The 54,883-nt window shown below is 68.3% G+C and carries 55 protein-coding genes (1 of these 55 cut by a window edge); 16 read left to right on the top strand and 39 right to left on the bottom strand.

Annotated features, from left to right (window positions below; translation table 11 throughout):
- The 4 genes from ACWPN7_RS11345 to ACWPN7_RS11360 form a co-directional block, all read left to right on the top strand.
- Positions 1-2,459, top strand: the 3' portion of a protein-coding gene (locus tag ACWPN7_RS11345) for a Pls/PosA family non-ribosomal peptide synthetase (RefSeq protein ID WP_459198077.1). 1,525 nt of this gene lie to the left of the window's left edge; the window shows 2,459 of its 3,984 coding nt (coding positions 1,526-3,984); its start codon lies beyond the left edge, outside the window; the stop codon is at positions 2,457-2,459.
- Positions 2,460-2,697: 238 nt separating this feature from the next.
- A complete protein-coding gene (locus ACWPN7_RS11350) occupies positions 2,698-4,332 on the top strand; it encodes a fumarate hydratase (protein ID WP_103040983.1) in 1,635 nt (544 codons plus the stop codon).
- Positions 4,333-4,411: 79 nt separating this feature from the next.
- Entirely contained in the window at positions 4,412-4,762 is a 351-nt protein-coding gene (locus ACWPN7_RS11355; RefSeq protein WP_459198076.1) for a hypothetical protein, read from the top strand.
- Positions 4,763-4,784: 22 nt separating this feature from the next.
- Positions 4,785-5,474, top strand: a complete 690-nt coding sequence (locus tag ACWPN7_RS11360) for an RluA family pseudouridine synthase (protein ID WP_103040981.1) — start codon at positions 4,785-4,787, stop codon at positions 5,472-5,474.
- 11 nt (positions 5,475-5,485) lie between these two features.
- Here ACWPN7_RS11360 and ACWPN7_RS11365 read toward each other — a convergent pair whose 3' ends face one another.
- On the bottom strand, positions 5,486-5,926 hold the full coding sequence (locus tag ACWPN7_RS11365) for a DUF4383 domain-containing protein (RefSeq protein ID WP_014240362.1): 441 nt from the start codon (positions 5,924-5,926) through the stop codon (positions 5,486-5,488).
- A gap of 98 nt (positions 5,927-6,024) precedes the next feature.
- Complete coding sequence (locus ACWPN7_RS11370; protein ID WP_051657844.1) at positions 6,025-6,312, bottom strand: 4Fe-4S dicluster domain-containing protein; 288 nt, start codon at positions 6,310-6,312, stop codon at positions 6,025-6,027.
- Positions 6,313-6,402: 90 nt separating this feature from the next.
- On the opposite strand from ACWPN7_RS11370, the gene ACWPN7_RS11375 reads away from it, so the two are divergent.
- Positions 6,403-7,920, top strand: a complete 1,518-nt coding sequence (locus tag ACWPN7_RS11375) for an ATP-binding protein (RefSeq protein WP_247881640.1) — start codon at positions 6,403-6,405, stop codon at positions 7,918-7,920.
- Here ACWPN7_RS11375 and ACWPN7_RS11380 read toward each other — a convergent pair.
- From ACWPN7_RS11380 to ACWPN7_RS11390, 3 genes are all read right to left on the bottom strand, one after another.
- Positions 7,897-8,541, bottom strand: coding sequence for a response regulator transcription factor (locus tag ACWPN7_RS11380; RefSeq protein WP_459198075.1), 645 nt, complete (start codon positions 8,539-8,541; stop codon positions 7,897-7,899). The genes ACWPN7_RS11375 and ACWPN7_RS11380 overlap by 24 nt on opposite strands.
- Positions 8,542-8,814: 273 nt before the next feature.
- Positions 8,815-9,855, bottom strand: a complete 1,041-nt coding sequence (locus tag ACWPN7_RS11385; protein ID WP_038527913.1) for an OmpA family protein — start codon at positions 9,853-9,855, stop codon at positions 8,815-8,817.
- Between the two features lie 420 nt (positions 9,856-10,275).
- Positions 10,276-10,491, bottom strand: coding sequence for a hypothetical protein (locus tag ACWPN7_RS11390; RefSeq protein WP_038527915.1), 216 nt, complete (start codon positions 10,489-10,491; stop codon positions 10,276-10,278).
- Between the two features lie 196 nt (positions 10,492-10,687).
- Between ACWPN7_RS11390 and ACWPN7_RS11395 the strand changes: the two genes are divergently transcribed.
- Positions 10,688-10,939 (top strand): hypothetical protein, encoded by a 252-nt coding sequence (locus tag ACWPN7_RS11395; RefSeq protein ID WP_038527917.1) that lies wholly within the window; start codon positions 10,688-10,690, stop codon positions 10,937-10,939.
- Between the two features lie 101 nt (positions 10,940-11,040).
- Here ACWPN7_RS11395 and ACWPN7_RS11400 read toward each other — a convergent pair whose 3' ends face one another.
- The 7 genes from ACWPN7_RS11400 to ACWPN7_RS11430 all read right to left on the bottom strand — a co-directional run bounded on the left by ACWPN7_RS11400 (position 11,041) and on the right by ACWPN7_RS11430 (position 17,894).
- Positions 11,041-12,141: a branched-chain amino acid ABC transporter substrate-binding protein gene (locus ACWPN7_RS11400; RefSeq protein ID WP_038527919.1), complete on the bottom strand. Its 1,101-nt coding sequence runs from the start codon at positions 12,139-12,141 to the stop codon at positions 11,041-11,043.
- A 173-nt stretch (positions 12,142-12,314) separates the two neighbouring features.
- Entirely contained in the window at positions 12,315-12,674 is a 360-nt protein-coding gene (locus tag ACWPN7_RS11405; protein ID WP_038527921.1) for a DUF6867 family protein, read from the bottom strand.
- Positions 12,674-13,384, bottom strand: coding sequence for an ABC transporter ATP-binding protein (locus tag ACWPN7_RS11410; protein WP_014240352.1), 711 nt, complete (start codon positions 13,382-13,384; stop codon positions 12,674-12,676). Before ACWPN7_RS11410 ends, ACWPN7_RS11405 begins: the two co-directional genes overlap by 1 nt.
- Positions 13,385-13,387: 3 nt before the next feature.
- Positions 13,388-14,272, bottom strand: a complete 885-nt coding sequence (locus tag ACWPN7_RS11415; RefSeq protein ID WP_149651586.1) for an ABC transporter ATP-binding protein — start codon at positions 14,270-14,272, stop codon at positions 13,388-13,390.
- Positions 14,272-15,789, bottom strand: a complete 1,518-nt coding sequence (gene livM, locus ACWPN7_RS11420) for a high-affinity branched-chain amino acid ABC transporter permease LivM (RefSeq protein ID WP_103040978.1) — start codon at positions 15,787-15,789, stop codon at positions 14,272-14,274. Before livM ends, ACWPN7_RS11415 begins: the two co-directional genes overlap by 1 nt.
- Before the next feature lie 4 nt (positions 15,790-15,793).
- Entirely contained in the window at positions 15,794-16,699 is a 906-nt protein-coding gene (locus tag ACWPN7_RS11425) for a branched-chain amino acid ABC transporter permease (protein WP_014240349.1), read from the bottom strand.
- Between the two features lie 400 nt (positions 16,700-17,099).
- Positions 17,100-17,894, bottom strand: a complete 795-nt coding sequence (locus ACWPN7_RS11430; protein WP_038527925.1) for a hypothetical protein — start codon at positions 17,892-17,894, stop codon at positions 17,100-17,102.
- 257 nt (positions 17,895-18,151) lie between these two features.
- On the opposite strand from ACWPN7_RS11430, the gene ACWPN7_RS11435 reads away from it, so the two are divergent.
- Positions 18,152-19,120 carry an ROK family protein gene (locus ACWPN7_RS11435; protein WP_459198074.1) on the top strand — a complete coding sequence of 323 codons (969 nt, stop codon included), beginning with the start codon at positions 18,152-18,154 and terminating at the stop codon, positions 19,118-19,120.
- On the opposite strand, the gene ACWPN7_RS11440 is transcribed toward ACWPN7_RS11435, so the two are convergent.
- From ACWPN7_RS11440 to ACWPN7_RS11460, 5 genes are all read right to left on the bottom strand, one after another.
- Positions 19,092-19,475: a hypothetical protein gene (locus tag ACWPN7_RS11440; RefSeq protein WP_051657847.1), complete on the bottom strand. Its 384-nt coding sequence runs from the start codon at positions 19,473-19,475 to the stop codon at positions 19,092-19,094. The genes ACWPN7_RS11435 and ACWPN7_RS11440 overlap by 29 nt on opposite strands.
- Before the next feature lie 155 nt (positions 19,476-19,630).
- Positions 19,631-21,316, bottom strand: coding sequence for an ArnT family glycosyltransferase (locus ACWPN7_RS11445; RefSeq protein WP_456512118.1), 1,686 nt, complete (start codon positions 21,314-21,316; stop codon positions 19,631-19,633).
- A complete protein-coding gene (locus ACWPN7_RS11450) occupies positions 21,313-21,648 on the bottom strand; it encodes a lipid-A-disaccharide synthase N-terminal domain-containing protein (RefSeq protein WP_038527927.1) in 336 nt (111 codons plus the stop codon). Before ACWPN7_RS11450 ends, ACWPN7_RS11445 begins: the two co-directional genes overlap by 4 nt.
- A gap of 31 nt (positions 21,649-21,679) precedes the next feature.
- Complete coding sequence (locus tag ACWPN7_RS11455; RefSeq protein WP_459198073.1) at positions 21,680-22,438, bottom strand: glycosyltransferase family 2 protein; 759 nt, start codon at positions 22,436-22,438, stop codon at positions 21,680-21,682.
- Between the two features lie 98 nt (positions 22,439-22,536).
- On the bottom strand, positions 22,537-24,162 hold the full coding sequence (locus ACWPN7_RS11460) for a Do family serine endopeptidase (protein ID WP_459198072.1): 1,626 nt from the start codon (positions 24,160-24,162) through the stop codon (positions 22,537-22,539).
- Positions 24,163-24,612: 450 nt separating this feature from the next.
- On the opposite strand from ACWPN7_RS11460, the gene ACWPN7_RS11465 reads away from it, so the two are divergent.
- Both ACWPN7_RS11465 and ACWPN7_RS11470 read left to right on the top strand, forming a co-directional pair.
- Positions 24,613-25,446: a helix-turn-helix domain-containing protein gene (locus ACWPN7_RS11465; RefSeq protein WP_459198071.1), complete on the top strand. Its 834-nt coding sequence runs from the start codon at positions 24,613-24,615 to the stop codon at positions 25,444-25,446.
- A 232-nt stretch (positions 25,447-25,678) separates the two neighbouring features.
- A complete protein-coding gene (locus ACWPN7_RS11470) occupies positions 25,679-25,903 on the top strand; it encodes a ChaB family protein (RefSeq protein ID WP_103040971.1) in 225 nt (74 codons plus the stop codon).
- 76 nt (positions 25,904-25,979) lie between these two features.
- Here ACWPN7_RS11470 and ACWPN7_RS11475 read toward each other — a convergent pair whose 3' ends face one another.
- Positions 25,980-26,393, bottom strand: a complete 414-nt coding sequence (locus ACWPN7_RS11475; RefSeq protein ID WP_247887891.1) for a phosphate signaling complex PhoU family protein — start codon at positions 26,391-26,393, stop codon at positions 25,980-25,982.
- A 162-nt stretch (positions 26,394-26,555) separates the two neighbouring features.
- Here ACWPN7_RS11475 and ACWPN7_RS11480 point away from each other — a divergent pair, with 162 nt between their 5' ends.
- A complete protein-coding gene (locus ACWPN7_RS11480; RefSeq protein ID WP_038530890.1) occupies positions 26,556-27,866 on the top strand; it encodes a pentapeptide repeat-containing protein in 1,311 nt (436 codons plus the stop codon).
- Positions 27,867-27,908: 42 nt separating this feature from the next.
- Here the strand turns inward: ACWPN7_RS11480 and ACWPN7_RS11485 are convergent, their stop codons facing one another.
- Positions 27,909-28,403, bottom strand: coding sequence for a MarR family winged helix-turn-helix transcriptional regulator (locus ACWPN7_RS11485; RefSeq protein ID WP_459198070.1), 495 nt, complete (start codon positions 28,401-28,403; stop codon positions 27,909-27,911).
- 393 nt (positions 28,404-28,796) lie between these two features.
- On the opposite strand from ACWPN7_RS11485, the gene aguB reads away from it, so the two are divergent.
- Positions 28,797-29,693 carry an N-carbamoylputrescine amidase gene (gene aguB / locus ACWPN7_RS11490; protein WP_459198069.1) on the top strand — a complete coding sequence of 299 codons (897 nt, stop codon included), beginning with the start codon at positions 28,797-28,799 and terminating at the stop codon, positions 29,691-29,693.
- Positions 29,694-29,717: 24 nt separating this feature from the next.
- On the opposite strand, the gene ACWPN7_RS11495 is transcribed toward aguB, so the two are convergent.
- Positions 29,718-30,368: a putative metalloprotease CJM1_0395 family protein gene (locus tag ACWPN7_RS11495; protein WP_459198068.1), complete on the bottom strand. Its 651-nt coding sequence runs from the start codon at positions 30,366-30,368 to the stop codon at positions 29,718-29,720.
- Between the two features lie 218 nt (positions 30,369-30,586).
- Between ACWPN7_RS11495 and ACWPN7_RS11500 the strand changes: the two genes are divergently transcribed.
- The 3 genes from ACWPN7_RS11500 (at position 30,587) to ACWPN7_RS11510 (ending at position 35,004) form a co-directional block, all read left to right on the top strand.
- Positions 30,587-33,595 (top strand): SLBB domain-containing protein, encoded by a 3,009-nt coding sequence (locus tag ACWPN7_RS11500; protein ID WP_459198067.1) that lies wholly within the window; start codon positions 30,587-30,589, stop codon positions 33,593-33,595.
- Positions 33,592-34,416, top strand: a complete 825-nt coding sequence (locus tag ACWPN7_RS11505) for a glycosyltransferase family protein (RefSeq protein ID WP_349621533.1) — start codon at positions 33,592-33,594, stop codon at positions 34,414-34,416. The genes ACWPN7_RS11500 and ACWPN7_RS11505 overlap by 4 nt, the downstream gene beginning before the upstream one ends.
- Before the next feature lie 120 nt (positions 34,417-34,536).
- Positions 34,537-35,004, top strand: a complete 468-nt coding sequence (locus tag ACWPN7_RS11510) for a helix-turn-helix domain-containing protein (protein WP_014240329.1) — start codon at positions 34,537-34,539, stop codon at positions 35,002-35,004.
- Positions 35,005-35,027: 23 nt separating this feature from the next.
- Here the strand turns inward: ACWPN7_RS11510 and ACWPN7_RS11515 are convergent, their stop codons facing one another.
- The 5 genes from ACWPN7_RS11515 to ACWPN7_RS11535 form a co-directional block, all read right to left on the bottom strand.
- Positions 35,028-35,879 (bottom strand): glycosyltransferase family 2 protein, encoded by an 852-nt coding sequence (locus ACWPN7_RS11515; protein WP_459198066.1) that lies wholly within the window; start codon positions 35,877-35,879, stop codon positions 35,028-35,030.
- Positions 35,876-36,847, bottom strand: a complete 972-nt coding sequence (locus ACWPN7_RS11520) for a GumC domain-containing protein (RefSeq protein ID WP_247894829.1) — start codon at positions 36,845-36,847, stop codon at positions 35,876-35,878. Before ACWPN7_RS11520 ends, ACWPN7_RS11515 begins: the two co-directional genes overlap by 4 nt.
- Positions 36,840-38,087, bottom strand: a complete 1,248-nt coding sequence (locus ACWPN7_RS11525) for a glycosyltransferase family 4 protein (RefSeq protein ID WP_459198065.1) — start codon at positions 38,085-38,087, stop codon at positions 36,840-36,842. Before ACWPN7_RS11525 ends, ACWPN7_RS11520 begins: the two co-directional genes overlap by 8 nt.
- Positions 38,088-38,136: 49 nt before the next feature.
- Positions 38,137-39,339, bottom strand: a complete 1,203-nt coding sequence (locus tag ACWPN7_RS11530) for a hypothetical protein (protein WP_492273282.1) — start codon at positions 39,337-39,339, stop codon at positions 38,137-38,139.
- A gap of 102 nt (positions 39,340-39,441) precedes the next feature.
- On the bottom strand, positions 39,442-39,912 hold the full coding sequence (locus tag ACWPN7_RS11535) for a hypothetical protein (RefSeq protein ID WP_407824801.1): 471 nt from the start codon (positions 39,910-39,912) through the stop codon (positions 39,442-39,444).
- Between the two features lie 302 nt (positions 39,913-40,214).
- Here ACWPN7_RS11535 and ACWPN7_RS11540 point away from each other — a divergent pair, with 302 nt between their 5' ends.
- Entirely contained in the window at positions 40,215-40,565 is a 351-nt protein-coding gene (locus ACWPN7_RS11540) for an ArsR/SmtB family transcription factor (protein ID WP_014240322.1), read from the top strand.
- A gap of 174 nt (positions 40,566-40,739) precedes the next feature.
- Positions 40,740-41,564, top strand: a complete 825-nt coding sequence (hutG, locus tag ACWPN7_RS11545; protein ID WP_459198064.1) for an N-formylglutamate deformylase — start codon at positions 40,740-40,742, stop codon at positions 41,562-41,564.
- Positions 41,565-41,579: 15 nt separating this feature from the next.
- Here the strand turns inward: hutG and ACWPN7_RS11550 are convergent, their stop codons facing one another.
- The 14 genes from ACWPN7_RS11550 to xdhA all read right to left on the bottom strand — a co-directional run bounded on the left by ACWPN7_RS11550 (position 41,580) and on the right by xdhA (position 54,846).
- Positions 41,580-41,990, bottom strand: a complete 411-nt coding sequence (locus ACWPN7_RS11550; RefSeq protein ID WP_137102875.1) for a bacteriohemerythrin — start codon at positions 41,988-41,990, stop codon at positions 41,580-41,582.
- Positions 41,991-42,352: 362 nt separating this feature from the next.
- Positions 42,353-43,138, bottom strand: coding sequence for an enoyl-ACP reductase FabI (gene fabI / locus ACWPN7_RS11555; protein WP_014240318.1), 786 nt, complete (start codon positions 43,136-43,138; stop codon positions 42,353-42,355).
- Positions 43,139-43,440: 302 nt separating this feature from the next.
- Positions 43,441-43,863 (bottom strand): YgaP-like transmembrane domain, encoded by a 423-nt coding sequence (locus tag ACWPN7_RS11560; RefSeq protein ID WP_492273283.1) that lies wholly within the window; start codon positions 43,861-43,863, stop codon positions 43,441-43,443.
- Between the two features lie 43 nt (positions 43,864-43,906).
- Positions 43,907-44,509 carry a PRC-barrel domain-containing protein gene (locus ACWPN7_RS11565; protein ID WP_492273284.1) on the bottom strand — a complete coding sequence of 201 codons (603 nt, stop codon included), beginning with the start codon at positions 44,507-44,509 and terminating at the stop codon, positions 43,907-43,909.
- 386 nt (positions 44,510-44,895) lie between these two features.
- Positions 44,896-45,534, bottom strand: coding sequence for an urease accessory protein UreG (gene ureG, locus ACWPN7_RS11570; protein WP_014240314.1), 639 nt, complete (start codon positions 45,532-45,534; stop codon positions 44,896-44,898).
- A complete protein-coding gene (locus ACWPN7_RS11575) occupies positions 45,531-46,289 on the bottom strand; it encodes an urease accessory protein UreF (RefSeq protein WP_407824799.1) in 759 nt (252 codons plus the stop codon). The genes ureG and ACWPN7_RS11575 overlap by 4 nt, the downstream gene beginning before the upstream one ends.
- 49 nt (positions 46,290-46,338) lie before the next feature.
- Entirely contained in the window at positions 46,339-46,890 is a 552-nt protein-coding gene (ureE, locus tag ACWPN7_RS11580) for an urease accessory protein UreE (RefSeq protein ID WP_459198062.1), read from the bottom strand.
- Positions 46,887-47,738, bottom strand: a complete 852-nt coding sequence (gene murI / locus ACWPN7_RS11585) for a glutamate racemase (RefSeq protein WP_038530939.1) — start codon at positions 47,736-47,738, stop codon at positions 46,887-46,889. Before murI ends, ureE begins: the two co-directional genes overlap by 4 nt.
- Positions 47,739-47,756: 18 nt before the next feature.
- Complete coding sequence (gene ureC / locus ACWPN7_RS11590) at positions 47,757-49,466, bottom strand: urease subunit alpha (RefSeq protein WP_492273285.1); 1,710 nt, start codon at positions 49,464-49,466, stop codon at positions 47,757-47,759.
- Between the two features lie 26 nt (positions 49,467-49,492).
- Positions 49,493-49,798: an urease subunit beta gene (locus tag ACWPN7_RS11595; protein ID WP_035673497.1), complete on the bottom strand. Its 306-nt coding sequence runs from the start codon at positions 49,796-49,798 to the stop codon at positions 49,493-49,495.
- A gap of 11 nt (positions 49,799-49,809) precedes the next feature.
- Entirely contained in the window at positions 49,810-50,112 is a 303-nt protein-coding gene (locus tag ACWPN7_RS11600; RefSeq protein WP_014240308.1) for an urease subunit gamma, read from the bottom strand.
- Between the two features lie 100 nt (positions 50,113-50,212).
- Positions 50,213-51,040 carry an urease accessory protein UreD gene (locus ACWPN7_RS11605; protein ID WP_200476067.1) on the bottom strand — a complete coding sequence of 276 codons (828 nt, stop codon included), beginning with the start codon at positions 51,038-51,040 and terminating at the stop codon, positions 50,213-50,215.
- A 7-nt stretch (positions 51,041-51,047) separates the two neighbouring features.
- A complete protein-coding gene (gene xdhB / locus ACWPN7_RS11610) occupies positions 51,048-53,387 on the bottom strand; it encodes a xanthine dehydrogenase molybdopterin binding subunit (protein WP_349621544.1) in 2,340 nt (779 codons plus the stop codon).
- Positions 53,380-54,846 (bottom strand): xanthine dehydrogenase small subunit, encoded by a 1,467-nt coding sequence (gene xdhA / locus ACWPN7_RS11615; protein ID WP_492273286.1) that lies wholly within the window; start codon positions 54,844-54,846, stop codon positions 53,380-53,382. Before xdhA ends, xdhB begins: the two co-directional genes overlap by 8 nt.
- Between the last annotated feature and the right edge of the window lie 37 nt (positions 54,847-54,883).

Consider the following 54,883-nt stretch of genomic DNA (forward strand, 5'->3'; position numbering starts at 1 on the left):
CGCAGACCCCGACGGAGGCCGCCCTGCTGGAGGCCGCGAAGCGCGTCTTCCCCGGTCAGGCGGTGCCGCTGGAAGCCGACTTCTTCATGGATCTGGGCGGGCATTCGCTGCTCGCCGCGCGGTTCGTGTCGGCGGTGCGGGAGACCCGGCACCTCGACGGGCTGACCCTGCAGGACGTCTACGGCGCCCGCAGCCTGCGTGCCATGGCCGAGCGGTTGGACGCCCGCGCTCCGCGCGGCGGCAACGGCGGCGGAGCCGAACGCAAGGACCGCTCCTTCACGCCGCCTCCCCTGCTCCGCCGCTTCCTCTGTGGTGCTGCACAGGCGGCGGCCCTGCCCTTCATCCTGGCGCTGATGACGGCGCAGTGGCTCGGCGTCTTCGTCAGCTACATGCTGCTGTCCGGCGAGGACGCCAATTTCCTCCAGGAAATCGTCACGCTGCTCGGCGTCTACATGGTCATCAACGCCGCCACGGTGGTGATCGCCGTTGCCGCCAAATGGCTGGTCATCGGGCGGACGAAGCCCGGGCGCTACCCGCTGTGGGGAACCTACTATTACCGCTGGTGGCTGGCGCAGCGCTTCATCAGCCTCGTCCATCTGAAGTGGTTCCAGGGCTCGCCGGTCATGCGGGTCCTCCTGCGCGCGCTCGGCGCCAAGGTGGGCGACGAGGCGTTGATCGGCGAGTTCGAATCCGGGGCCATCGACCTCGTGACCATCGGTGCCGGCGCCTCGATCGGCGGCAAGGTGAAGCTGGCGAACGCCGAGGTGATCGGCAACGAGCTGGTCATCGGCGCGGTGGAGATCGGCGCTGACGCCTACATCGGCACGTCCTGCGTCATCGGCATGGACGCGGTGGTCGGTCACGGCACGGAGCTGGCCGACCTGACCGCCCTGCCCGCCGGCGCCCGCACCGGCGCCTATGAGCGCTGGGACGGTTCGCCCGCCCGCCGCGTCGGCAGCGTCGACCGGGCGGAGCTGCCCGCCCCGGCGACCGCCGGACGGCTGCGCCGCGGGCTGAACGCCGCCTTCTACACGGCGATGCTGCTGGCCCTGCCGCCGATCTCGCTGATGCCGATCTTTCCGGCCTTCTACCTGTTCGACAATCTCGACGGGGTGCTGGGGTCGGTGTTCGGCGTCAGCTACCTCTATTACCTGCCGCTGATCGCCTGGCCGACCGCCATGGCGCTGGTCGCGGTTACGGTCTGCATGATCGCCGCCGTGCGCTGGATCGTCCTGCCGCGCGTCGAGGCCGGCACCTACTCGGTGCACAGCGGCTTTTACCTGCGCAAATGGATGGTGGCGCTGTCCACCGAGGTGATGCTGGACACGCTCAGCTCGCTCTACGCCACGGTCTACATGCGGGCGTGGTACCGGCTGATGGGCGCCAAGATCGGCAAGGACGCCGAAATCTCCACCAACCTCGCCGGGCGCTACGACCTCGTCGAGATCGGCGAGAAGTGCTTCATCGCCGACGAGGTGGTTCTGGGCGACGAGGACATCCGCCGCGGCTGGATGTTCCTGAAGCCGGTGAAGACCGAGGCGCGCGTGTTCGTCGGCAACGACGCGGTGGTGCCGGCGGGCGCCTGCATCCCCACCGGCTCGCTGATCGGCATCAAGTCGAAGCCGCCCGCCAACGAGGCGATGTCCGCCGGGGAGACGTGGTTCGGCAGCCCGCCGATCAAGCTGCCGGTGCGCCAACGCTTCGACGGGGTCGGCGCCAACTGGACCTACGAGCCGTCCAAGGCCCGCCGCCTGGGCCGCGCGGTGTTCGAGGCCTTCAGCCTGTCGATGCCGACGATGCTGTTCATCACCTTCGGCACTCTGGCGGTCGAGCTGTTCGCCCCGGCCATCCTGGAGCAGCGCTACGGCGCCTTCCTGGCGCAGTTCCTGGGCGTCAGCGTCGCCATCCCGGTGGCGATGGTGGCGGTGGTCATCCTGGTGAAGTGGCTGCTGATGGGCCGCTACACGCCGACCGTGAAGCCGATGTGGTCCTGGTGGGCCATGAAGACCGAAGCGGTGGCGGTGCTCTACTGGGGTCTCGCCGGCAAGGTGCTGCTCGACCATCTGCGCGGCACACCGATGCTGCCCTGGGTGCTGCGCCTGTTCGGCACGAAGTTCGGCGAGGGTGTCTTCATGGACACCACCGACATCACCGAGTTCGACTGCGTCTCGGTCGGCGACCACAGCGCGGTGAACGCCCTGTCGGCCCTGCAGACGCACCTCTACGAGGACCGCGTGATGAAGGTCGGCCGCGTGAAGGTCGGCCGCGGCGTCACCATCGGCGCCGGGTCCACCGTGCTGTACGACACCAGCGTCGGCGATTACGCCCAACTCGGCCCGCTGACCCTGGTCATGAAGGGCGAGGAGATCCCGGCCCACACCGAATGGGTCGGCGCCCCGGCGGAGCCGGTGGTCGAAGGACAGGTGGAGTTGAACGAACAGTTCAAGAGCGCTGCGTAAGGTCTTGTCCGTGTTGGTGTGTTGCGGCCCGGCATCCAGCGCCTCGGCGATGGGGCCGGGCCGCATCGTTTCGAGGCCGAGGTCAGACCCTTTCCTTAACGCCGCAGGGCGTTCCGTTCCCGTTGTGCGGCGGGCGCAGGGGTGTATAACGGTGCGCGAGCGTGGCCCTGGCCCTTTTGCGCGCTCCAACGCGCCGCATCGGGGCCTGTGACCCAAAAACAGGAAGGAAGCCCCCCGAATGCCCGATGACATCAGCCCCGCCCGCGGCGCCGCGACGCTGTTTCCGCTGGCCAAGGACGACACGACCTACCGCAAGCTGACCTCCGATCACGTCTCGGTCGTCGAGTTCGACGGCGAGCAGATCCTGAAGGTCGAGCCGGAAGGTCTGCGCCTGCTGGCCGAAGAGGCCTTCAAGGACATCAACCACCTGCTGCGTCCCGGCCATCTCAGCCAGATCCGCGCGATCCTCGACGATCCGGAAGCCTCGCCGAATGACAAGTTCGTGGCGCTCGACCTGCTGAAGAACGCCAACATCGCCGCCGCCGGCACGCTGCCCATGTGCCAGGACACCGGCACCGCCATCATCATGGGCAAGAAGGGCCGCCGCGTCTTCACCAAGGGCGGCGACGAGGCCGCGCTGTCCGAAGGCGCCCGCGACGCCTACCTGAAGCGCAACCTGCGCTACAGCCAGCTCGCCCCGATCTCCATGTACGAGGAGAAGAACACCCGCAACAACCTGCCGGGCCAGGTCGAAATCTACGCGGAGGGCGAGGACGCCTACAAGTTCCTGTTCATGGCCAAGGGCGGCGGGTCGGCCAACAAGACCTTCCTGCATCAGGCCACCCCGTCGGTGCTGGCGCCGGACCGGCTGTTGAAGTTCCTCGAGGACAAGATCCGCTATCTCGGCACCTCGGCCTGCCCGCCCTACCACCTCGCCATCGTCATCGGCGGCCTGTCGGCGGAACAGAATTTGAAGACGGTGAAGCTGGCCTCGGCCCGCTACCTCGACAACCTGCCGACCGAGGGCGGCGAGGACGCGCACGCCTTCCGCGACCTCGCCATGGAAGCCGAGGTGCACAAGCTGACCCAGAGCATGGGCATCGGCGCCCAGTTCGGCGGCAAGTACTTCTGCCACGACGTCCGCGTCATCCGCCTGCCGCGCCACGGCGCCTCCATGCCGATCGGCATCGGCGTGTCCTGTTCGGCCGACCGTCAGGCGGTTGGCAAGATCACCAAGGACGGCATCTTCCTGGAGCAGCTGGAGACCGATCCGGCCAAGTATCTGCCGGAGATCACCGACGGCGATCTGGCCGGCGAGGTGGTCAAGATCGACCTCAACCAGCCGATGAGCGAAATCCTCGCCACGCTGACGCAGTATCCGATCCGCACCCGCCTCTCGCTGAGCGGCCCGTTGATCGTCGCCCGTGACCTCGCCCACTCCAAGCTGCGCGCGCGGCTGGATGCCGGCGAGCCGCTGCCGGACTATTTCAAGAACCACCCCATCTACTACGCCGGCCCGGCCAAGACTCCGGAAGGCTACGCCTCGGGCTCCTTCGGTCCGACGACCGCCGGGCGCATGGACAGCTTCGTCGAGCAGTTCCAGGCGGCGGGCGGCTCGATGGTCATGCTGGCCAAGGGCAACCGCAGCCCCGAGGTGACCGCGGCCTGCAAGACCCACGGCGGCTTCTATCTGGGCTCCATCGGCGGCGCCGCCGCCCGTCTCGCCCAGGACTGCATCAAGAAGGTGGAGTGCATCGAGTATCCGGAACTCGGCATGGAAGCCATCTGGCGCATCGAGGTCGAGGACTTCCCGGCCTTCATCATCGTCGATGACAAGGGCAACGACTTCTTCAAGGAATTGAAGCTGGCCTGACGCCCGTGCCTTTTCCCTCCCCTGCGGTAGCGGGGGAGGGTCAGGGTGGGGGCAAGTGTCTGCCGTTCAAGGGCCTGCCATGTCTGACGACCTGACCGCCAAGATCGCCGATGCCCAGCGCCGCGCCCTGTTCGCCGCCGAGGTCATCGTCAATCGGCGCCTGCACGATTTCTCGATGCGCTACCAGCCCCACTACGCCAACGATGTGGCGGAGGAGCGCAAGGCCATCGAGAAGGAAATCCGTGCGATCCGCCGCCGTCTCCCCGCCGCTCCACCGGTAACCGACGCGCTGGTGGCTGCGGTCGCGGGCGATGCCCACGCTCCGAAAACGGTCCGGACGGTTCTGCTTGCCCTGGCCGCGATCCGGCCCGACGTGCTGACAATGGTTGACGAAGCCGCTTTCAACCCCGAAGAGGATGAGGAAGACTGACCGACTCGTCCGTTAAGGCACCATGACACCCGAACAAATCCAGGCCCGCGTTCTCTACCGCGACGGGCTGATGCTCATCATCGACAAGCCCGCCGGCCTGCCCGTCCACGCCGGTCCGGGCGGCGGACCGAATCTGGAGCGCCACTTCGATGCCCTGCGCTTCGGCTTTCCGAAGCCGCCGGGGCTCGCCCATCGGCTGGACCGCGACACCTCCGGCTGCCTGATCCTGGGGCGGCACCCGAAAGCCCTGCGCAAGCTGGGCAAGCTGTTTCAGGACGGCAAGGTCGACAAGACCTATTGGGCGGTCGTCGCCGGCACTCCGCCGGAGGAGCAGGGGCGCATCGAGCTGCCCTTGAAGAAGGTCACCAACAAGACCGGCGGCTGGCGGATCGTCGTGGCCGACGACGGGCAGAGCGCCGTCACCGACTACCGGGTCCTGGGCCGCGGCGACGGCATGACGTGGCTGGAGCTGAAGCCCCACACCGGGCGCACACACCAGATCCGCGTGCACTGCGCCACGGCGCTGGGCTGCCCGCTGCTGGGCGATCCGCAGTATGGCGGGCCGGAGGGGCATCCGCTGCACCTTCAGTCGCGGGCCATTTCGCTGCCCCTCTACCCCTCCCGCGAGGCGGTCGGCGCAGTGGCGCCGGTTCCGCCCCACATGCGTGCAGCGCTCGCCGCCTGCGGCTTTCAAGGAGACGACGCGGCCTGACGGCCGGGCCGTTACGCCCGCCACTCGGCGCGCTTCTCCGTGCCGGCCTCCGTCTCATGCACCATGAAGCCGACATAGCCGGCCACGATGGCGAGGACGGCGTGCAGCCAGATGTCGTTGCCATGCAGCGGCACCAGCCCGAACAGCGTGTTCAGACCCGGGATGAAACCGAGGACGGTCAGGACGGCGTAGGCCACGGCGACGCTGCGCAGATAGCTGCGCGAGGCCAGGCGGCTGGAGAAGTAGGCGAAGAAGCCCCACAGGCCGAACAGGAGATGCACGACGTTGTGCAGCAGGTTCACCGGGAACAGCCCGAGCAGATAGCCGTGAAAGGATTCGACGGCGAGGGTCATGCCTTCCGGGGGCGGGGACAGGAAGGTCGGAATGAAGCCCAGTATGCCGATCGCCGTAAAAGCCGCGGCGTAGACCAGCGTTACGTTGCGCCACCACATGTGTGTCTCCGTTGGCAGACAGGGGATGAAACCGCCTTACCAACAGAGGGTTTAGAAGCAGCGTTCCCAGATTCGGCCGGCAACCCCGGCCGGCACATTCAGGCGGTCGCCACCTCCATGGTCACGGCCTTGACCGGGCACACGGTCGCGCAGTCGCCGCAACCGGTGCAACCACCCTCTTCGATGATCGGCAGCCAGCGCCCGCGCCCCAGCGGACGGAAGCGGATCGCCGCGTGGTCGCAATGGTCGCCGCACATCCGGCAATCGGTCCCGGTGTAGGACAGGCACGCCGCACCGATGCGCGCCACCATGGCCTGAGGCGCCTCGGACGGAACGGGCTCGGACCGGAGGCGTCCCCGGAACAGATCCGCGCGACTGATCGCCATGATGGTCGCCCTCCCCTTCCTTATCCGTCGCCCAGAGTTTGCTGCATTCGCGAATGCCGCGCATCGGCGATGGCGGTACAGTGATCCTTCGTGCACCACCCGACCTTGATCGTCGTCAAGGTCCGCACCGGAAGGACGGACGGCATGGTCCCCATCGGCAACACCACGGCGCGCTGGATGACGCTTCGCTACGGGCTGGCGCTCGGGGTGATCGCGCTGTGCACGCTGGCCGGCTTCGTCATGACCGAACGCGTCATCGACCAGCACGCCGACATGCTGGAGGTGGTGAACATCTCGGGCCGCCAGCGCATGCTGTCCCAGCGCACCGCCCTGCTGGCGGAGCAGCTCCGCAACGCCCGGACCGATGCCGAGCGGAGCGCCCTGACCGCCCGCCTGGCCGAGGCGACGGACATGTTCGAGCGCGCCCACCGGCGCCTGACCGGCGCCGACGAGGGGCCGGCCATGGGCAAGGACGTGCGGCGCCTTTATTTCGACGGGCCGGAGCCGCTGAACGATCTGGTGCTCCGCCATATCGCCGCGCTGCGCGCGGTGATCGCCGCCGGCCCCGCCGGCCTGCCACCCGACATGCCCGAGGCCGACCTCGTCACCCATCAGGCCCTCGGCCCGCTGCTGGCGGGTCTGGAGGACATGGTGGCGCGCTACCAGGAAGCGGGCGAACGCGGCTTCGCAACCCTGCACAATCTCGGCTTCGCCGCCCTGATCCTGACGCTGCTGACCCTGTGCGCCGAGGTTCTGGTGATCTTCCGCCCGATGGTCCGGCAGGTGGAACGCCAGTTCGCGGACATCACCCGCATGACGCAGGCGCTGGAGCAGACCAACGTCACTCTGGAAGCCCAGGTGCGCGCCCGCACCGCCGAGCTGCACACCGCGAAGGTGGCGGCGGAACAGGCCCACTTGGCGAAGTCGCGCTTCCTCGCCCACGCCGGTCACGACCTGAAGCAGCCCCTCCAGGCCATCAACATGTTCACCGGCATGCTGGAACGGCAGCTCGACAAGCCCCGCGCCCTGGCGCTGGTGAAGGATCTGCGGTTGGCCCAACGGTCCATGCACGACCTGTTGAACGCCATCCTGGACATCTCGAAGCTGGAATCGGGGGTGGTCGAGCCGAAACCCGCCGACGTCGCGCTGTCCGCCCTGTTCGACCAGTTGGAAGCGGAGTTCACCGGGATCGCCGAGGACAAGGGGCTGCGGTTGCGCGTCGTGCCGACGGACCTCTCCGTGCGGACCGACCCGTTCCTTCTGGAACGCATCCTGCGCAACCTGCTGACCAACGCGGTGCGCTACACCGAACAGGGCGGCGTGCTGATGGGCTGTCGGCACCGCGGCGGCACGGCGTGGATCGAGGTCTACGACACGGGCCGGGGCATCGCCGAGGCCGACCGCCGGCGCATTTTCGAGGAGTTCGTCCAGCTCGACCGGCCCGACCGCGACCGCAGCGAGGGGATCGGGCTGGGCTTGGCCATCGTCGACCGACTGGCCCGGCTACTCGGCCATCCGCTGGAGCTTCGCTCCGTCGAGGGGCGTGGAACAGTGTTCGCCGTAGGGGTCCCTTTGGTCCGCAGCCTACACGAGACGGTCGCGGCCTGATTCCTTGACCAGCAGCACCGCCTGGGTCCGGCTGCCCACCCCCAGCGCCTTGAGCACGCCGGTGACGTGGGTCTTGACGGTGGAAAGGTTCAGGCCCAGCCGCTCCCCGATCTCCTGGTTGGACAGGCCCTGGGCCAAAAGGTCGAGAACCTCCAGCTGGCGGCGGGTCATGCCGTCGAAGACGCTCGGCTCATGCGGCTTGGCGGCGGCCGGCGTCTGGGCGATCCCCGGCATGCCGAGCACCGGCGGCACGTAGGACCCGCCGGCCATGACCAGCCGCAGGATGTTCACGACCAGCACGTCGTCGGTGGATTTCGGGATGAAGGCCCGCACCCCCCGCGACAGCACGGCGCGCATCTCGTCCGGCGAATCGATCATCGAGAAGACGACGACCGGCACCGGCGCCACCCGCTTCACCACCGCCTCCACATCGTCCAGCCCACCGAGACCCGGCATGCGCAGGTCCATGATGACGAGGTCGTAGGCCCCCTGATCCAGCAGCTGGTTCAACTGGCCGAAGCTGGTCGCCGCGGCCACCTTGGCCTGTTCGTCCAGCTCCCCAACCAGATGGGTCAGGCCACTGCGAACGATGGAGTGATCGTCGGCGATCAATACCTGCATGACAACCCTGCTTCGGCGAAGGCGGCTGGAGGGGATGACCCGATGGGACAGGGTCCGCTGGGACCGGGCCGGCCTCGGTCGTCTCAAACCAAAGTGCGGCTTCCGGTATGAACCTCATACGCCGACCGGAGGTTTCATGCCACAATTGATGCATGATTCCGCAATGCCGCGCGTGTTTCTGCCGCAGATGCGAAAAGGGCGCCGCGGTGGCGACGCCCTTTCCCTGTTCTGATCGCGCCGACCGGCCCGGAACGGGACCGCCGGCCCGCCGGATCACTGCACGCGGATAAGGATCTGCGCGCGGCGGTTCGACGGCTCGCGGACGTTCGCACCGGTGTTCACCAGGAGCTGGGTCTCGCCCTTGCCTTCAACGGTGATCTGGTTGGCGGCGACGCCCTTGCCGACCAGCGCGTTCTTCACCGCGTCGGCGCGGCGCAGCGAGAGCCGCTGGTTGTAGGCCGGCGAGCCCGAGGTGTCGGTGTGGCCGACCACATGGATGCTGACCGCCCGCACCTGACCGGCCGAGGCGGCGGCATCGCCGATGATCTTGTCGGACGCCGCCGTGATGTTGGCCTTGTCCCAGTCGAAGAACACCAGATACTCCGACTGCGGCTGCGCCTGGACCGGAGCCGCCGGTGCGATCGGGGCCGCCGCGGGAGCGGCCGCCGGGGCGCCGAAGGTGTAGCGCAGGCCGGCGAGGATGGTGTGGTTCTGGTACTCGCCCTTCACGGTGGAGGTGGCGAGGCCGGCGGGACCGCCCAGATCGAACTTCGGATCTAGGGTCGCGAAGTAGCGATAGTCCAGCGTCAGGGCCAGATTCTGGGTCAGCGCGTAGGACACGCCGGCGATGCCCTGGTAGGCGAACACCCAGTCGCGGTCATCGAAGCCGCCGAGGTCCAGACGGACCTGGGCGATACCGGCGCCGACGCCGATGTAGGGCGTGAAGGCGGTGCCGGTCTTGATGTCGTACAGCACGTTGCCCATGAAGGCGAGCGAGCTGGCCTTGCCACCCAGACCGTTCACCGCCGCGTTGGAGCTGTCGGTGCTGTCGATCGAGTTGCGCCAGCGCCACGCGAACTCCAGCTCGGCGCGCGGGCCGGCGGCGGTCGCGTAACCGGCGGAGATGTCGCCGATGCCGCCCAGCTTGAAGCTTGTGCTGGCGTCCGTCGGGGTGTTCTCGAAGCGCAGATCGGCGTCGCGCGTCCAGTTCACGCCGGCGCCGGCGCCGACGTAAAAGCCCTCGGTCGCGGCCATGGCGGCGGTCGGCAGCATCGCTGCGAGCGCCGTTCCGAGCAGAATCCCACGCAGAGTCATTTTCTTCTTTCCTTTGTGCACGGCGTTGCCGGGGCTGTCGATGCGAACCGTTCGGAAGGTTGGTGTCTGATCACACTGACCTTCATCGGGCGAGCCCGCCGCATTCCGTCGGCGGTTGAAGCGTCATGACTTCGAAATAACAGCAACCTCCCACCGTCACAAGGGCTCTGTGATAAGACGTGCAGAGATGTTGCATTTCTGCATTACTCGAACGTTTGTCTTACTCTTCCTATTCATTTGAGTTCGAAGCATTCGGACAGCGAATTCTTCCTAACACAAAAGGATGATATTCATAACTTTCGGGGTGGATTTGTGCCTACGTCCAACGAAGCGGACACAGGGCGGCACCCGGACTCGGGCAGGGCACGTGCGTCCGCGACGGTTCAAAAAATAAAAAGGGAAGCGGCGCCGGAGCGCGGATCAATCCTGCGGTTCGGCGACCATCTCGAACTGGTTCACGTCCAGCAAGGCGGAAACTGCCAAAGTCTTCAACGTCTTATGGTCGTCGGACCGCTGCAGTTGGGCGTGCTGGGTGCCCAACCCATCCTTGCGGATGGCGATCACCTGCCAAATGCCGCCGCCGGGACCCAGTTTGCGGAACATCTGACCTTCGACGACTTCGCGCTTTCTGCGCATATCCGATCTCCAAAACCCAAAAACGTCAAACCCGCCAACCTTGCGGATACGGCGGACCATTCAAACACCAAACCGCCCCCGGTTGGCGAGTGTCCGTTGTGCGCGCCACGCATACCGAAGCCGTGATGTAGCGGTGCTGCAACAACCGCCTTCGCACCTGCGGAACAAACCGCCGGTCCGGCGTGTTGATGCCGTCATGAAAATCGATCACGACGTGCTCCTGTTCGCGACCCGCCTCGTGGAAGAACTGGGCGAGTCCGCCATCCGCATCAGCCGCGTCCGCCTCGTCGAACTCACGGCTGCGAACAACCTGCGCGCCGCCGCCTTCTGGCGGGACGTGATGCACACTTCGGAGAGGCTTCTGGCGGAGCGCTCCCCGGCTGTGGCACCCCCTCACACGTCGCCCCCCATGGCGCCCCCCATGTCGGCGCATCCGGCCACCCTCTGACCCACACCGCAGTCACCACGCCAAGCAAAAGGCCCGGCGGTTTCCCGCCGGGCCTTTGCACGACATCATGTCCCTGAAAGACAACGAATCGTACGGCCAGATTACTTGACCTGGGCGTACTGGCCGTTGTTCCAGCGGTACCAGACGTAGGCCGGAGAGGTCACGTCGCCCTTGGCGTCGAAGCCGATCTTGCCGATCACCGTGTTGTAGGTGTTCTTGCGCAGCACGTCGGCGATCTTGGCCGAATCGGTCGAGTTGGCCTGCTTGGCCGCCTCCGCCCAGATCTGCAGGGCAGCGTAGGTGTAGAGGGTGTAGCCCTCCGGCTCATAGCCGGCCTTGCGGAACTTCTCCACGGCGTCCTTGGCTTCCGGCATCTCGCGCGGGTCGGGGCCGAAGGTCATCATGGTGTTCTCGCCGGCCGGACCGGTGATCGCCCAATACTCGTTGGTCACCAGCGCGTCGCCCGACACGATCGGGGCGTTCAGGCCCTGATCCTTCATCTGGCGGGCCAGCAGGCCGGCCTCGGTGTGGTAGCCGCCGACATAGACGACGTCGACCGCTTCCTGCTTCAGCTTGGACACCAGCGCCGAGTAGTCCTTCTCACCCGCCGTGTAGGCTTCGTAGATCTTCTCCTTCTGGCCGCCGGCGTTCAGCGCCTTCTGCGTCTCGTCGGCGAGACCCTTACCGTAGGCTGACTTGTCGTGCAGGATCGCGACGTTCTTGCCCTTGTAGTTGTCGAGCAGATACTTGCCGGCGATCTGGCCCTGCTGGTCGTCACGGCCGCAGACGCGCAGAACGTTCTTCAGGCCCTGCTCGGTCAGCTTCGGGTTGGTCGAGGCCGGGGAGATCTGCAGGACGCCTTCCTCGGCGTAGACCTGCGAGGCCGGGATCGAGGAGCCCGAGCAGAAGTGACCGGCAACGAACTTCACGCCCGCCTTGGCAAGCTGGTTCGCCACGGCGACGGCCTGCTTCGGGTCGCAGGCGTCGTCGCCCACTTCCAGCTTCAGCTTCTGGCCCAGGACACCGCCGGCGGCGTTGATGTCGGCGACCGCCTGCTCGATGCCCTTCTTCATCTGCTCGCCGAAGGTGGCGTACTGGCCGGTGATCGGGCCGGCGGTCGCCACCGCGATGTCGGCCTTCGCCACCGAGGCGGTCATAGCGGTCGCCGCAACCGCAACGAGGAGGGAAAGCTTGTAGTTCATAGTTTCGTTGGCTCCCTGTTATGAGTCGTACGCCGGCCCCGCCGGGGCCTTTTCACCGGTCCCCCAAGGGCTGGGGGCACCGGTGCCGACAAGGTTCCACTATAGTCCGATCATCGCCAAGTGCGACAGTTTCACCCGCGTCCTGGTCGCGATCGAACTTATGGAATTCGCAATCACTCGGCGAGCGTTCCGCCGACGCGCTCGCGCCAGCCGAAGGGTCCTGAACGCTCGTACAGCCAAGGATACTGGGACACCATCCGGCGCGCCATGGAAATGCGGTACGTGGTCAGGGTGATCGCGCCGATCACCAGGGTGTGCACCACGAATCCATACACCGACAGGAGCTGGCCGCCGAACAGGCCCCAGACCAGGAACCGGTCGCCCAAGCCGAGCAGGATGGAGTAGGCGATGGCGCTCGACAGCGGCTTCCAGCCTTCGGCCAGGGTCTGGCCGGTCAAAACGCCGCAGCCGCCGAACACCAGGACCGTCAGGCCCAGGAACACCGGCAGAGAGGACCCGAGAACGCCGTCCATCAGTGACCTCCCTCCAGATAGGCCGAACGCACTTCCTCGTTCGCCAGCAGTTCCGCGCCGGTCCCCGACATGGTGACCTTGCCGTTGACCATCACATAGCCGCGGTGGGCGAGCTTCAGCGCGTGGAAGGCGTTCTGCTCGACCATGAACACGGTCATCTTCTGTTCGCGGTTGATGTCCTTCACCGCCTGGAAGATCTGCTTCACCACCAGCGGGGCGAGGCCCAGCGACGGTTCGTCGAGAAGCAGCAGCCGCGGCTGGCTCATCAGCGCGCGGCCGATGGCCAGCATCTGCTGCTCGCCGCCCGACATGGTGCCGGCGCGCTGGCTGATGCGCTCCTTCAGGCGCGGGAACAGGGTCAGGACCCGCTCCAGCTCGTTGGCGAAGCTGCCCGGCTTGGCGGTGATGGAGCCCATCTGCAGATTCTCCAGCACGCTCATGCGCGGGAAGATCCGCCGACCTTCCGGCGACTGGGCGATGCCCAGGCGGACCAGCTCGTAGGTGGGCATCTGCGTGATGTCCTGCCCCTCGAAGGTGATCCGGCCCATGCGGGCGCGCGGACTGCCGCAGATGGTCATGAGAAGCGTGGACTTTCCGGCGCCGTTGGCGCCGATCAGCGAGACGATCTCGCCGGCCCCGATCTCGATGTCGACCCCCTTCAGCGCCTCGATGGCGCCGTAGAAGGTGTGGACGCCCGATACCTTCAGCATGGCTCAGGCCCCCTCCTCGGCTCGCTTGGCGACCTCCGGCAGGTCGGCCTTGATCTCCGGCGGCAGTTCCTCGTCCTCTTCCTCGCCCAGATAGGCGCGGATGACCGCCGGGTCGTTCTTCACGAAGGCCGGATCGCCGTCGGAAATCTTCCGCCCGTAATCCAGCACCACGACATGGTCGGAAATGGTCATCACCACGCTCATGTCATGCTCGATCAGCAGCACGCCGATCTTGTGCTCGTCGCGGATGTAGGTGAGCAGATCGGCCAGTTCGCCCGACTCGCGCGGGTTGAGGCCCGCCGCCGGTTCGTCCAGGCAGAGCATCACCGGCTCCGTGCACATGGCGCGGGCGATCTCCAGCCGGCGTTGGGCGCCGTAGGGGAGATTGCCCGCCTCCCAGTCCGCGAACTCCAGCAGGCGGACGCGGTCCAGCCAGTATTTGGCCAGATCGACCGCCTCCCGCTCCGTCTTGGTGTAGGACGGCAGGCCGAGCAGGCCGGCGATGGAGAAGCCCGAGGCGCGGATCAGCTTGTTGTGCTGGGCGACGATCAGGTTCTCCAGGACGCTCATGCCGCCGAACAGGCGGATGTTCTGAAAGGTGCGGGCGACGCTGGCCTTCTGCGAGATGCGGTAGCCCGGCATCCGCTCCAGCAGGAATTCCTTCCCGTCGCCGTGGCGCAGGGTCAAACGGCCCACCGTGGGGGTGTAGAAGCCGGTGATGCAGTTGAACAGCGTGGTCTTGCCGGCACCGTTCGGGCCGATGATCGCGGTGATCTCGCCGTTGTTGGCGGAGAAGGAGACGTCGTTGACCGCCACCAGGCCGCCGAAGCGCATGGTGAGGTGCTCGACCGTCAGCAGGGGCGTGGTGGTCATGGATTGAGTCGTCATCACTTCGCGCTCCCCCCGGCGATGCCCTGGCCGCCGGCGGCGGCGGTGCCCGCGGCGGGGCCGCCGGCTCCACCCTTGGGGCGGCCGTGCAGGAGGATGGTCGGGTCGCGGTGGGCGAGCAGGCCGCGCGGACGCCACAGCATGATCAGCACCATGCCCATGCCGAACGCCAGCATGCGGTAGTCGGCCAGCTCACGGAAGGCTTCCGGCAGGCCGATGACCAGGAAGGCGGCCACGACGACGCCGATCTGGCTGCCCATGCCGCCCAGCACCACGATGGCGAGGATGATCGCCGATTCGATGAAGGTGAAGCTCTCCGGGCTGATGAAGCCCTGGCGGGTGGCGAAGAAGGACCCGGCGAAACCGCCGAACATCGCCGCGATGGCGAAGGCCGCCAGCTTCATGTTCGTGCGGTTGATGCCCAGCGAGGCGCAGGCGATGTCGTCCTCGCGCAGCGCTTCCCAGGCGCGGCCCAGCGGCAGCTTGCGGACGCGCATGGTGAACAGGTTCACCACCAGGGCCAGCACCAGGATCAGGTAATAGAGGAAGATGATCCGGTGCAGCGGGCTGAACTCCAGGCCGAACATCTCGTGGAAGGCCGCGGTGCCCTCCGCCGGGGTCCGCGTGAAGTCGGCGATGCCGAAGAAGCTCGGGCGCGGAATGCCGGAGATGCCGTTGGGGCCGCCGGTGAACTGGTACCAGTTGATCAGGATGATGCGGATGATCTCGCCGAAGCCCAGCGTCACGATGGCGAAATAATCGCCACGCAGACGCAGGACCGGGAAGCCCAGCAGAACGCCCGACATCGCCGCCAGGAAGCCGGCCAGCGGCAGGCAGACCCAGAAGCTGAAGCCGAAATAATGGGCCAGCAGCGCGTAGGAGTAGGCGCCCACCGCGTAGAAGGCCACATAGCCGAGGTCGAGCAGGCCGGCAAGGCCGACCACGATGTTCAGCCCCCAGCCCAGCATGATGTAGGTCAGCAGAAGGATGCCGATGTCCAGCAGCTGGCGGTCGGCCAGCGGCGTGAACGGGAAGGCCAGCGCCACGACGACGGCGATCGGACCGAGCCAGCGCGAGGCGTGCTGCACCTGCGCCGCGATGTGGTCCATCCGCTTGTCGCGCTCCGCCTGCGACAGCTTGGAGCGGCCGGTGCGGATGGCGAGGATGGCGCGGATCGCGATGACCGCACCGCCGCCGATCAGGATGACCCGCAGGGCCTCCGTCGGCATGGCGATGAAGAAGCCGGCGGCGGTGGCGGCGGCGGCCAGCACCAGCACGGTGACGGCGTGGCCCTCGCGGATCAGGCAGAGGCCGAGACGGCCGAGGAAGACCAGACCGACGGCGGCGGCCACCTCGTTCCAGCGGGTTTCCAGACCGAGGCCGGTGGGACGGTCCACCGTGCGGAGGCCGACCAGCGGGATCGTCAGGAGAAGGGCGACGAAGGCGGTCATTGCCGCCTCCTTCAGGATCGCGGGCCAGGCGATGGCCCGCGGCGAAGACATGGAAATCGCGGTCATGGCCTCACACCTTCTCGATTTCCGGACGGCCCAGCAGGCCGGTCGGACGGAAGATCAGGACGAGCACGAGAATCGTGAAGGTCGCCACGTCTTTCCATTCGCTGCCCATGTAGCCCGACCAGAAGGCTTCGATCAGGCCGATGACCACGCCGCCCAGCATGGCGCCAGGCAGCGAGCCGATGCCGCCGAGCACCGCGGCCGTGAAGGCCTTAACCCCGGCCAGGAAGCCGATGTAGAAGTCGATCACGCCGTAGATCAGCAGGACCATCATGCCCGCCACGGCGGCCAGGGCGGCGCCCATGACGAAGGTCAGCGAGATGACGCGGTCGACGTTGACGCCCAGCAGGCCGGCCATCTTCTTGTCCTGCTCGCAGGCGCGCTGGGCGCGGCCGAGCGAGGTCCGGGTGATGAGCTGGGTGAAGCCGTACATCAGCGCAATCGTGATGACGATCGTCGCCAGACGCACGTAGCTGACCGACACCGCGCCGTCCATCAGAGTCAGGTTGCCCGGCAGGATCGGCTGCAGCGGCTTGCTGCGGGCACCCTGCAGGATCTGCACGTAGTTCTGCAGGAAGATCGACATGCCGATCGCCGAGATCAGCGGCGCCAGACGTGGCGAGCTGCGCAGCGGACGATAGGCGATGCGCTCCACTGTCCATCCGTAGACGGCGGTGAACAGCATCGATGCAACCAGCATGACGAGAAGGGCGAGCGGAACCCAGGTGATCCCCAGGCTGCCGATGGCCAGGAAGGTGATGAGGGCCACGAAGGCGCCGATCATGTAGATCTCGCCGTGGGCGAAGTTGATCATGCCGATGATGCCGTACACCATCGTGTACCCGATCGCGATGAGGCCGTAGATGGCGCCCAGCGACAGGCCGTTGATCAGCTGCTGAAGAAAGTATTCCATTGTCTTACCTCGCCTCGGCGCGATGCGCAGGCTTCGGCGAGCGAGACAAGCGCGCTCGTACACCAGTCACGTGAAGTGCCACTCCCCGAATTGGCTTACCCGTGCTCTTGAGCGCGGGGCCAAGATTGTTGTGTGAGCGGAACGTTAGCCCAGCGGCTCTCAACAGAGCAAGAGGGCAAACCCGCACTCTATCTGCGGTAATACCAATTTTCCGAGAATTTGCAATATCGATTCATGTCAGTTCCGTGAACTTTGCGCTTGCGTTCTACCATAGCGAATGCATCGCATGAAAAAACCCTCTTCACTGTGGTGAAGAGGGTTTCGCAACAACTGTGCCACTGCTGCGATGCATGATGCCGGATCGCCTATGACCTCCGGCATCACCATCGGTACTGGCCGATCAGCGCTTGGCGGAGACCACCTGCGCCTTCGCCGGGTCCTTGGGCTTTCCAGGGGCTTTGGCCGTTGCCTTGCCGGTCGACTTGGACGGCGCCGCCGCGCTGCCGCTGCGCGAGGCCGGGGCCTGGGCGACGTCGTAATTCACGTCGGGGTTGCTGACGACCTGCACGTCGCACAGCGGCTTTGACGACAAATGCATCAGGCCGGCGCTTTTTTCATCGCCGGTCAGGACGCGGAGGTCGTCCGCCGTCAGGTCCATCGCCGCCTTGGAACGGTCCACGAAGTTGGCGCAATAGAGGCCGGTGCCGATCACCGCGGCGCGGCGGCTGACCTCGTTGGCCAGCTCGGTGCGGAACATGTCGAACTGCCGCGTCGCGTTGCCGCCGCCCTTCTTGCGGAAGTGGTCGATCATCGACGCTTCCGAATTGGAGATCAGCGAGCGGTTCTTGACCGTGAAGTCCTGGTACAGGTTGAACGGCTTCTTGTCCGGATTCACCTGCTGGCAGGTCAGGCCGACCACCATCATCTCGGTGTGCATGCGGATGGTCTGCTCCGCGGCGTGCTCGGCGCGGCTGTAGCAGGCGCCGGGCTTGGTCGCGGTGCTCTTGGCAGCAGTGCTCTTGGCGGCGGCCGGCTTCGCGGTGGCCTTCGCGGCCGTTTTTTCAGCAGCCGGCTTCGCCGCCTCCTTGGCGACGGCCGGCAGCGCGGTGCCGGCGAACAGCACGGCGAGGCCGACGGCGGCGGCGCTGCGCAAGGTGAAGGAAGGAATGCGATGGGCGGCGCGCTGGCGATTCATCGTTGGTCCGGCTCCGGTGGCCCTGATTGACGGGCGGAATCCGACGGATCACGCCCTCTCCTTCGCTGGTTCTACAAGATCCCGACAGACGGTCAACCCATATCGCCCGAGCAAAGACCATTTGTCCCAGCCTGTGGCGCGGGAGTCGCCGGAGAGGTCGGGCGGTTGCTTGGCTTGCGGGTTGCCGGTCTTTCCCAGTATTGCAACAGCCTCGGCGTGCGTCTGTGACGCAGGCCACACATCAGGGCAGTTTCCTCATGAAGCGCACCGACCCTCCCTCTTCTCTCATCCGCATCGGCATCGACCTCGGCGGCACCAAGACGGAAGGGATCGCGCTCGACGCGGCCGGAGAAGAGCGCACCCGCCTCCGCGTGCCCACTCCCCGCGGCGACTACGGCGCGACGGTGCGGACCATCGCCGATCTGGTGGCGCGGCTGGAGAGCGCGACGGGGTCGGCGAACGCGACCGTCGGAATCGGCATTCCGGGCGCCATCTCGCCGGCGACCGGGCTGGTGAAGAACGCCAACTCGACCTGGCTGATCGGCAAGCCCTTCGACCGCGATCTTGCCGCAGCGCTCAAGCGGCCGGTGCGGGTCGAGAACGACGCCAACTGTCTGGCCGTGTCGGAGGCGGCGGATGGGGCGGGGGCCGGCTGCGGCGTGGTCTTCGCGGCGATCCTCGGCACCGGCTGCGGGGCGGGAATCGTCGTCGACGGCCGCCCCCTTGGCGGCCGCAACGCCATCGGCGGCGAGTGGGGGCACAACCCCCTGCCCTGGCCCGCCGACCAGGAGCGCCCCGGCCCGGCCTGCTATTGCGGCAAGACCGGCTGCCTGGAAACCTTCGTGTCCGGCCCCGCCGTCGCCGCCGACCACCGCCGCGTCACCGGGGCGGACCTGACCGCGGAGGTCATCGCGGCGCTGGCGGAGCGCGGGGACGCCGCGGCCCGCGCCACCCTCGACCGGCTGGTGGAGCGGCTGGGGCGCGGGCTGGCGGGCATCGTCAATGTCTTGGACCCGGACGTGATCGTGCTGGGCGGCGGGCTGTCGAACCTGGAGTTCCTCTACGCCGCCCTTCCCCTGGTCATCGCCCGGTGGGCCTTCACCGACAGTCTGGATACGCCGATCCGCCGCGCCGTCCACGGCGATTCGAGCGGGGTCCGCGGGGCCGCCTGGCTGTGGCGGCCCGAAGAGGCCGCTGTCAACGCTCGAAATTGTACTCCGGATTGAGCGTCACCTCGCGCGGGGTGCCCGGCACATTGTCGCCGCCACCGCCACGCCGCGCCGCCGCAGCGGCGCCGCGCCCGTCGCGGACCGGCGGCGTCAGCGAATTGGTCCGGGAGTAGGAAGGGGTGGCGCGGGCCGGATCGGTGCCGTAACCGCGCGAGCCGGCGCGGAACTGCTCGCCGTTGCCCATGGCGCCCCAGTGGGACGGCCGCGCCCCGGGAATCGGCTGGGCCTCCTCCATGCGGCGCATATGGGGGCCGGTCGGGACCATCTCCTCATAGACCCAGGAGGGGTATTCCTGCCTCTGCGCTTCGGCGGGTGCGGCAAAGGCCAGCACCGCGAGGGTCGCTACAGTCATCGTTCGAAGCATGACACGGCGGCCTTCCATCCTTTTGCGTGTGGAAGACGGATTCCGCCGGATGCGGCCGCGCATGTCCAGGGAGGAGGCGGGTTACTCAGCCCGCAACCTCCTTCCGGAAACCTCCATCCGACGGACACCCCATTCCGGTTCGTTCAGGGTCGCGCCGCGCCGTAGAGCGTCAGGGTCAGCCGCTTGCCGGTGTTGTAGTTGAAGCCGGTGAAGCGGCCGAGCGGCACCGGCTCCGCCCCCTTCAGGGCGGTGCGGAACTCCGCCTCCTCGCGGTTGGTCACCAGGGCCAACCCGCAGGACGGATTCTCCGCCAGATGGGCGGCCGCGCCCTCCCCATGGGTCAGGCGCGTGTCGGTCCCCAGCAGGAAGACGAGGCTCGGTTCCGAATAGCCGGCGGAGGCGACCACGCTGTCGGCGCACGGGCGCACCGCCGCGACCGTCCGCGCCGCCTGACGGCTGATCCACACGCCGTCGATGCCCGGCAGGACCGCGCCATAGGTGCCGGCGTACAGCACCGCCGCCGCCGCCAGCCCCGCCGCGAAACCCTGCGTCTCCCGGCGCTGGGCGAACAGGCGCACGGCCAGCGCGTACAACACCAGAACCACCGGCAGCATGGCGACCGCCACCGGATCGACGCGCCCGTCCACCAGATAGGGGATCACCGCGACCGCGACCGTCAGTGCGCCGAATCCGACCGCCCCGAGAACGGTGGCGACCGAGAACAGCCCCCACCGCGGCGCGTCGGCGCGGCGCAGGAAATGCTCCCGCGCCGCGGCGGCGGTGAGGATGGCGATGGCCGGGAACACCGGTAGCGTGTAGTGCAGCAGCTTGGTCGGCACCGCCTCGAAGACCAGCCAGCTCGGGATGATCCAGGCGACGCAGAAGCGCACGGCGTCCGCCACCGGCCCGGTGCCCTTGCGGTGGCGCCACGCCCAGGGAACGGCCAGCAGCGCCAGGAAGGACCAGGGCGCGAAGGTGACCCAGAAAGTGCCCAGGTAATAGCCGGGCGGCAGGCCCTTCGCCTCCTGGCCGCCGACCACCTTGCCCATCATGTCGTGGCCGACCGATTCCGCGAAGAAGGCGCCCTTGGTCTTCACCGTGATGGCGATCAGCCAGGGCGCGGCGATGGCGACCACGATGGCGAGCCCGACCAGCGGGCGCAGCCGCTTCAGCCAGCCGGCCCGGCGGTCCACCACCGCCAGCACCAGCGCCGTGGTGCCGGACACCAGAAGAACGATGGGACCCTTGATGAGGATGCCGACACCCGCGGCGATCCAGAAGGCGAGCGGCGCCGCCCAGCCGGACCGCTCCGCATGGCGGTTCAGATAGAGGCTGGCCAGGGCCGCCTGCCCGATCACGATGGTGGAGAGCAGCACGGCGTCGGTCTTCGCCATGCGGGCCTCGACGCCCAGCACGACGCAGGAGGCCATCATCAGCCCGGCGAGGAACCCGACCGTCCCGCCGAACATCCGCGCCCCGGTCCAGGCCGTCGCCAGCACCGCCAGCACCGCCCCGACCAGCGACGGGATGCGGAAGGTCCAGATGTCCTTCGGCAGCCCGCTTGCCCCCTCGACCAGCCGCGTCGCCGCGGTCTGCAGCCAGTAGATGCCCACCGGCTTCTTGTGGCGCGCCTCGTCCTGAAAGCGGATGTCGACATAGTCGCCGCTTTCCAGCATCTGGTGCGACGCCTGGGCGAAGCGCGCCTCGTCGCGGTCGAAGGGCGGCAGGTCGAAGAAGCCGGGCAGGAACAGCAGAACGCTGATCACCGCCAGAAGCAGATAGGCCAGAACCGGCAGGCGGGTGGCGGGGGTGTCCGGCACGGCGCTCACGGCGTGCCCGCCGCGCTGCCGTCCGCTCCGCCGTTCCGGCGGTTGCTCCAGACGAAATAGAGATTCCGGGAATAGATGATGAGGCCCAGCCCTTGCCCGAACATGAACACCGGATCACCCCGCTGGATCGAATAGGCCAACAAAAGAACCCCACCACCAATGGAGAAATACCAGAACAGCTCCGGCACGATGCTGCGCCGGGCGCGCTCGCTGGCGATCCATTGCACGACGAAGCGCATCATGAAGAGCGTCTGCGCGAAAAAGCCGACGCCGACCCAGATCAGGTCGGCGGTGCTTTGGCTCTGGTACCAGGCGATGGCGCGTTCGAGCATCGGGCGGCGGCCGGTCTGGACGGAAAAGGGCTCAGCGATCTTCGACCGCGGGCGACAGCGCGGTGCGCCGCTTCAGCCAATAGACGCCCAGCAGATCGACCACGCCGATCAGCCCGCGGCGCCAGTTGTTGTATTTCGACACGCCGCGTTCCCGCGGGCGGTGGTTGACCGGCACATAGGCCACCGGATGGCCGTGCGACCGGAACAGGGCGGGAAGGAAGCGGTGCATCGCCCCGAAGAAGGGCAGATCGAGAAAGGCGTCGCGGCGGAACAGCTTCAGCCCGCAGCCGCTGTCGGTGCAACCGTCCTGGAGGAAGGACTGCCGGACCGCGTTCGCGAAACGCGAGGCCAACCGCTTGGACATCGTGTCCTGCCGCTTCTTGCGCAGGCCGCCGACCAGCACCGGCGCGTCCGGGCCGCCCTTGGCGGCCAGCGCGAACAGAGCGGGGATGTCGGCGGGATCGTTCTGGCCGTCGCCGTCGAGGGTGGCGATCCACTCCCCGCGCGCCGCCTTCACCCCGGTGCGCACGGCGGCGCTCTGCCCGGACCGGCGGACATGGCGGATCAGCCGCAGACGGCCCGCGGCGACGACCGGCGCAAGGCGCGTCAGCGTGTCGTCGCTGGACCCGTCGTCCACATAAATCACCTCGAAGGCGCGGCCCAGCGCATCGGCCGGCGACAGCGCGCGCTCGATTTCTTCAAGGAGGGGAAGGACGTTTTCGGCCTCGTTGAAGACCGGAACCACGACCGACAGCCGCACGGGCGGACGGCCCTCGGAATCTACGCTCACTGGATTAATCCCATTCGCCAAGTGGCGGGCAAATTACTCCCGCCGCCCGGCAAACGGTAGAGGAAAAGGTTGGGACGGCGGCCCGCCGCCCTCAGCCCTCAGCCCTTGCGGTCCTCGATCGGCATCGGCACGTAGCGCAGATCGCCGTCGCGGCTGAGCAGCATCAGCACGGTCTTGCGCCCCTGGCTGCGCGCGTCGTCGACCAGACGGTTGAGATCCTCCGGCGTCTTCACCGGTTCCTGCCCGGCCTCCACGATGACGTCGCCAGCCTCGATCCCGCGCTCGCTGGCGGCGCTGGCGTCGCCGACCTCAGTGACCACCACACCCTCGACGTCGGGGTTGATGGAGAAGCTGTCGCGCAGACCGGGGGTCAGCTGCGACAGGGTCAGGCCGAGGACCTGCTTGGTGTCGACCGTCGTCTCCGGACGCGGCGCCCCGCTCGCCCCCGACAGGGCGACCTGCTCCTGCGGCTCCAGTTCGCCCACCGTCACGGTCAAGGTTTCGGCCTTGCCCTCGCGCAGCAGTTCCAGCGGCACGGCCGAGCCGATCTTCGTCGCGGCGACGACGCGCGGCAGTTCGCGCATCTGCTCGATGGACTCGCCGTTGAAGCGGGTGATGACGTCGCCCTGCCGGACACCGCCCTTCCCCGCCGGGCCTTCCGGCGACACGCTGGTGACCAGGGCTCCCGCCGGCTCCTGCATGCCCAGGCTTTCGGCGATGTCCGGGGTCACGCTCTGCACCTGGACCCCCAGCCAGCCGCGGCGCACCTGCCCATGGTCGCGCAACTGCTCGATGACCGGGCGCGCGACGGAGGACGGGATGGCGAAGCCGATGCCCACCGAGCCGCCGGTCGGCGAATAAATCGCCGTGTTGATGCCGATCACCTCGCCGTTGAGGTTGTAGAGCGGCCCGCCGGAATTGCCGCGGTTGATCGAGGCGTCGGTCTGCAGATAGTCGTCGTAGGGTCCCTGCTGAATGTCGCGCTGCCGCGCGGACAGGATTCCCGCGGTCACCGACCCGCCGAGGCCGAAGGGATTGCCAATGGCGACCACCCAGTCGCCGACCCGCAGCGCCTCGCTGTCGCCCCAGGGGGCGGAGACCAGCGGCTTCTTGGTGTCGACCTTCAGAACGGCAAGGTCGGTCGGCCCGTCCACGCCGACGAGCTTCGCCGGCAGTTTCGTGCCGTCGTGCATGGTGACGGAAATCTCCGCCGCTTCGGACACCACATGGCTGTTCGTGACCACGAAGCCCGCCGGGTCGATGATGAAGCCGGAGCCCAACGCCGCCGTCGGGCGCGGCGCCTGCTGCTGTTGCGGCTGGCCGCGCTGGCGGTCACGGAACTCGCGGAAGAATTCCTCGAAGGGCGAACCGGGCGGGAAGCCGGGAAGCTCCGGTCCACGCGGCCCCGCCTGCGGACCGCTCTGCGGAGGCGCCTGCGTCGTGGATATGAAGACCACCGCGTCCAACTGCTTCTCCGCGAGATCGGCGAAGGTCGGGGGGGCGTTGGGCGGCAGGACGGACGCCAGCGGGGGCGCGGCCGGGGCCGGGGCAGCGGCTCCGCCCGCATCCTGCGCGAAGGCCGGTGCCGAAAAAGCCAGGATGGCGGCGAAAAACCCCACGGACACGGTGGGCACCGCCGAACGCGATGCAGATCCGCTCGTCAATCCGGCTTGCCGCCGGACTGGACCGGACCAGGGCCGGAATCGATCGATGGAATGCGGCATAAAGAAACTCCGCCTGTCGGACAGCGCGCGCCATGCAAGGGGCGCTTCATCTCAACAGAACGCTCCGCAACGCATTCCGGCCCGCCGCGGATTTTCAAACCTCTTTGCAACCGCTTCCTGCACGACCGATTCGTGAAATACAGTTTTTAAAATTCTCGTCCGCGGATGTTCCTATGCGGTTCGCACGGGCAGCGCCGCAAGGCAATCCGGCCTTCGGACTAAAGCTCCGGCAACCCGCCTAAGCGCAATTTTTCCATGCGGCGCAAAGTTCTTCTGGTATTTTCCCAGCAAGTTCCCGATATTCATCCATACCGACAACATCGCACGCAAAAACGGCTCCTGACGTGATGCTCGTGCACGCGCCCGCGTGCCGCTGCGTCAGAAGGCGCGCGATACGGCCCAAGCAGCGTACGCATGACTCAAAATTCACTTTGGCAACCGAGCGACATAATGAACGCAGAAACCGGGTCCGAACCGGAGGCTCCGAAGAAGCGCGGACGAATCCCCCAGTCGGCGTGGCCGCAGATTCTTGAGCGTTACCGTTCCGGCGCTACCCTGTCGGCAATCGCGCGTGAATTCGAATGCACGCCGAGCGCCATTTCCTACATCATCCGCAAGGCGGAGGCGGCCGGCGAGAAGGACGTGCCGGCTGAAGAGGGCACCGCCAGCGACGCCGCCGCGGAAGCGCCGGCCGGCGACGCCATGGCCGAGGAGCCGCCGCCCGCTCCGGTTGCAGCTCCGGAAGCGCCGGCACCGGTGAAGCCTGCGCGCCGCGCCGCCGCTCCGGCTTCGGCCCCGGCTCCTGCTCCGGCTGCCCAGACGGTCGCTCCGGCGGCAGCCCCGACCGCGGCTCCGCAGCCCGCGCCGGTGCCTCCGGCCGCTCCGGCCCAGACCGAGACTCTGCGCCTCAACCGTCCGGAGGCACAGCCGGCCGCTCAACCGGCTCCGGCTCAGCCGACGCCGGTCCAGCCGACGGCGGCCCCCGCCCAAGCCGCTCCGCAGCCCGCTTCCGCCGACGGAAGCCGCCCGGCCGGCACCAATCCCCCGCCGGTCGACGCCGTCGAGGCCCGGCTGCGCGACACCGCACGCGGTTGCCTGAACGCCTACCGCGGCTGGCGCCAGCAACCGGGCGAAGCGTCGATCCAGACGCTGTCGGAAGCGGTACACGAACTGCGCAAGGCCCTGGCCCGCATCGAGATCGACATGTCGGCCAGCCGCCGCGAGGAACAGGCGATCCGGCCCATTCCGATCCCGGCGCACCGCACCGCACGCCGCACGCCGTAAGGCAGGCCATCAGAACGGGTCTTTGCGACACTGCTTGGGTTACGAAAAAGCCCTTCCCCACCGCTTGGGGAAGGGCTTTTTTCATGCCCGAACCCTTAGGCTCCGACCTTTGGCCTAGACCATTCGCTGGCACCGCCTACCGCCAACGCCGCAGGAAAAAGCCCTACGGACTCCAGTGGAATGGCGGCTATACTGGAGGCAACCAAGCAATCATAAGCCGGAGGAACGCCCGATGACCTTCCGCCGAAACACCGAATTGCCCGAATCGGTGAAGCGATGCCTGCCGCCGCCCGCGCAGGACATCTACCGGTCGGCCTTCAATCACACTTGGCAAGCGTGCCGGTCGCCGGAGGCCCGTCAGGCCCTGCAGCGCGAACGGCTGGCTCACAAGGTAGCCTGGGCTGCGGTCCGGCGGCGTTACGAACCGGATGACGGCGGCTGGCGCCCCAAACACTGAGACGCCACCACAGCCATGAACAGAACGGCCACGAACAGAACGGCCACGGACAAACCGGTGGGCGCGCCCGGCGCGCCTACTGCCTCTCCACCACCGTAAAGCTGCTGAGGTCGCCCTTGGCCCGTTCCTCGGACGGCAAACGTCCCCGGACGATGTAGCAGATGTTTTCGGCCACGTTCGTGGCGTGATCCCCAGCCCTCTCGATGGACTTCGCCACGAACAGCAGATGGGTGCAGCCGGTGATGTGCGACGGCGACTCCATCATGTAGGTCAGGAATTCGCGGAACAGGCTGGTGTAGGCCGCATCGACCTGACCGTCCCGGTTGCGGACGGCCATCGCCCGTTCGGCATCCTGCTCGTCATAGGCGGCCACCAGGATCATGCCGAGCACCGTTTCACCCATCCAGAACAGCAACGCGACGGGGGTTTCCACCGGCAGGTCCGCCAGGGTGACCGCGCGCTTGGCGACCGAACTCGCGACATCGCCCATGCGCACCAGTCCACGGCGCACCGGTCCGATCTCGCATTGCGACCGGCAACGGAACGGCATGTTAACAAATAAACCAGAATATCTTATGACACTGCCAAAGCGCTGGAGTAACCGCGCCCACCTCCCCTCGCGCCGGGAATGGGCCGATTGTCGGACGGGGTCATGACGCCACATGAGTTGGTCGCCGTGCTCGAAAAGCACGAGCGTTGGCTGAAGAACCGGTCGGGCGGCACCCGCGCCAACCTGACCATGACCAACCTGGAGGGATCGAATCTCGCCGGGGTGGAACTGACGCAAGGCAAGCTGTCGGGGGCCAACATGGCCCATTGCGACCTGTCCAACGCGAATCTCAGCCACGCCGACCTGTTCGCCGCCCACCTGACCAAGGCCGACCTGACCGGCTGCAACTTCTACCGGGCCGATCTGCGCGGCGCCCACATGCGCGGCGCCAAGCTGAAACGCGCCATTCTGAAGGAGGCCGACCTGCGCGGCGGCGCGCTGCTGTACGGCGGGAACGGGGCGAACGGCAGCAAAGGCCTCGACTTCGTGCGATCCGACCTGTCGGGCAGCGACATGGACGATGCGATGATGTCGAACGCCAACCTGTCCGGCGCCGACCTGACCGACGTGTCGATGAACGGCGCGGATTGCGAAGGCGCGCTGATGGCCGGGGCCACGCTGATGCGCTCGACCATGAAGAACTGCAACCTCGCCCGCGCCGACCTGCGCGGCTGCAACCTGTCCGGCGTCAACCTGCAGGGCGCCATCCTGCGCGACGCCAACCTGAACGGCGCGGTGCTGGCCGGTGCCAACCTGCGCAACGCCGACCTCCAGGGCGCCAAGATGGAGGGGGCGGACCTTGCCGGGGCGGACACGACGGGCGCCAACATGGCGCGCTCCGCCGAGAATTTCTCGATCCAGATCCAGGAAGCCCTGCACAATCACTACACCTGGATCAACACCAACGGCGCCATGGGGTCGCGCGCCGATCTCAGCGGGGCGGACCTGTCGCATATCGACCTTCACGGCGTGAATTTGTCGGGAGCAAACCTGCGCGGGGTGCGGCTGGTCGGCGCCAAGATGCGCGATTCCCTGCTCATCATGTGCGACATCTCCGCCGCCGACCTGACCGGCAGCGATTTTGGTGGCGCCATCCTCGACGGGGCGACGCTTCGCGGCACCAACCTCTCCGGGGCCCGGTTCGACGGAGCGGGCATCGGCTGGGTCGATATAAAGGGTCCGGACGGGCGGCCGACCGGACGCCTGTGGGCGGCGAATCTGACCGGCAGCAACTTCACCGGAGCCTCCTGCATCCGCACCAACATGCGCGGCGCCAATCTTGCCGGCTGCGACTTCTCCAGCGCCGACCTGACCGGGGCCATTCTCAGCGACGCGAACATCCGCGACGCGCGCTTCACCGGGGCCAACCTGACCGGCGCCAGCCTGCCGCCGCCGCCCGATCTCGACGATTGACCGCGACGACCGATCGGGAGAGGTCGGTCGTCGCGGCGTCCGTCACGCCAGATCGTCGTCCCCGCTGATCGACGGCAGGCCACCGAGGTTGGCGGAGACGCGGCGCAGCACGCTGACGGTCAGTGCCAGTTCGCCCAGGGAAATGCCTTGGGTGGCGGTGTCGTCGATCTCCTCCGCGCAGGGCAGGATGTCGGCCCGCAACGCCTTGCCCTTCGGCGTCAGATAGATGTTCACCTTGCGCCGGTCGTGGGAGTTGCGCACCCGTTGAACGAGATCGCACCGCTCCAGATTGTTCAGCGCGGTTACGGTGGTGGGTTCCATCATGCCGACCCTTTGACTCAGCTCACGCTGGGTCAGCCCGTCCTCCTCCCACAGGGCACGAAGGAAATACCATTGCCCCATGCTGACGCCATGATCGGCGATGCGGAGTTGCAAAGCGCGCGCGATGGCACGGTGCGCCTCGCGCACGGCCCGCGGCAGGGCTGCCCCGGACTGGGGAAGCCCGTCGGCGTCCTCCCTGTGCGGCTCGGCGACCATCGGTTCCTGTCTCTTGAAACGCCCAACCATGACGACAATCTCTCGGCAGACGTCCGTCAGGCCGTAGTGCGGTGCAGCGGACGAAATCAACTTGCCCGATCATATCCACTCCCGGAAAAATCGCAAAGAGATTGCGGATATAAATTTCTCGTGCATGCAATAATATGTCACGTAACCGTCGCGCGACCTCTGAAGGGCATTTTTTCGTATTTATGCGTATGACCTTCACGGTCTGCGCCCGTATGTCGGCAACGACTGGGAAAGGATGTTGCCCAGCTTTGAAACATGGACGAATCTGAAAGGTTTGTGACAGGGCGGAGATGGGGTTGCGCCCCCGGCCATCCGCCCATTAACACGGCACAGCACCACGCAAGAGCACAGGAGCATCAGCCTATGCGCCCCAGCACCGGACGCACCGTCACCGTCGCGGCGACCCAGATGGCCTGCGGTTGGGACCGCGACGCCAATGTGAACGGCGTCGAACGCCTCGTGCGCGACGCGGCGGCGCGCGGCGCCCAGATCATCCTGCCTCAGGAACTGTTCGAAACGCCCTATTTCTGCAAGGATCAGAAGCAGGATCTGTTCGCCCTCGCCCACCCGGTCGAGGATCACCCGGTGATCGCGCGGATGAGCGCGCTCGCCCGCGAACTGTCGGTGGTCATCCCCACCAGCTTCTTCGAGCGGGCGCGGAACGCCTATTACAATTCGTTGGCGATGATCGACGCGGACGGCTCGGTGCTGGGCGTCTACCGCAAGTCCCACATCCCGGACGGCCCTGGCTATCAGGAAAAATACTATTTCAACCCCGGCGACACCGGCTTCCAGGTTTACAAGACGCGCTACGCCACCATCGGCTGCGCGATCTGCTGGGACCAGTGGTTCCCGGAATCGGCCCGCGCCATGGCGCTGAAGGGCGCGGAAATCCTGTTCTACCCCACCGCCATCGGGTCCGAACCCCAGGACGGTTCGCTGGACAGCCAGGCCCACTGGACGCGGGTCATGCAGGGCCACGCCGGAGCCAACCTGATGCCGCTGGTCGCTTCCAACCGCATCGGCCGGGAAGAGGGGGACACCTGCGGGATCACCTTCTACGGCTCCTCCTTCATCGCCGGGCCGACCGGGGAGCTGGTCGCGCAGGCCGACCGGGAGAGCGAGACGGTCCTGACCGCCAGCTTCGACCTCGACCGCATCGCCGCCCAGCGGGCCTCCTGGGGCATCTTCCGCGACCGCCGTCCGGAGCTGTACGGCCCGTTGCTGACCCTCGACGGCGAGTCCCCCGTCCGCCGTTGAGCCCCGCAACCGGACCGTCCGGCGTCAGACCATGATGCCGGCGCTGCCGGTGCGCTGGCCGATGCCGGACGCCGACGCATAAGCCGCCGCGCCGCGCGCCGCCAGCGCCGGCGCGGCGGTATCCCTCGGCATCGCGGCATCATCGCCGCCGTCCTGCCGGTCGGACGAACCGCCGTTCCGTGCGCCCGGCCCCGAATCCGTCCGACGCAATTGCTGCTGCGCCTGCATCTTGGCGGCGTCGGCCTGTTGGGCGACACGCAGGTCCTGAGCGGACGGGTCGGAGGGTGCCAGGGCCGCCGCCTTGACCGTGTCCATCTTGCGGACGGTGGCTTCGGGGTCGCTCTCCGCGCCGGCATCCACCTGCACTTCACCGGCGGTCGCGTAATTCTTGCCGTCCGGTCCACGGGTGAAGGTGAAGGTTGCGCCGCCCGCATGGGGGCCGCCGGCCGCCTGATGCGCCGCCTCGTGCTGGCGGACGCTGGCGTCGATGCGCTTGAGGTCCTGAACCTGCCGCTGCTGATCGTCGGTCAGCGTGCCCGGCTGGCCGGCGATGGTGCGCCCGGTGCCGGTCTGAGCGGTGTCCTGAGCTCCGTCCTGGCTCCGGTCACGGGCCGGCTGGCCGGGCCGCTGAAGCGGCACGCCGTAAACGCCACTGGACGATACACCGGCAACCATGGGCTCGCGGCTCCTGCGCCCTCCACGCGATGCCCAGCAGTCTACACGCCGCGGGACGGCGCGGCAACGCAGCTTGGCCGTTGCCTTTTCACGAACACGCACGCAATAGTGTTCATAGCACCCGGATTGAACACCCTCTATGGGGAAGAGGTGCGGCGCCACCACAATCCACGTGTGACTCCTTGCGCATAATCCTCGCTCTTTTGGTGCCGTTGGCCGTGATCGTCTGGGGGCTCGCCACATCGGCTGCGGAACCGCCCCCTCCGGCGCTCCACGCCCGCCCGCCCGAGCCGCTGCCCCAGACGAAACCCGCCCCGCTCCCGGGAGCCCTGTCCGCGATCGAGGCCGCCTACAGCGAACGGGCGGGGTCCGTCCTTCTGCAGTTCGGCTACGACCAGTTCGGCGCGGAACCGCCGCGGCGGGACGGATCGGGCGGCGTGCAGGCGGACTACACGCTGGGACCGGGCGACGAGCTCCTGGTGACCCTGCGCGGCCAGAAATCCTCCAGCAAGCGCCACATCATCGATGCGGCGGGGCTGCTCACCGCCGATGACGTTCGGCCCGTCGTGGCGCAGGGTCTGACCCTGGCGGACTTGCGCGCCCAACTGGCGAACGCCGTGACCGCCTCCTTTCCCGACACCGAGGTCTATGTCTCGGTGACCGAAATCCGGCGGATCGGCGTGCTGGTGACCGGCGCCGTGGCGCGTCCGGGCCGGCAGGATGTGGGGGCCTTCGCCACGCTGATCGACGCGCTGACGGCTGCGGGCGGCGTCACCCGCGCCGGGTCCCTGCGCCGCATCCGCCTGTTCCATGCCCAGACCGCCGGAGACGTCCCGTCCACAGGGTTGCCCGTCGACCTGTACGACCTGTTCATGACCGGGGACGGCGCGAGCGCCGGCATCCGCCTGCGTGACGGCGACCGCATCTTCGTGCCGCCGCTTGGCCCCACCGTGGCGCTGGCCGGTCCGCTGAAGCGCCCCGGCGTTTATGAGCTTCCTCCCGATCAGGATCGGCTGCCGGCCGCCGCGGCGCGGGACATGGCCGGTGGCTTCCTGCGGCCCGGCGCGCATCGGGCGCTCCGCTACGCCATCGGCCCCAACGGCGAGGAGCTGGCCGAGGAACTGGCGGACGCGGACGCGACCCGGTTGAGCGACGGCGACCTGCTGCTGATGGCGCCACGCCGCGAGGACCGGCGCGGCGACCTGCGGCTGGACGGCCATGTCCTGCGCCCCGGTCCGCGGGCGCTGGAGCGGACCCCGAGCATCACGGCCCTGGTCTCGGCGGCGGATCTGGGGCCGTCGCCCTACCTTCCCTTCGCGGTTCTGGCCTCGACCCGTCCGGGCGACCGTGCGCGCGTTCTCCAGCCGGTCGATCTGGGGGCCGTGCTCAACGGCCGCGACCGCCGCACCCTCGCCGAGAACGACGTTCTTTACGTTCTGGGCGCGGACGACGTGGACTTCCTGACTTCCGAACCGGTGCTGGAGCTGCTGCGCGGCGCGCGCGAGCCGGCCCCGGACGCGTGCCGCGGACTGGTCGTGCTGGCCCGCGCGCTGACGGCGCAGCCGGATGGTCCGCTGTCCAGCGGACCTCAGGCACGGGCGGCGGCGGGCCTCACCGGAGGCCGCACGCCCTGCCCACCCCTGTTCGACGCCGTTCCGGACCTGCTCGTCTTCGCGCTGGAGCATGCCTCCCTGCTGATGGGCGGCGTCCCCCGTCCCGGCTTCTATCCCTCCGCCGGACGGGGAAGCGCGACGGAACTGGCGATTGCCGCCGGAGGGCCGGAGGCCGGCCCCTACGATGATCCTCCCTCGATCGGAGGCGCGGCGCAACGCCGCCCGGCAGGAGCGGGGAGCATTCTGGAGGCGGACACCCCCGTCTACGAGCTGATCGGTCACGCCCGCCGCCCCGGCGTCCGTCCGCTGGCGGGGGTCGCCACGCTGCGCGACGCGCTGTCCGGCGGCGATGCCCTGAGGCGGGATGTCTACCCCTTGCTGGGCGTCATCGAGCGCTTCGACCGCCGCACCCTCGCCCATCGTCTGCTTCCGTTCTCGCCGCAGGAGGTGGCCTCCGGACAGGCCAACCGCGCGCTCGCCGACGGCGATCGGGTGCGGCTGCTCTCCATCGCCGAGGTTCGTTCGCTGACCAGCCTTTCCGACAAGGATGGCAAGCCCCAGGCGCCGCCGACCGACTCCGAACCCGCCGACGCCCGGCAAACGCTCCCCGAGGGCGTCACGGCGCTGGTGCGGGAACGCGGCGTGCAGGTGCGGGGTGCCGTGCGCATCCCCGGCACCTATCCCGTGGCGGAGACGGCGAGCGTGGAGGCTCTTCTGGCAACCGCCGGCGGCCCCGCCACGACCGCCGACTTTTCCAGCGTGGAGATCACCACCGCCGCCGGCCAGCGCCGCCGTTTGGACCTCCGCGACGGTGCATCGGCCCGGACGGCGCTGCATCCGGGGGACAGCCTGCGCATCAACCCGGTGCCGCAGGCCCTGGAGGCGCGGGCGGTCACCATCTCCGGTGCGGTGCGCCGCCCCGGCAGTTACGACGTGGCGCGCGGCGAGACGCTCTCGTCCCTGATCGACCGGGCCGGCGGCCTGACGGAGGAAGCCTATCCCGCCGGGACCAGTTTCCTGCGCGACAGCGAGCGCAAGCGCGAGCGCGCCTGGTTCGACCAGCAGGCCCGCGACCTGGAGCGCTGGATGGTGCAGGAGGTCGAGAAGGGCGAGGCCGCGCGCTCGGACGTGGTCGGGCTGGCCCGGCAGCTTGCCACCCAATTGCGCGGGGTGGAGCCGCTGGGCCGCATCGTGGTCGAGGCCGATCCTCTGGTGCTGCGCCAGCGGCCGGAACTGGATGTGCTGCTGGAGCCGGATGACCGCATCGTCATCCCGAAACGCCCGCTTACCGTCACCGTGACCGGGGAAGTTCTGCACCCGACCGCCGCCCAGTTCGTCAGCGGCAAGACCGCCGACGGCTATCTGCGCGACGCAGGGGGAGCGAGCCGCAACGCCGATGACGCCCGCATCTTCCTGGTTCTACCGGACGGGCGGGCGCAGCCGCTCTCCCTGTCCTCCTGGAACCACACGGTGACGGCGATCCCGCCCGGCTCCTCCATCGTGGTGCCGCGCGACCCGAAGCCGTTCGACCTGATGGAATTCTCCAAGAACATGGGAACGATCCTCGGCCAGCTCGCCATCTCGGCCGCGGCCATCGCGGTGATCTCCGAATGACGGACGGAGCGGGACGGCTCCGGCTGGCCGTGGTGACCGTGGTCCGCGACGACCGGACCGGCCTGATGGCCACCCGCGCCAGCCTGCGCGCCCAGACCACGGCGGCCTACGACTGGTTCGTGGCGGATGGAGGCTCCGTCGACGGAACCGGCCGCTGGCTGGCCCGCCACGGCCACGAGGCGGTCTGGTGGCGCTCGGCCCCTGACCGTGGACTGTACGACGCCATGAACATCGCCCTGGACGCCATCGGCGAACGGTCGCCTCTCCGCGCCTGCAGCCACGTCCTGTTCCTCAACGCCGGCGACCGGCTGGCCGACGACCGGGTTCTGGAGCGGCTTCTCCCGATCCTGGCCGAACATCCGGACACCGGCCTGTTCTATGGCGACGCGTTGGAGGAACGTTCCGGCGGACGGCTGGTGGTGAAACGGGCACGGTCGCACCGCCGCGCCCTGCTGGGCATGTTCACGCACCACCAAGCCATGGTCTACCGTTTGGCGGGTCTGTCCGACATCCGATTCGATCTGCGCCACGGGCTGGCCGCCGATTATGCCTTTACCGTGACGGTCCTCGGGCGGGGGACCCCGGCGCACCGCCTGCCACTTTCAGTATGCATTTTCGCCCCTGGCGGACGGTCTCAGCAGGACCCGGCGCGCGGCCGTCGGGAGCAGGCGATCATCCGTCGCGAGTTGCTTGGGCTCGGCCGCACGGCCAACGCAACATTATGGGCATTACAATGGCTTGCCCTTACCCTGCGGCAGACAACTCCATGGCTTTACGCGAAATATCGTTTCTCATCAAATGAACGATCATTTCTTTCATAAACTTTGACGACGATTTCACGCATCTAGCTATTGATGCGCACGAAAAGTTGCATAGAATTTACTTTCTGAACTAACCAATTTCCCTGGTGGCGCGCGCCACCTCCATACTGAGGGTCTATTATGAGCGCCACGAAATCCAAACTATCACCCGCCCACACGCTGTCACGCCGTGGCGAGGGACCCAACCCGATCGATATCCATGTCGGCGCCCGGCTGCGGCTGCGCCGGACCCTGCTCGGCCTGAGCCAGGAGAAGCTGGGCGAGGCCGTGGGAATCACCTTTCAGCAGCTTCAGAAGTACGAGCGGGGCTCCAACCGCATCAGCGCCAGCCGCCTGTTCAACCTGTCGCAGGTTCTGGGTGTCCCGGTCAGCTATTTCTTCGAAGACATGCCGTCGCCGGAGCACATCGCCACCCCGTCGCCCGACGTTCCGCCGTCCGAAACGGAAGAGTTCGAGTCGATGGCCCGCCGCGAGACCCTGGAATTGGTGCGGGCCTACTACCGCATCGAAGACTCCTCCGTGCGCAAGCGCACCTTTGACCTTCTCAAGGCTCTGGGCGGCGAGCGCGCCCTGGACGAGGCGGTGTAAGGCACGGCACCGTCATCCGGTCCTCAGTCATCGGTGGACGCGGGAAGCCCGGCCCGCCGTCTCGCGTCCGCGATCTTTACGCCGATCTGCCAATAATAGAAGGCCCGGGCCAGCGCGTGCTGGAGTCCCGGACCGCCGTCCAGGAAGCCCAGCCGCAAAACATACCCATACAGAAAGACCAGGAGCGGACGGGCCGGCAACCGGTTGAAGCCTATCTTCAGCCATCGCCGCGCCCTGGATTCCAGCCCAATCAGTTCCCTCATCCGCCCATCCGAACGCAACGCCGCTTCCCAATCGGCGTACCGGGCGTGCCGTTCGAACCAAGCGGCGACCGGCTTGTCGTCGGCGTGGTCCAGGCTGTGGCGCAGCCGTCCGACGGTGCCGTCGATCACCGGCTGGTAGTGCCCCTCCACCTCCCACATGGTGGCGACGTCCAGATCGGGCGCCGGGGGGAAGCGGGCCTTGCGGCGGTCGAACAGGGCGAGTTTCCGGTTGCCCGTTCCGAAGCGCAGGCGCCGGCCGAGAAACACCGGACGGCCGTCGACGAAATAGCCGGCATGCCGCGGCCCCGTCGCCATCAGCGCGGCGATCTCCTCCACCAGAGCACCACCGAGCCGCTCGTCCGCATCGACGAACAGAACCCAATCCTGGCCGAATGGCAGCTGGTCCAGGCACCATTGCTTCTTCTTCGGGTACCGCCCGTCCCATTGGAAGGGCACCACCCGCGCGCCCGTCGCGGTGGCGATGGCCGGGGTCCCGTCGGTGCTTCCGCTGTCCACCACGAAGCGTTCGGCGAAACGGTCGAGCGCGGACAGGCAGTAGGGGAGATTGACCGCCTCGTTGCGGGTCATCACCACGACCGATACGGGGATCACGGTCCCGCCTCCCCACCGGCCCGCCACAGGCGCCGCAGGCTGGCGGCGAACGCCCCGGCCACCAGCCCGACCAGCGCCGCCATCGGAACCACCGTCAGCGGGTTCGGCCAGTCCGGGCGCTGTGCCGCGGCGGGTGGTTCGATGGCGTCCGCCGCCAGGGGCAGATCGACCTCGATCATCATGGCGATGCGCTCCTGCTCCGACAGAAGGTCGGCAAGGGCGCGGCGGTGCTCGGCCACGGTGATTCCGACCAGACGGGCGCGGGCATGGGCGATCTGCGCGGCGCTGCGGCGGGACGCCTCCGCCCGCAGATGGGCGTCGGTCGCCTGGGCGGCGGCGGACAGAAGCCGCAACGCCATGGCGCGGTCGGCGTGACGCAGGCGCAGCCGCCGCATCGGCCCGCTGCCCACCATGTCGACGGTCAGTCGCTCGCGCAGCGCGCTCGCCACGCGCTCGGCATCGGGCTCCACCCAGTCCGACCGGCCGACGAGCGCGAGGAACAGCCGCTTGGCGGACGCCGTGGGACCGGGCACGGGGCGCCAAGCCCCCGCCTCCTCGTCCCAGCGGTCGGGGAACAGGCCACGCAGCAGCAACGGATCGGCCATCATCCGCTCCGCCACCGGAATGGAGGTGAAAAGCTGGAGGTAACGCGCGAAATCCGAAAGGATCTCGTCCCCCGGACCGGGTTCCGACGCCGCGGCGGCGGTTTCCCGGCCGATCAGAACGGGCAGCCGCGCCCCCATGGCTGCCGCGCCGACGCGCGCGGTCGGCCCGATCACCATCACCGCGGTGTATTGCGGCGCCACCAGCCGCAAGGCGGCCACCGACGCCACCACGCCCAGCGCCGCCCCGACGAGCAGGATCGGCCAACCCTGCCGCATCGTCCACACGAAGCGCCGCAGCCGTCGTCCCGCCTCCGCGGCTCCGGCCTCCAACGGAAAGCGGCGCAACGGCATTCCGTCAGGCATGGGGCAGACTCCGCCCCGGCAGAACGGCGTCACCGCGCCGTTTCGCCCGGCGCAGCCCGTCCGCCAGCGCCGCGAAGCGCCGCGCCGCCACCGTGGCGTCCCAAGCCGATGCGACGGACAGCGCCCACGCTCCCTGCGCGGCGCACAGGGCCGGATCGCGGGCATAGCGGCGGATCGCGGCGGCCAGCCCCGTCACGTCGTCCGGCGCCAGCCTTTGCCCGCAGCCCTCCAGCATGGCTGCCGCATCGCTGCCCGCCGGCCCGAGGAACAGGCAGGGCCGCCCGGCCGCCAAGACGCCGGCCACCTTGCTGGGCACCAGCAGCCCTTCGGCCCGCGGGTCCATGGTCGCCAGATGCAGATCGGCCGCCGACAGGCTTTCGGCGAGCCGGTCCGGCGGCTGGAGCGGCAACACCTGGACGTTCGTCAGCCCACGCCGCTCCACCGCCTCCGCCACGGCGGCCCGCCGCCGCCCCTCCCCGATCAACAGTATCGCAATGTCGGGGTCGCTGCGCGCCAGCAGAGTCGCCGCGTCCAGCAGGAGGGCCATCGGGTGGGCCAGCCCCATGTTTCCCGAATAGGCCACGGTGAAACGGCCGCCCAGTCCATGCTCCCGCCGGAACGGGTTGTCGACGCGCGGAATCGGCCGGATGCGCGGATCGGGCCAGTTCGGCAGAACGGTGATCCGCTCGGCCGGCACACCCGCCGCCGCCAGCCGCCCGGCCATGCAGCGCCCGATGGCCACAACCGCGTCCTGCCGGCACAGCGCCTGGACGCTGGCCCGCTCGACCATCCGCATCAGCGGTTCCGGAAAGCGGACGCCCAGCACCGGCAGCAGGGCCGGAAACACATCCTGGCTCCAATGAAGGGAGGCCGCAGCATGGCGGGCGGCGATCAGCGGCCCGGCGCACCCCAGAAGCGGCGGGTCGGTCATGGTCACCACGACGTCGTGCCGTGGCAGGCGCAACGCCCGCTGAACCAGCCGCACCGCGGCGGCCAGATAGCCGCGGGTGGTCAGCTTCGCATCTCCCGCCGGCCCGCTCGACTCCGGCGGGCGCCCCTTGCCGGTGCGGCGGACGGTGACGCCGGGCGGCGCATCGCTGGGACCGTCGCCGTCCGCGACGACGGTGACGCGCCAGCCCATCGCGGCCATCCGCTGCGCCAGATCGAACAGGCAACGCCCGGTCGCCCCCTTGTCCGGAGGAAACACGCGGTTGACGAACAGGATGGACGGAGATTCCACGACGGAACGATCACGGAAATGTTTCAACACGCATAAGTATGCATTTCCGTCAGCCTGTCGGCAATCGCTTCCCGCGCTCCGCCCCCAGGACGGCCAGGGTGAGCAGGAGACCGGTGTCGAGGTACTTGAAGCTCGTATGCGCCAGGAGCGCCATCAGGAGCGGCGCCACTACCGCCCAACCAAGCGCGGGATCGGAACGGAGAAACGCCAGCACACGCGGAGCCAGCCCGCCGAAATAGGCAACAAGGGCGCACAAGCCGACCACTCCCGCCTTGGCCACGGCGTAGGTCGCCAGCGTGTGGGTGTAGGACACGCGCCAGCCGCCGACCGCCGGGTTGGCGAGGAGCGCTCCCCACCCCTGCCCGAACAGGAAGGCAGTCGGAGAGGACAGGGCCTGCCCGAGGGCGGCCTCCGCCTCCTCCCACCGGGTGTTGGCCCCAGCCAGCCGGGTTTTCTCGGCCGCCTGCCCCAAGGCGCCAAGCAGCAACTCAGGGAACAGCGTCACCGACAGCAGCGCCGCCATCCCCACGCCCAACGCGGCCAGGGGCGCCCGGCGCAACCACCACAGCCCCAGGGCGGCGAAGGCCATGGCGGCAAGCCCGAGCGCCATCCGGTGCACCGCTCCGGCCAGCGCCGCCAGACACAGAAGCCCGCCCAGAATCGCGGCCACGCCAACGGCGCCCCACAGCCAGCGGCCGCGCGCCAACGCACCGACTCCGAAGACCGGCAGCGCGATGGCGGCGAACAGGACGGACGGAGCGTTCAGCAGATAGACGCCGCCATCCGCCATCGCCCGGACGCCGATGGCGCCAAACCCCCAATGCGCCTGCTTCCACCAACGCAGCGCAAAACCGATCCCGGCCAGCGCCATGCCCGCGGCCAGCAGCGCCACAGCCCGGTCGGGGGCGGCGCGCAGCATCGGCACCAGCAGCACGGGAAGGAACAGATAAAGCAGCGGCACCACGTCGCGCAGCATGTCGTCCGGCGCCCAATCCAGCCACACGCCGCGCATCAGCGGGCACCACAGCAGCACCGCCAGGGCCAGCACCGCGGACAACTCCCAGGGCGGCGAATCGCGTTCCAGCAAGGCGTGGCCCGTCGCCACGGACAGGGGGCGCAGCAGCCCGACGCCCAGCACCAGCAACGCCCCGATGGCCGCCTCGGCCAAGCGGATCCGCCCCGGTGCGGGAGCGCTCAGCAGGCCATAGAGGATGAGCGCCAGGAACAACCCGGCGGCACGCCCCAGCGCCATTCCCCTTCCGGCCACGCGCTCTCCGCCATTGCTCCGACTCGAACAGGCGGCAGCATTTCATGCCACAACAGAAAAAGGAACGACCGATCCGACCCGCAACGATCAGGCGTAGCGCAACTCCGCGCGGTCGAGACGGTAGAACAACCCCTCCAAGGGATTCAGCCGCAAGGTGCCGGTCATCAGTACCGGGGCCTGCGACTCGCGGACCGGGATCTGGCTGTGGACGTGCAGCATGGTGGACGGGCTGGGCCGGTGGCAGGCCGGACAGGAGATGGGGTTGGCAGCGAGGATGAAACGGTTGTGGGCCGGCGCGTCGCTCAACGGCACCATGAAGCCGCGGACCGTCACCAGCTTGCCCTCCAGCGCCTTGACCCGGGTCGGGAAGACTGGATTGGCCGCCGGACCTTCCATGCGGACCTGCACCAGATCCCGCCACAGGGCCGTGGTGTCGTCCAGCGGCAGATGGAATGGCCCGGCGGGATGCGTGGGTTCGCTGGCGTTGGTCGCCCAGATCGCCCAGCCGGCCACCGGGGCCAGCGCGAGCGGCAACAAAACCTGTCGGCGCGACGTCATGGCTTCCTCCCCCTCGATCTGCCCGTTTCGGCCGTTGGTTCGACCGTTCATCCGATCGCGTTCATTCGATCGTTGAAGGCATCCTGTGCGGCCTTTGCCCCAGACCGTCATGCTTGTGGCCGAATTGTTCCCGAGCCTTCGTCCAAGGTCAACAGGCGAGCGATAGGCCGTACGTAAGATGCCGCCGCCCGGCGACTTCGGGCATCGCTACGCCGACCTATGGGATTGACGCGGCGGCCGACCTATACTTTGTAAGAGCGGCAACCACCGATAAAAACCTTACGAGCGGGAATCAACGCGGCATGCAAAAAGGGTCAGCACCGAAGGACAAGCCGGCGCATCTCCGCCTGTCCGAAGACCAGACCACCGAACTGGCCGACATGTTCCGCCTGATGAGCGACCCCAGCCGGCTGCGCATCATCCTGGCCTGCCTGGACACATCGACCTCGGTCGGCGACATGGCGGCGGCGCTGGGCCTGTCGCCGTCCCTGGTCAGCCATCACCTCCGCCTGCTGCGGGCGGGACGGCTGATCCAGGCGGAACGGCGCGGCAACCGTGTCTTCTACCTGATCACCGACGAGCACATCCGGCGCGTCCTGTCGGACATGGTCGACCATGTGGCGGAGGAAAGCGAAGGCGATCTGGAAGCGTAAGGCGGTTGCGGCGGCCTCGGCCGCCACAACCCGTTGAAGCCTTTATAACAAATACGCAATAGGATTTGACCGCCATGCCGGTTGCGCCGCATAGTTCCGATCATGCTGCGGCGCATCAAACCGTTGTTGCACGAATGGCTTGATGAATCGGGCCAGGAAACAAAGGGTGTTGGCATGGAGACGTTCCGCTTCCAGCCGGGGGAAACCCCCGTCCTGCTCAGCATCCCGCATGTCGGCACCGTCGTGCCGCCGGACATCGCGGCCACCATGACCGACTCCGCCCTGGCGATGCCGGACACCGACTGGCATCTCGACCGGCTCTATCACTTCGCCCCGGCGCTGGGCGTCGGCTTCCTGAAGCCCATCCTCTCGCGCTACGTGATCGACCTCAACCGCGATCCCGAGGGCGTCGTTCCCAACCCCGGCACCAACAGCACCGAACTCTGTCCCCTCACCACCTTCGATCACCAGCCGGTCTATCGCCCGGGGCTGGAACCGGACGCGGCGGAGGTGCGGCGGCGGATCGGCGCCTATTGGCGCCCCTATCACGAGCAGCTCAACGGCGAGCTTCAAGCGCTGAAGGAACGCTTCGGCGTGGCGGTGCTGTTCGACGCCCATTCCATCCGATCGCGCGTGCCGCGCTTCTTCGACGGGCAGATCCAGGATTTCAGCCTGGGCACGGCGGAAGGGTCCAGCGCCTCGCCGGCGCTGGTCGGCCGGGTGATGAACGTGCTCACCGCGACCGGGCGCTTTTCCTCGGTGCAGAACGGGCGCTTCAACGGCGGCTTCATCACCCGCCGCTACGGCAATCCCGCCGACAACATCCATTCGATCCAGCTCGAACTGTCGCGGCTCACCTACATGGACGAGGAAGCTCCCTTCAGCTTCCGCGAGGAGTCGGCGCGTCAGGTGCGTCCGACGCTGGAGCGGCTGCTGAGCCTCGTCGTCGAGTGGGCGTGGGAGAACGCCGCCGGGCGGCGGCGCAGCGCCTTCCTGTAACGCCCTGCCCGGCCCTCAGACCCAGACGCCCCGCACATAGGGCGTCAACTGCGTGTCCTGCATGATGATGTGGTGGACCAGCCAGTTCGCGGTGAAGGTGTAGATCCGCTTGGCGTTCTGATGCGTCGGGTCCCGCGTGAAGACCGCGGACAGTTCACTCAGCGTCCGCACCGCCTCGTGATGCTGGCGGACATGCTCCTCGAACTTCGGGTAATGCACGGCCTGCATGATCTTTTCTTCGCGGGCGAAATGCTGCTGGGTGTATTCCAGCAGTTTCATGAGGATCTTGGCGACGCGCACCGGCATGAAGCTGCGCGAATTCAGCGCGGCATCCAGTTCGTTCAGATACTCGATCAGGTGCTTGTGATCTTCATCGATGGACGGCTGGCCGACGCTGAGCTGCCGCCTCCACGTAATGACACCCATGAACCCTCCGCACCCTGACTTCCGCGGCTACCGGGCCATTCCACCGAAAGCCACCGCATTGAAGGGAAGCGCGCCGTAGCTTGCGCAACTGAAGATGAAGGTGCGCAACCCGTCAAGGAACCGTAAATACCGGACGCCGCGACCCTTGTTACCGCCAACTCCGCAACCGGCGGCCTTTGCCTGCATTATGGGCGCATTTTTTACAAAACGAACGCATACGATCGTCACATGGCATTTTGCCGCACCAAAACAAAGACGCGAAAAGGCAGGGGAAACGTCATGTTTCCGCCTGCCTTCGCATCGACTTTATGAAGATGAGGCGATGATCGGCCGCCCCAACTTACCTGTCAAACAACGCCCGATCAGCCGACGATCGAATAGCCGCAATCCACATAGGTGGTGCTGCCGGTGATGCCCTTGGCGCCGTCGGTCGCCAGGAAGGCGGTGGTGTAGCCGACCTCTTCGATGGTGACGAGGCGCTGCTCCGGTGCGCGCTCCGCGGCCTTCTCCATCAACTCGTCGAAATGGGCGATGCCGGAGGCGGCGCGGGTCTTGATCGGGCCGGGGGAGATGGCGTGGACGCGGATGCCCTTCGGGCCCAGTTCCGCCGCCAGATAGCGCACGCTGGCCTCCAGGGCGGCCTTCACCGGACCCATGACGCCGTAATTGTCGATCACGCGGTTGGCGCCGAAATAGGACATGGTGAACAGCGAACCGCCGTCCTTCATCAGCGGCTCCGCGTAGCGGGCCATGCGGATGAAGGAGTGGCAGGACACGTCCATCGCCATCTGGAAGCCCTCGCGCGAGCAATCGACGACGCGGCCGTGCAGATCATCCTTCGGGGCGAAGGCGATGGAATGCAGCGCGAAGTCCAGCTTGCCCCACTTCTGCTCGATCTTCTCGAAGATGGCCTTCAGCTCACCCTCGCCGGTGACGTCCACCGGTTCGAAGATCTCCGCTTCGAGCTGCTGGGCCAGCGGCTCGACGAAGCGCTTCGCCTTGTCGTTGAGGTAGCTGACCGCGAGATCCGCGCCCAGAGCGCGGAAGGCGCGGGCGCAGCCCCACGCGATCGACTGATCGTTGGCGATGCCGAGCACGAGGCCCTTCTTGCCTTCAAGAGTGGCGGCGGCGGGGATGATCGTGGTCATAGGCTGGCTTTCCCGGATTGCAAGGTGGCCGGATTCAGAGTGCGCCAGATCGGATCACTCGAATTGTGCAACGCACCATAATGCAATCGAAGGTCATAGGCAACTTGTTAAAGTCGCAATATATCCGACATTATCGCTTTGTTTATCCGTAACACAGCCTTCACACAGCGAAGACGCGAAGTCCGCGGCGGCAATCCATACCTCTTTCTTGCGTATTCATAACGAGGACCGCAACAAAAACAAAGGCCCCACCTTTCGGAGGGGCCTTTTCGCAGGACCGGCTTCTATGGAACCGGAGACGATCAAACGGCGCCGGGCGTGAAGGACGGCGGATCGCTGGCCGGGAAGGATTCCATCGACGCCTCGTCCACCTTCTCCTTCTCGTCGGCGTCGTCGTAGATGTCGCCGGGATGACGCGAGTACCGATGGACGCCTTGATCCACATCCTCGGCGGGGGTGCCCGCCCCGTCGTGATGGCCGCCAAAATCCTCCATCATCGCCTTGGTCGGGCAATAGCCGGTCAGCCCACGGGCGACCAGGGCGCCGCCGGCCAGAGCCAGCGCCGCCCCACCGACAGTTGGACGGCGCAGCCCAAGCACGGCGAGAAGCCCGCCGCCGACCAGAGATACCAGACGTTCGGTGTGCCCGACGTTGATCATGCGTTCGAGATCGTCCGGCAGGGCCGCGTCGCGGCTGCCCATGCCCTTTTGGCTCGTCATCGCCATCGCTGCTCTCCTCGATCTTTTTCTACAGTCACTGCTTCGGGGGTCACTGCTGCGGAGCGGGCGGCGTGGACCCACCCTGGCCCGGCGCCGGCGCAGCGCCGGTCGAACCGGACGAGCCCGGCTGCGCCGTCCCGTCGGGCTTGCGGGCCGTATCGGCCAGCGTGCGGGCCTGCGACAGCTCGCGGTTCAGCCGGTCCACCTCCTGCGAGAGGCGCTGCACCTCCGACTGGAGCTGCGGCGATCCCGCGGCACCGCCCTCCGGCATACCAACCGCGGCGAGAGCCGCACCGTCGCGCATCCAATAAGGCTGGACTCCGTAATAGGTGTGCAGCGCCACCGCCCATTGCCGGTCCGACATGTCCGGACGGTTGGAACGGGTGAATTGCGGCGCCGCGGTCAGCCGGTCCTTGGTCACGTTCAGGACATAGCCGTCACCGGACTGCGCCGCCCCTCCTTGCGCCGGCTGGATCAGTGCCCAGGGAACCGGGAAGTTGCGCTCACCAAGACCGAGGAACCCACCGGCTTCGACCACCGCATAGGCAACGCGCCCGGTGTTCGGATCGACCACAAGTTCGGAAATGGAGCCCATCTCCTCGCCGTTGGCGTTGTGCAGCTTGGCCTTCGACAGGTCGTCGGCGGCAACCACGCGCGGATGCTCGACCGAGCGCAGCAGGGCGTCGGCCTCGCCCAGGATGGTCTGGCAGGCCGGCTCGCCGCCCCGCTGCCCGGCGCGCTCGGCGGTCTGGCGCAGGGCACGGAGCTGGCCGATCTCCTGCGGGCTGATGGAGGCGGGAGTTCTGGTTGCCGGCGGCCTCCAGCGCGCCGATGCGCTGGCCCAGCCGGTTCACCCCCTCCGGGCAGGTCTCGGCGAATGCCGGCCAAGGCCCGAGCGCCCCCGCGATCATGGCGGCGCTGAGGAGCAAACGTTTCATCGTGGGTGCCTCCGGCTTGGTTTCCGTGCGTGTGGTTCTCACGCGGGGAAAACAGCACGGCCAAGACGGAGGTTCCGCGAATGCTTCTTCTGCGAAGCGGTCAGCCCGGAAGCGGCAACCCGCCCCGCTGAACGATGAAGGACTGGACCGCATCCACCCCCTGCCCCGTCTTGATGTTGGTGAAGACGAAGGGCCGGTCGCCGCGCATCTTCTTGGCGTCGCGGTCCATCACCTCCAGGCTGGCGCCGACCAGCGGGGCGAGGTCGATCTTGTTGATGACCAGCAGGTCCGACCGGGTGATGCCCGGCCCGCCCTTGCGCGGGATCTTGTCGCCCGCCGACACGTCGATGACGTAGATGGTCAGGTCGGCCAGTTCCGGCGAGAAGGTGGCTGCCAGATTGTCGCCGCCCGATTCCACGAAGATCAGGTCGAGGTTCGGGAACTTGCGGTTCATCTCGTCGACGGCGGCGAGGTTGATCGAGGCATCCTCGCGGATCGCCGTGTGCGGGCAGCCGCCGGTCTCCACTCCCATGATCCGGTCCGGCTTCAGCGCGCCGGAGCGGGTGAGGAATTCGGCGTCCTCCTTGGTGTAGATGTCGTTGGTGATCGCCGCGACCTCCCAATCGTCGCGCATGCGCTTGCACAGCGCGTCGGTCAGCGCCGTCTTGCCGGAGCCGACCGGCCCGCCGATGCCCACGCGCAGGGGACCACCATGGCTCTTGGAAATCGGGGCGGTCATGAGCGGAACAACCTCGTGTATTGGGTTTCGTGGATCATGGAGGTCCAATCGACGGCCATGGCGCGGCTGCCCAGATCGTCGAGCGGGGCGGCCAGCGCGGCCTCCGCCGCAGAGTGCACCACGGAATCGAGCGCCGCCAGGGCCTTCTGCCCGTCCGTCTGCCCCAGCGGCACCAGCCGCACCCCGGCGGAGACGAGGTTCGCGGCGAAGGCGTGCAGATAGGCCGACAGCGCCGGCCCCTCCGGCACGCCGATCAGCGCGGCGGCCAGCGCCACGGCGACGGCGTAGGCGACTGGCCGGGCGACCGGTCGGCCGGTGTCGGCGATCACCCGGTCCCAGCGTTCCATCCCCTCCAGCGGCCAGGCGGCGCGCACGGCGATGAGGAAGGCCTGCCCCTGCGCGCGGCTCTCCAGCGCTGTTTCGGAGGTGGCGCGCATCGCGTCGGCGCGTTCGACCGCCCAGGCGAAGCCCGCCTCGTCGCCCGCCAGAACGGCGCGGTGGGCGGCGACGAAGAGCATGCCGTCGGTCCGCCCGGCGCCGTGGCGCAGAATGCCGTCCATCCAGCGCGCCAGCGTGTCGCGGTCGCGGACGAGGCCCTGCTCCACCGCCGCCTCGATGCCGTGGCTGTAGGAGAAGCCGCCGACCGGAAAGGACGGCGACAGCCAGGCGAGGAGCTTGGTGAGGTGGGTGGCCGAGACGGGCCCCCACCCCGGCCCTCCCCCGCTGCGCGGGAGAGGGTGCCTATCCTCGCCCAAGTCCCCTCCCTCGCGAAGCGGGGGAGGGTTAGGGAGGGGGCAAGCGCCCTCAGTCATGCGAATGCCCGTGGGAATGGGAATGGGAATGGCTGTGGGAATGCGAATGACCATGATCGTGATCATGCCCATGGCCATGCGAATGGCCATGCCCCTGCCCCGAATACGCCCCGCCTTCCGGCGCAAAGGGCGCGTGGATGGCGGCGACGCTGGCCCCCAGCCCCTTCAGCATGTCCTCGATCACATGGTCGCGGCGCAGGCGGATGGTCTCGCCGACGATCTCCACCGGCAGGTGGCGGTTGCCGAGGTGCCAGGCGATGCGGGCGAAGCCCTCCGTCCCGCCGCCGCAGCGCACCTCCATCAGCTCCTCGTCGGCAGCGACCACGCGCAGGTAGGCGCCGTCGCCCAGTTCCAGCCCGTCGCCATGGTCGAGCGCGACCGCGCGCGGCAGGTCCAGCAGGAAGTCGGCCCCCGCATCGTCCGTCATCACCATGCGCCGCCGGTGGCGGTCGTCGAAGGCGAGGGTCACCGTGCCGGCCTCGCGCTCGGTCGGCCAATGGCCGCGGGCGTGAACTCGGGTGGCGCGGCGGAGCGTGTCGGTCATGGAGAAAGCCGTTCGAAGGGTGTGGGCCGGCCGAAGAAACGTCCCGCGAGGGCGCCGACCGGTTCCGCCGCTCCCGTGGTGAAGAAACGAAGGGCGCCCGCCGCCTCGCCAGCAATGGGGGCGTATTCGGGGTGGCGCTCCAGGTAGTTGTCCAGCGAGCGGGCGACCAGACTGGGCTGGCACAGCACCTCCACCCCCGGCGGCAGCGCCTCCGCGAACAGATGCGCGACCAGCGGGTAATGGGTGCAGCCGAGCACCGCCGCGTCCAGCGGGCGTCCATCCAACTGCGCCAGCAGCGCCCGCACATAGCCGCGCACCGCCGGAGCCAGTTCCGCGTCCCCCGCCCCCCGCTCGATCAGCGGAACGAGGTCCGGGCAGGCCTCCTGCACCACCCGCACGTCGGGCGCGCGCTTGCCGATCTCGCGCGGGAAGGAGCCGGACGCGACGGTGGCCGGGGTGGCGAAGACGCCGACCGTCCGCGGCTCCGGACGCCAGTCGGCGGCAGGCCCGTCCTGCATCCAGGGCACGCGGGTGATCGCTTCGACCATCGGCACCAGAACCCCCAGCACGTTGCGGCCCGGATGGGCCACCGGCAGCCACGTCTGCTGCATCCGCCGCAGGGCCACCGCCGCCGCCGTGTTGCAGGCCAGGACGACCAGCCCGCAGCCCTGGGCGAACAGCCGCTCCACCCCCTGGACCGTCAGGCGGTAGATGTCCTCTTCGCTGCGCGGACCATAGGGAGCGGCGGCATGGTCGCCGAGATAGACGAAGGGACGCCCAGGAGCGGCGGCCACCAGCGCGCGCAGCACCGTCAGACCGCCATGCCCGGAATCGAAGACACCAATCACGAACCCGTCACCCCACACTCAGAACAGGAAGTACCGCTGCGCCATGGGCAGCACGTCCGCCGGCTCGCAGGTCAGGAGCTGGCCGTCGGCGCGCACCTCGTAGGTTTCCGGATCGACCTCGATGTGGGGTGTGGAATCGTTGTGGATCATCTGCTTCTTGCCGATGGCCCGCACGCCCGTCACCGCGACCAGCTCGCGCCGCAGGCCGAGCGAGCGCAGCGCTTCGTTCTCCAGCGACAGCTTGCTGACGAAGGTCAGGGAACTGGCCTGCATCGCGCGGCCATAGGCGCCGAACATCGGGCGGTAATGCACCGGCTGCGGCGTCGGGATGGAGGCGTTGGGGTCGCCCATCAGCGCCGCCGCGATGGTCCCGGCCTTCAGCACCATGTCCGGCTTCACGCCGAAGAAGGCCGGCGACCAGACGACCAGATCGGCCAGCTTGCCGACCTCGACCGAGCCGACGACATGGGCGATGCCGTGCGACAGAGCCGGGTTGATCGTGTATTTGGCGACGTAGCGCTTGACGCGGAAGTTGTCGTTTTCGCCCGTTTCCTCGGCCAGACGCCCGCGCTGAACCTTCATCTTGTGCGCGGTCTGCCAAGTGCGGATGATCACCTCGCCAACCCGGCCCATGGCCTGGCTGTCCGAACTCAGCATCGAGAAGACGCCGAGGTCGTGCAGGATGTCCTCCGCCGCGATGGTCTCGCGCCGGATGCGGCTCTCGGCGAAGGCCACGTCCTCCGGGATGCGGGGCGACAGGTGGTGGCAGACCATGAGCATGTCGAGATGCTCGTCCACCGTGTTCACCGTGAAGGGCCGCGTCGGATTGGTGGAGCTGGGCAGCACGTTGGGCAGGCCGGCCACCTTGATGATGTCCGGCGCGTGGCCGCCGCCCGCCCCCTCGGTGTGGAAGGCGTGGATGTTGCGGCCCTTGAAGGCGGCGATGGTGTTCTCCACGAAGCCCAACTCGTTCAGCGTGTCGGTGTGGATGGCCACCTGGATGTCCGTCTCCTCCGCCACCGTCAGGCAGGTGTCGATGGCGGCGGGGGTGGTGCCCCAGTCCTCGTGCAGCTTCATGCCGCAGGCGCCGGCGGCGATCTGCTCCAAGAGCGCGTCGGGACGGCTGGCATTGCCCTTGCCGAAGAAGCCCAGGTTGATCGGCAGCCCCTCCGCCGCCTGGAGCATCCGGGCCATGTGCCACGGCCCCGGCGTGCAGGTGGTGGCCGACGTGCCCGCCGCCGGGCCGGTGCCACCGCCCAGCATGGTGGTGACGCCGCTGTTCAGCGCCTCGTCCACCTGCTGCGGGCAGATGAAGTGGATGTGGGCGTCGATGCCGCCGGCGGTGACGATCTTGCCCTCGCCCGCGATGACCTCGGTCCCCGGCCCGACGACGATGGTCACGCCCGGTTGGACGTCCGGGTTGCCGGCCTTGCCGATGCCGGCGATGCGCCCGCCGACGATGCCGATGTCGGCCTTGACGATGCCCCAATGGTCGATGATCAGCGCGTTGGTGATGACGGTGTCCACGGCGCCGCCCTGGCGCGCGGTCTGGGCCTGCCCCATGCCGTCGCGGATCACCTTGCCGCCGCCGAACTTGACCTCCTCGCCATAGACGGTGTGGTCCTTCTCGACCTCCACGATCAGGTCGGTGTCGGCCAGCCGGACACGGTCGCCCACGGTGGGGCCGTAGAGAGCCGCGTATTCGGCCCGGTCGATGCGATGCGCCATTGTCTGATGCCCTCCGCTGGCGCCTTTTACAGGCTGCCGTTGACCTTGCCGTTGAAGCCGATGACCACGCGGTTGCCGGCGTAGGCGACCAGCCGCACACGCCGCGTCTGCCCCGGTTCGAAGCGCACCGCCGTCCCGGCGGGAATATCCAGCCGGAAGCCGCGCGCCTTCTCGCGGTCGAAGGTCAGCGCCCCGTTCGTCTCGGCGAAGTGATAGTGCGAGCCGACCTGGATCGGGCGGTCGCCGGCGTTGGCGACGTCCAACTCCACCGTGTCGCGGCCGGCGTTGAGTTCGATCTCGCCCGCGGCGGGGATGATTTCACCGGGTTTCATCGGGGCTCCCCTTAGCGAATCGGCTGGTGGACGGTGACGAGCTTGGTGCCGTCGGGGAAGGTGGCCTCGACCTGGATCTCGTGAATCATCTCCGGGATGCCGTCCATCACCTGATCGCGGGTGATCACCGTCGCGCCGTCGCGCATCAGCTCGGCCACGGTGCGCCCGTCGCGGGCACCTTCCACCACATAGTCGGTGATGAGGGCCACCGCCTCGGGATGGTTCAGCTTCACGCCACGCTCCAGCCGGCGGCGCGCCACCATGGCGGCCATGGCCACGAGAAGCTTGTCCTTCTCGCGCGGTGTCAGGTTCATGGGGCTGTCTCTCCGCCTTCCCATTGGGTTGGCAGGATTATGCCACGTTGCTGCGGTGCGCCAATCCCGTTTTGCGGGCAGCGGTGCGCTTTCGCGCCGGTCAGACTTCCCACAGCCGCGGCAAGCGCGTCGGCAAGCCAGCCGCCGCCGCGCGCAGATGCGACCACAGCGCCGCGTAGGCGCGGCGCACCGCCAGCGCCTCGCCGCCCAGGATGCGGACGACCAGCAGCCCGTCGAAGGCCGTGGCACCGACCCGCACGCCCTCCAGCCCCTCCGCCACCGCGCGCAGCGCCTCCAGCCGGCTTCCGGCGTCGGGTGCGGCGTAGAGCAGCGTGGCGCAGGCTCCGGCACCGCCGAAGCCCGCCGGGTGGGCCAGCGTCTCGGCGAGGTCGCCGTCCATGTGCAGGGCGTCGGCCCAGGCCAGCCGCCCGTCGCGCACCACCTCCCAGGCGTCGCGGACGAGGCCGCGGGTGACCGTCTCGCCGAAGGCGGCGCGTCCGAAGACCAGCATCTCCCCGGCGATCAGGCGGGCGTCGCCCTCAAGCTCCAGCCGGGTCAGGCGGCGCAGGCGGGAGCCCTCGAAGACGATGGCCTCCTGCGGCATCCATTCCAGCCAAGCGCCGGCCTCCACCGTCACGCGGGTGTCGATGCGGCAGTCCGGCCCGGCGGAGCGGTAGACCTTCTCCGCCGCCTGGGTCGTCACAAGCGCCGCCGCCCCCGGCCCCGCCGACAGGGCGACGTCCAGCCGGTCGCCGCCGACCAGCCCGCCGGAGGTGGTGACCAGCACCGCGATGGGCAGGTCCCCCGCCCGCGGATCGGGCAGCAGCACCCGCAGCGGGTCGTGGTGGTAGAGCGTGGCGAGGCGCGTGGCCCCATGGCGATGCTCGAACCGCACCGTCGCCGCGCCGTGCACGGCGACTTTCTTCATCAACGCGTCAGCCACCAGCGGAACCCATTCTTGTCTTTACATCCTCAACCGCCAGCAGCACGCGCTCCGGCGTCGCGGGCGCGTCGAGGCGCACGGGCAGCCGGTGGCCGCCCACCGCCGCGACGGCGTCCTTCAGCGCCAGCCACGCCGAGATGCCGAGCATCAGCGGCGGCTCCCCAATCGCCTTGGAGCGGAACACCGTGTCCTCCCGGTTGGGGCGGTCGGTGTAGAGCGCCACCCGGAAATCCTCGGGCAGCGAGCGCGAGGTCGGGATCTTGTAGGTGCTGGGCGCGTGGGTGCGCAAGCGTCCCTCGCCGTCCCACCACAGCTCCTCCGACGTGACCCAGCCCAGCCCCTGGACGAAGGCGCCCTCCACCTGCCCCAGGTCGATGGCCGGGTTGATGCTGCCCGAGCAGTCGTGCAACACGTCGGCGCGGGGGAAGCTGTACTCGCCGGTCAGCGTGTCGATCAACGCCTCGGTCACCGCGACGCCGCAGGAGAAGTAGAAGAAGGGCCGCCCCTCGCATTTCTCGCGGTCCCACCAGATCTTCGGCGTGGCGTAATGGCCGGTGGAGGACAGCGACACCCGGTTCAGATAGGCGAGCTTCGCCACCTCCGCGAAGGTCATGGCGTGGTTGCCAGCGAAAACGGCGTTGTCGCGGAACTCCACCTTGTCCGGCGTGGTGTGGCAGTGCTGGGCGAGGAACGCCACCAGCCGGTCGCGGATGGTCCCAACGGCGATGCGCACCGCCATGCCGTTCAGGTCGGTGCCAGCCGACGCCGCGGTGGGCGGCGCGTTCGGCACCTTGTCGGTGGCGCTGGCGGTGACCCGCACCCGCTCCACGTCGATCTGGAACTCCTGGGCGGCGATCTGGGCCATCTTGGTGTGGATGCCCTGCCCCATCTCCGTCCCGCCGTGGTTCACCTGGATGGACCCGTCGGTGTAGACATGGACCAGCGCCGCCGCCTGGTTCAGGTGCTTGACAGTGAAGGAGATGCCGAACTTCACCGGGGTCACCGCCAGCCCCTTCTTCAGCACCGGGCTGCGGGCGTTGAAGGCGTCGATCTCCTCCCGTCGGCGGCGGTAGTCGCCGTCCCGCTCGATCCGGTCCATCAGCTCGGCGAGGATCTCCGGCTCCTCGACCGGCATCCCGTAATGGGTGGTGTCGCGGCCCGGCCCGCCGTAGAGGTTGGCGCGGCGCACGTCGAGCGGGTCCTTGCTGAGGGAGCGGGCGATCTCGTCCACCACATGTTCGATGGCGATGACGCCCTGCGGGCCGCCGAAGCCGCGGAAGGCGGTGTTGGACACCGTGTTCGTCTTGCAGCGGTGCCCGGTCACCCGCGCGGCCGGCAGATAGTAGGCGTTGTCGGCGTGGAACATGGCGCGGTCGACCACGCCGTTGGACAGGTCCAGCGACATGCCGCAGCGCCCGGCGAGGTCCATCTCCAGACCCTGGATGCGCCCCTCGCCGTCGAAGCCGACGTCGTAGCGCACGAAGAAGTCATGGCGCTTGCCGGTCATCAGCATGTCGTCGTCGCGGTCCAGGCGGAACTTCACGGGCCGCTTCGTGGCGTTCGCCAGCAGGCCGGCGATGGCGGCGATCTGCGCCGGCTGGCTCTCCTTGCCGCCGAAGCCGCCGCCCATGCGTCGGCACTCCACGGCGATGCCGTGCATCGGGCGCCCCAGCACCTGGGCGACGGCGTGCTGGACTTCCGACGGGTGCTGGGTCGAGGAATGGACCAGCAGGTCGCCGTCCTCCTTGGGGATGGCGTAGGCGATGTGACCTTCCAGATAGAAATGGTCCTGCCCGCCGACCTCCAGCGTGCCGGTCAGCCGGTGCGGCGCCCCGGCGACCTCCGCCGCCGCGTCGCCACGCCGGAAGGTCAGCGGCGGGGAGACGAAGCTGCCCTTTTCCAGCGCCGCCTCGGCGGTCAGCACCGCCGGCAGGTTCTCGTAATAAATCTCCACCAGCCGGGCGGCGGCGCGGGCCTGCAACAGCGTCTCCGCCGCCACGGCGACCACCGCCTGCCCGGCGTAGGTCACCAGCGCGTCGGCCAGGATGGGGTCGCCGCGCTGGATGGTGCCGATGTCGCCGTCCCCCGGAACATCGGCGTAGGTGAGGACCGCGTGGACGCCCGGCGCCTGCTTCGCCCGCGACAGGTCCATGCCCAGGATGCGCGCGTGCGCCCGCTCGGACAGCCGCACCGCAACGTGCAGCGTGCCGGGCAGTTCCGGGATGTCGTCGGTGTAGGCCGCGGCGCCCATCACATGCTTGCGGGCGCTTTCATGCTCGATGCCCCGGTGGACGCCACCGCGGATCGGTTGGATGGTGCCGCCGTCAGCCATGCACGGCCTCCAGGGAGGGCCGTTCGGCCCCGGTGGTGTGAAGAAGGAAGCGCATCAGCAGGTTCTTCGCCACCAGCGCCCGGTAGCGGTCGCTGGCCCGCATGTCGGTCATGGGGCGAAAGTCGCGGTCGAGCGCCGGAAGGGCCGCCGCCACGGAGTCCGCCGTCCAGGGCTGCCCGGCCATCGCCGCCTCCAGCGCCGGGGCGCGGGCCGGCGTCGCCGCCATGCCGCCGTAGCCGGCGCGCAGTTCCGCCACCCGCCCCTCCCCATCCAGCGTCAACAGGAAGGCGGCGCAGACGGCGGAGATGTCCTGGTCCCGCCGCTTGGACACCTTCCAGGTGGCGAAGCGCTGGCCCTCGCGCGGCAGGGGAATGCGGATGCGCTCGACGAACTCGCCCGGCTTCAGGTCGTTCTTGCGGTAGCCGTGGTAGAAGCGGTCCAGCGCCAGCTCCCGCCGCACCCCGCCCCGGTTCAGCACCAGCGAGGCGCCCAGCGCCAGCAGGGCCGGCATGCTGTCCCCGATGGGCGAGCCGTTGGCGATGTTGCCGCCCAGCGTGCCGGAATTGCGCACCTGCGCCGCGCCGATGCGGGTGACCAGGGCGGCCAATTCAGGCACGCGGCGCTCCAGAACCGGCAGCAGGTCGGTGTAGGTCACCGCCGCACCGATCTCCAGCGCATCGGCACCCTCGTCGATCCGGTGAAGCTCCCGCACCTGGGCAAGGTAAATCAGCGTGGGCAGGCTGCGCCCCTGCTTGGTCACCCACAGCCCGACGTCGGTCGCCCCGGCCACCAGCGTGGCGTTCGGATGAGCGGCGAACAGGGCGGCCAGCTCATCGACGCCCCGCGGCGCGTGGAAGCTGGCGGCGCCGTGGGTCACGGTCAGGGCTCCATCGCGCTGGATGGAGCGCAGCACCGTGGCGATGCCCTCCTCCGCCCGGTCGAAGCGGTCGTCGCTCCGCTCCGCCGCCATGGTCCGGGCGGCGTCGAGGATCGGGCGGTAGCCGGTGCAGCGGCACAGGTTGCCGGCCAGCGCGTCGTGGATCGCTCCATCGGTCAGGCCGCCGTCGGCCGCGCGCTGGTCGTGGTGGAGCGCGAACAGCGCCATCACGAAACCCGGGGTGCAGAAGCCGCATTGCGAGGCGTGCTTGTCCACCATCGCCGCCTGGACGGGGTGCAGCTCACCGTCCGCGCCGGCCAGATCCTCGACGGTCAGCAGCAGTTTGCCGTCGATCATCGGCAGGAAGAGGATGCAGGCGTTGACGGCGCGGTACCGGACGCGCCCGTCCGCGGCGAGATCGCCCAGCACCACCGTGCAGGCGCCGCAATCCCCCTCGGCGCAGCCCTCCTTGGAACCGGGGCGCCCGTTGGCGCGCAGCCAGTTCAGCACCGTGGTGGTGGGGTCGGCGTCCCGCACCTCCACCACCCGTCCGCCGAGCACGAAACGCACAGAGCCCGTCATTGTCCCTCCTGTCGGGCGTTTCCGTCATAGTGCCGGA

The organism is Azospirillum sp. UENF 312511 (assembly GCF_058780635.1).

What these genes read in the sequence shown, in the direction of transcription:
- ACWPN7_RS11450 (WP_038527927.1), bottom strand. Translation starts at nt 21,648, where the DNA reads ATGCTCGAACGCGCCATCGCCTGGTACCAGAGCCAAAGCACCGCCGAC.
- ACWPN7_RS11510 (WP_014240329.1), top strand. Translation starts at nt 34,537, where the DNA reads ATGAGCGCCACGAAATCCAAACTATCACCCGCCCACACGCTGTCACGC.
- ACWPN7_RS11370 (WP_051657844.1), bottom strand. Translation starts at nt 6,312, where the DNA reads ATGGCGATCAGTCGCGCGGATCTGTTCCGGGGACGCCTCCGGTCCGAG.
- ACWPN7_RS11495 (WP_459198068.1), bottom strand. Translation starts at nt 30,368, where the DNA reads ATGGTTGCCGGTGTATCGTCCAGTGGCGTTTACGGCGTGCCGCTTCAG.
- ACWPN7_RS11395 (WP_038527917.1), top strand. Translation starts at nt 10,688, where the DNA reads ATGAAAATCGATCACGACGTGCTCCTGTTCGCGACCCGCCTCGTGGAA.
- ACWPN7_RS11485 (WP_459198070.1), bottom strand. Translation starts at nt 28,403, where the DNA reads ATGGTCGCCGAGCCGCACAGGGAGGACGCCGACGGGCTTCCCCAGTCC.
- ACWPN7_RS11415 (WP_149651586.1), bottom strand. Translation starts at nt 14,272, where the DNA reads ATGACGACTCAATCCATGACCACCACGCCCCTGCTGACGGTCGAGCAC.
- ACWPN7_RS11475 (WP_247887891.1), bottom strand. Translation starts at nt 26,393, where the DNA reads ATGGGCGATGTCGCGAGTTCGGTCGCCAAGCGCGCGGTCACCCTGGCG.
- ACWPN7_RS11520 (WP_247894829.1), bottom strand. Translation starts at nt 36,847, where the DNA reads ATGCCTGACGGAATGCCGTTGCGCCGCTTTCCGTTGGAGGCCGGAGCC.
- ACWPN7_RS11540 (WP_014240322.1), top strand. Translation starts at nt 40,215, where the DNA reads ATGCAAAAAGGGTCAGCACCGAAGGACAAGCCGGCGCATCTCCGCCTG.
- ACWPN7_RS11410 (WP_014240352.1), bottom strand. Translation starts at nt 13,384, where the DNA reads ATGCTGAAGGTATCGGGCGTCCACACCTTCTACGGCGCCATCGAGGCG.
- ACWPN7_RS11440 (WP_051657847.1), bottom strand. Translation starts at nt 19,475, where the DNA reads ATGACTGTAGCGACCCTCGCGGTGCTGGCCTTTGCCGCACCCGCCGAA.
- ACWPN7_RS11595 (WP_035673497.1), bottom strand. Translation starts at nt 49,798, where the DNA reads ATGAAACCCGGTGAAATCATCCCCGCCGCGGGCGAGATCGAACTCAAC.
- ureC (WP_492273285.1), bottom strand. Translation starts at nt 49,466, where the DNA reads ATGGCGCATCGCATCGACCGGGCCGAATACGCGGCTCTCTACGGCCCC.
- ACWPN7_RS11550 (WP_137102875.1), bottom strand. Translation starts at nt 41,990, where the DNA reads ATGGGTGTCATTACGTGGAGGCGGCAGCTCAGCGTCGGCCAGCCGTCC.
- ACWPN7_RS11560 (WP_492273283.1), bottom strand. Translation starts at nt 43,863, where the DNA reads ATGGCGATGACGAGCCAAAAGGGCATGGGCAGCCGCGACGCGGCCCTG.
- ACWPN7_RS11390 (WP_038527915.1), bottom strand. Translation starts at nt 10,491, where the DNA reads ATGCGCAGAAAGCGCGAAGTCGTCGAAGGTCAGATGTTCCGCAAACTG.
- ACWPN7_RS11435 (WP_459198074.1), top strand. Translation starts at nt 18,152, where the DNA reads ATGAAGCGCACCGACCCTCCCTCTTCTCTCATCCGCATCGGCATCGAC.
- ureE (WP_459198062.1), bottom strand. Translation starts at nt 46,890, where the DNA reads ATGACCGACACGCTCCGCCGCGCCACCCGAGTTCACGCCCGCGGCCAT.
- xdhB (WP_349621544.1), bottom strand. Translation starts at nt 53,387, where the DNA reads ATGGCTGACGGCGGCACCATCCAACCGATCCGCGGTGGCGTCCACCGG.
- xdhA (WP_492273286.1), bottom strand. Translation starts at nt 54,846, where the DNA reads ATGACGGGCTCTGTGCGTTTCGTGCTCGGCGGACGGGTGGTGGAGGTG.
- ACWPN7_RS11480 (WP_038530890.1), top strand. Translation starts at nt 26,556, where the DNA reads ATGACGCCACATGAGTTGGTCGCCGTGCTCGAAAAGCACGAGCGTTGG.
- ACWPN7_RS11360 (WP_103040981.1), top strand. Translation starts at nt 4,785, where the DNA reads ATGACACCCGAACAAATCCAGGCCCGCGTTCTCTACCGCGACGGGCTG.
- ACWPN7_RS11350 (WP_103040983.1), top strand. Translation starts at nt 2,698, where the DNA reads ATGCCCGATGACATCAGCCCCGCCCGCGGCGCCGCGACGCTGTTTCCG.
- ACWPN7_RS11605 (WP_200476067.1), bottom strand. Translation starts at nt 51,040, where the DNA reads ATGAAGAAAGTCGCCGTGCACGGCGCGGCGACGGTGCGGTTCGAGCAT.
- ureG (WP_014240314.1), bottom strand. Translation starts at nt 45,534, where the DNA reads ATGACCGCCCCGATTTCCAAGAGCCATGGTGGTCCCCTGCGCGTGGGC.
- ACWPN7_RS11600 (WP_014240308.1), bottom strand. Translation starts at nt 50,112, where the DNA reads ATGAACCTGACACCGCGCGAGAAGGACAAGCTTCTCGTGGCCATGGCC.
- ACWPN7_RS11530 (WP_492273282.1), bottom strand. Translation starts at nt 39,339, where the DNA reads ATGGCGCTGGGGCGTGCCGCCGGGTTGTTCCTGGCGCTCATCCTCTAT.
- ACWPN7_RS11380 (WP_459198075.1), bottom strand. Translation starts at nt 8,541, where the DNA reads ATGCAGGTATTGATCGCCGACGATCACTCCATCGTTCGCAGTGGCCTG.
- ACWPN7_RS11430 (WP_038527925.1), bottom strand. Translation starts at nt 17,894, where the DNA reads ATGAATCGCCAGCGCGCCGCCCATCGCATTCCTTCCTTCACCTTGCGC.
- ACWPN7_RS11365 (WP_014240362.1), bottom strand. Translation starts at nt 5,926, where the DNA reads ATGTGGTGGCGCAACGTAACGCTGGTCTACGCCGCGGCTTTTACGGCG.
- ACWPN7_RS11505 (WP_349621533.1), top strand. Translation starts at nt 33,592, where the DNA reads ATGACGGACGGAGCGGGACGGCTCCGGCTGGCCGTGGTGACCGTGGTC.
- aguB (WP_459198069.1), top strand. Translation starts at nt 28,797, where the DNA reads ATGCGCCCCAGCACCGGACGCACCGTCACCGTCGCGGCGACCCAGATG.
- ACWPN7_RS11535 (WP_407824801.1), bottom strand. Translation starts at nt 39,912, where the DNA reads ATGACGTCGCGCCGACAGGTTTTGTTGCCGCTCGCGCTGGCCCCGGTG.
- ACWPN7_RS11425 (WP_014240349.1), bottom strand. Translation starts at nt 16,699, where the DNA reads ATGGAATACTTTCTTCAGCAGCTGATCAACGGCCTGTCGCTGGGCGCC.
- ACWPN7_RS11355 (WP_459198076.1), top strand. Translation starts at nt 4,412, where the DNA reads ATGTCTGACGACCTGACCGCCAAGATCGCCGATGCCCAGCGCCGCGCC.
- ACWPN7_RS11470 (WP_103040971.1), top strand. Translation starts at nt 25,679, where the DNA reads ATGACCTTCCGCCGAAACACCGAATTGCCCGAATCGGTGAAGCGATGC.
- ACWPN7_RS11400 (WP_038527919.1), bottom strand. Translation starts at nt 12,141, where the DNA reads ATGAACTACAAGCTTTCCCTCCTCGTTGCGGTTGCGGCGACCGCTATG.
- hutG (WP_459198064.1), top strand. Translation starts at nt 40,740, where the DNA reads ATGGAGACGTTCCGCTTCCAGCCGGGGGAAACCCCCGTCCTGCTCAGC.
- ACWPN7_RS11385 (WP_038527913.1), bottom strand. Translation starts at nt 9,855, where the DNA reads ATGACTCTGCGTGGGATTCTGCTCGGAACGGCGCTCGCAGCGATGCTG.
- ACWPN7_RS11405 (WP_038527921.1), bottom strand. Translation starts at nt 12,674, where the DNA reads ATGGACGGCGTTCTCGGGTCCTCTCTGCCGGTGTTCCTGGGCCTGACG.
- fabI (WP_014240318.1), bottom strand. Translation starts at nt 43,138, where the DNA reads ATGACCACGATCATCCCCGCCGCCGCCACTCTTGAAGGCAAGAAGGGC.
- livM (WP_103040978.1), bottom strand. Translation starts at nt 15,789, where the DNA reads ATGACCGCGATTTCCATGTCTTCGCCGCGGGCCATCGCCTGGCCCGCG.
- ACWPN7_RS11465 (WP_459198071.1), top strand. Translation starts at nt 24,613, where the DNA reads ATGAACGCAGAAACCGGGTCCGAACCGGAGGCTCCGAAGAAGCGCGGA.
- ACWPN7_RS11460 (WP_459198072.1), bottom strand. Translation starts at nt 24,162, where the DNA reads ATGCCGCATTCCATCGATCGATTCCGGCCCTGGTCCGGTCCAGTCCGG.